Below are 52,372 nucleotides of genomic sequence, written 5' to 3'. Positions count from 1 at the left end.
GCGTCGCTGTCGCGCAGCAGCCGTGGGGTCCGAGAGGGCATGGCTTGATTCTATGCGAACACGCGTTCGAAGAGAAGGGGCTATCCCCAGATCAGAGCAGGTTGTGGAAACCTCAGCCACAGACAACTGAGAGAGACCAGCGGTGAAGTCGGCGACGGCGAAAGGGGAACACCCGAGGTACCGAGACGGCGAGCGACCACCGAGTGCCATGACCGCCACGGCAACCACCGACAAGCAGCGAGCCGACCGCGGCTGGCCGACCACCCGTCGCCGTCAGCATTCGGGTGCGGGGGTCTCGACAAGCTCGACCACCGGATCCGCGCTCGACCACCGGATCCGCGCTCCACCGCCGGAGACGCGCTCCACCACCGGAGCCCGGCCGACCACCGAAGGAGACGGCGCCTACCAGCTGCCGGGCTCGAGCGCGGCCCGGCTCGGCGGAAGGGCGTTGTAGAGCCGCAGCGAGGGGCGCAGGCCGTCGCCCCCGTGGTCCGGGTGGTAGCCGATCACCGAGACCGAGGCGGGCGTGAGCTCCATGCGGAACACCGCCGCGAGCGGCGCGTCGAGGGCGTCGGCGACGAGGGTCTTGATCGGCGTCACGTGGCTGACCACGACGATCGTCCGACCGGCGTGCCGGGCGAGGGTCCGCTCGAGGCCCGCGTGCACCCGTTCCTGGACGGTGCGGAACGACTCGCCGCCCGGAGGCGCGACGTCCAGGGAGCCGAGCCAGGCGTCGAGGCCGGCCTGGTCCCGCTCGGCGACCTCGAGGAAGGTGAGGCCGTCCCAGTCGCCGAACTCCATCTCCGCGAAGCCGGGCTCCTCCTCGACCGGGAGGCCGAGCTCGTCGGCGACGATCTGCGCGGACTCTCGCGTCCGGCGCACGGGCGAGGAGACGACCGCTGCGACGTCCTCCCCCAGGCCCCGGAGCCAGGCGGCCGCCGCGGCGATCTGCTCGCGGCCCTCGTCGCTCAGCGGGGGGTTGTCGCCGCCGAGACCGCCGGAGAAGCGCTTGGCGGAGGTGTGCACGGTGACGCCGTGGCGCAGCAGGATGAGCGTGGTCGCCCCACCGCCCGACGCCGACCAGCCCCGCGCGGGTGCCTGGCGCTCGGCGGCGTCGCCCGACTCGACGTCGTCGACGAGCGAGGCGCCTGCCGCAGCCGCCGTCTCCTCGCCGTCCAGGGCCCGGTTGACCAGGCGGTCGGCGTCCGCGTTCTCGGCCCGCGGGACCCAGGTGTAGACGACCTCGCCGATCTCCGCGGCGAGCGCCCGTGCCCGCTCGGCCCGGGCGGCGAGGTCAGCGTGCTTGATCCGCCAGCGACCGGAGAGCTGCTCGACGACCAGCTGGGAGTCGAGACGGGCCTCCACGGACGCGCCCGGGGCGTGGTCGCGGGCGAGCCGCAGACCCGCGATCAGGCCCTCGTACTCCGCGGCGTTGTTCGTGGCGACGCCGAGGCGTCGTCCCTCCTCGGCGATCACCGCGCCGGTCTCGGCGTCGGCGAGCACCGCGCCGTAGGCGGCCGGTCCGGGGTTGCCGCGCGAGCCGCCGTCGGCGTGGACGACGACCCGGCGGGTCACAGGCCGGACTCCGAGGTGCGCACCAGGATGCGCGAGCACTCCTCGCAGCGGAGCACCTGGTCGGTCGGGGCCTTGCGGATCTCGCCGAGGACGGCGGCGTCGAGGGTGATCTGGCAGCCGGTGCAGCGGCGCTGGTGCAGCCTCGCGGCGCCGATGCCGCCCTTGGCCGCGCGCAGCTTCTCGTACAGGGCGAGCAGGTCGGCGGGGATCGCCTCGGCGAACGGACCGCGCGAGCGCTCGACGTCGGCCAGGCGCGCGTCGATCTCGGCGAACCTCTCGTCGCGGGCGGCGGTGAGGGCGGCGAGCCGCTCGTCGAGCTCGGCGATCTCGGCGGTGACCGCGTCGAGGGCGCCCTGCGCGGCCTCGACCCGCTCCATGACCTCGAGCTCGTCGTCCTCGAGGCTGCGGATGCGGCGCTCGAGGGAGGCGAGCTCGCCCACCAGACGCTCCAGCGACTTCGGGTCGGTGACCTGACCGGCGTCGACGCGGGCCTGGTCGCGGTCGCGGCGGGCCCGCGCCTGCTCGACGTCGGCGTCGACCTTGCTCTGCTCCGAGGCGAGGTCGTCGACGACGATGCGGTGGTCGGTGGCCCGACCGGCGAGCTCGGCGCGGGTCTTCGTGACGGCGGCGATCTCGGCGAGCTCGGGCACCGAGCGCCGCTGGTGTCGCAGCTGGTCGGCCGAGGTGTCGAGGTCCTGCAGCTCCAGGAGCTCCAGCTGGACGGACGGTTCGGCTCTCACCGGGCAGGCTCCTCTGACACGCGGATGGTCCACGGGTCGGTGCACGTGGTGCTGACCCGCAGCGACACCGTAGCGCCGTCGGCGTCGAGGTCGGCGATCGCGGCGCGCAGCCGCTCGGCGAGCACCGGCAGCCAGGTCCACTCCGCGGCCCAGTGCGCGACGTCGACGAGCGCGGGGCCGCCGGTGAGCGCGCTGCGCTCGAGGAACTCCGACGCCGGGTGGTGGCGCAGGTCGCTGGTGAGGTAGACGTCGACGTCCCGGCGACCGACCTCGTCCAGCAGGAAGTCGCCGGCGCCGCCGCACACGGCGACGCGCCGCACCGGCCGGTCGGGGTCGCCCGCGGCGCGCACGCCCTGGGCGGTGGCGGGCAGTGCGGCGGCGACCCGCTCGGCGAAGCCGCGCAGGGTGGTCGGCTCGACGTCGCCGATGCGTCCCGTGCCGGTCGGGGCCAGCCCGGGGTCGGCGAGCTCGACGACGGCGTAGGCCGGCTCCTCGTACGGGTGTGCGGCCAGCATCGCCCGCACCACGTCCGCGCGCGACGCGCGGGGCAGCACCACGTCGATCCGCTCCTCCGGCACCGTCTCGGGCTCGCCGACCGTGCCGATCGTCGGACGCGCTCCTGCGAGCGGCCGGAAGCGCCCGGTGCTGGCCACCGAGGAGGAGGCGGCGTCGTAGTCGCCGAGGCGTCCGGCGCCGGCGTCCGCGAGCACGGCGCGGACGCGGTCGGCGTGCGCCACCGGGACGTGCACGCTCAGCTGGTCGAGGGCCGGGCCGGCCGCCGGGACGATCGGCGTGAGGCCCGAGAGCCCGACCGCGTGCGCCAGCGCCTCGGACACCCCGCCGAGCGCCTGGTCGGCGTTGGTGTGCGCGGTGAGCAGGGCGCATCGCGCCTCGGCCAGGGTCATCAGGGTGCGGCCCTTGGGGGTCTCGGCGGTGAAGCCGTGCACGCCCTTCAGGAAGAGCGGGTGGTGGACGACCAGCAGGTCGGCGTCCCACGCGGCGGCCTCCTCGGCCACGCTCGGCGCGGGATCGACGGCCAGCAGGATCCGCCGGACCTCGCGCTCGGGGTCGCCGTGCACGAGCCCGACGCGATCCCAGCCGTCGGCGGTGTGCGGCGGGTACCAGGCATGGACGAGATCGACGACGTCGCGCAGGCGGAGCACGTCGCCGATCCTGCCAGGACCGGGGCGCCGGTCAGTTGACCTGCCGCTCCCGACCCTCCCAGTAAGGCGCCCGCAGCTTGAACTTCTGCAGCTTGCCGGTGGCCGTGCGGGCGAGCTCGTCGCGGAACTCCACCGAGGTCGGCGCCTTGTAGCCGGCCGCCTTCTGCTTGCACCACGCGATCAGCTCGGCCTCGGTCTCCGCGGCCGCCTCGTGGCCGGGCGCCAGGACGACCAGCGCCTTGATCGTCTCGCCCCACTTCTCGCTCGGCACGCCGATGACCGCGACCTCCGCCACGGCAGGGTGGGAGAACAGGACGTCCTCGACCTCGATCGAGGAGACGTTCTCGCCGCCGGTGATGATGACGTCCTTCTTGCGGTCGCTGATCGTCAGGTAGCCGTCGTCGCCCAGGACGCCGCCGTCGCCGGTGTGGAACCAGCCTCCGGCCAGCGCCCGCGCGGTCTCCTCCGGCTGCTCCCAGTACCCCTCGAGGACGACGTTGGACCGGGCGAGCACCTCGCCGGCGGTCTCCTCCGCGTCGTCGATGGCCAGGGTGACGCCGAGCGCCGGAGCGCCGGCGCGGGTCAGCAGGGCCGCGCGCTCGAGGGTCGGCAGATCGTCCCACTCCGCCCGACGGCGGTTGACGGTGAGCAGCGGCGAGGTCTCGGTGAGCCCGTAGATCTGGATGAACTCCCAGCCGAGCTCCTCCTCGACCCGCGCGACGGTCTTCGTCGGCGGCGGCGCGCCGGCCATGATGATGCGCACCCGGTCGCGGCCCGGGATCTCCCCCTCCCAGCTCTGCGCGGCCTCGAGCACCGCCGCGGCCACCGCAGGCGCCGCGCACATGACGGTGACGCCGTGGTCGCGGACCCGTCGCAGGATCTCCGCGCCGTCGACCTTGCGCAGCACGATCTGCGGGATGCCCAGGCCCGTGGTGGCGAACGGCATGCCCCAGCCGTTGGCGTGGAACATCGGCAGGGTGTGCAGGTAGACGTCGCGGTCGGTGAGCGCCACGTGCAGGCCGAACGTGACGGCGTTGGTCCAGATGTTGCGGTGCGTGATCTGCACTCCCTTGGGCCGGGCCGTGGTGCCGCTGGTGTAGTTGATGCAGGCCGTGGCCGACTCGTCGTGCTCCCACGGCACGGGCTCGACGCCTGGCTCGGCGTAGAGCTGGGCGTCGTCCTCGCCGATGACGACCTTGAGCTCGGCCTCCACGCCCGCGAGCTCGTCGGCCAGCTCGGGGTCGACGACGAGCATCCGGGCGCCGGAGTGCTCGACGATGTAGGACACCTCGTCGGGCCGCAGGCGGAAGTTCACGGGCACCAGGACGCGCCCGGAGCCGGCCACGCCGTAGAAGGCCGCCAGCAGCCGGGCGCTGTTGTGCGAGACGTAGGCGACCCGCTCGCCCACCCCGATGCCGAGCTGGTCGAGCCGGGCGGCCTGCCGCCGCGCCAGGGCGCCGAGCTCGCGGTAGGTGAGCGCGCCGGGGGTGGCCCCGCCCAGCGGGGACGCCGGCTGCTGCGGCTCGTCGACGACTCCGACGCGGTCGCCGTACACGGCGACCGCGCGGTCGAGGAAGTCGTTGACGCTGAACGGCACGAACATGACGCGCTCCTGGGACGACGGGCTGTGACGCAGGACACCCTAGGACGGTCCGCCGACAGCGGGCTCGGCCACGCGCCCGACACGGCGCCGCCGCGCGCCGAAGCGTCCCGCCGGTGCGCCGAGCGGTCGCGTCTGCGGTGAGAGTGCTCTCATGCCGGTGGCGGCGTGGGCCGGCGGGCCGCCAGACTTCCCCCATCATGAACCGCTCCTGGCCCGCCCTCGCGATGCTCGGCCTCACCCTGCCCCTGGCCGGCTACGTCGCCGGCGTCGTGACCGCGGCGGGCGCCGACGCCCCGCCGACGCGACCGCCGCTGCTGATCGGCCAGGAGCTCGCGCCGACCCCGTACGCGACCCGCGGCGCGGAGCCGAGCGCCCGACCGTCCTCCTCGCCGCGTCCCGGCCGCGAGGCGTCCAGCGCTCCGAGCGGTGCCCCGCGCACCGGCTCGCCGGCGACCGGCCCCGGCCGGACCCGGCCGACGAGCAGCACGGCGTCGCCCTCGGCGCGCCCCTCCCGCGAGTCCGGCGAGGACTCCTCGGGCTCGGCGTCCGGCGGCGACCGCCCCGGCGGCGAGCCGACCCGGTCCTCGGACTCGGGCTCGCACTCGGGCTCGGGCTCGGGTGGACGCGGCGCCGGCGGATCGCACTCCTCCGGCGGCGTCTCCGAGATCGATCCCGAGGTCGACGACGTCAGCGGCGACGACTCGGGCGGCGACTCGGGCTCCGAGGACTCCGGCCGCTCCGACGACTCCGGTCGCGGCTCCGGCCGCGGTTCCGAGGACGGCAGCGGCGGCAGCGGGTCGAGCGGGTCGGGCCGCGGCGGCTCCGACCGCGGGGGCGAGGACTGACCCGCCACCGGCGCCCCGGAGCCGCGCACCGCGCGTCTGCCCCGGCACGGCCGCGCCCGTCGCGGCGCCGGGTTCGCCACACTGGTGCCGTCCGGGCCGCGAGCCGCCCGGCGCGTCGGCGGGAGGGGGCAGCGGATGGTCGCGCGTGAACGCGGGGTGCGCGGACGCCTGCCCCTGCTGTCGGTGCGCGTGCGCATCACCCTCGTCGTGGCGCTGCTCGCCTCCATCGCCCTCGGGCTGTGCGGGCTGATCGTCTTCGCCGTCGAGCAGCAGCGCATCGAGGAGCAGACCGCCGAGCAGATCGACCAGGAGCTCGCCGAGCTGGCCCGCCTGCAGCGCTCGCCCGCCGAGTGGGTCGTCGACGACCGCCCGCGCGCCGCCGACCTGCTCGACACCTTCCTGCGGCGCAACGTGCCGCAGGCCGACGAGGTCCTCGTCAGCTGGTACGACGACCGAGCCCAGCGCTCCTCGCCCTCCGGCAGCGCCGGGGTCGCCGGCTCGGACGCCCTCGCCGCCGCCGTGCGCGCGCTGCTGCCTGCCGGCGGCAGCCGGATCGTCGACCTGCCCGAGTACGGACGCGCCCGGGTGACCGTGCAGGCGGTCGCCTCCCCGGGCGACCCGCAGGCCGGGGCGCTCGTCGTCCTCACCTACCTCGAGCCGGGCCAGCGGGGCCTGCGCGACACCCTGCGCACCTACCTGGTCGTGGCCCTGCTGAGCCTCCTGCTGGTCATCGGCGTCGCCGGGTGGGCCGCCGGCCGGCTGCTCGCCCCGCTGCGCGTGCTGCGGCAGACCGCGGAGGAGATCTCCGACTCCGACCTCTCCCGACGCATCCCGACCAGCGGCCGCGACGACATCACGGCGCTCACCCGCACCGTCAACACGATGCTCGGGCGACTCGAGGAGGCCTTCGCCGGCCAGCGGCGCTTCCTCGACGACGCCGGACACGAGCTCAAGACCCCGCTGACGGTCCTGCGGGGCCACCTCGAGCTGCTCGACGTCGGCGACCCGGTCGACGTGGAGGAGACCCGGACGCTGCTGCTCGACGAGGTCGACCGCATGTCGCGCCTGGTCGGCGAGCTGATCCTGCTGGCGAAGTCCGACCGACCCGACTTCGTCACCCCCGCAGCGACGGACGTCGCGGTGCTGACCGACGTCGTGGCCGCCAAGGCGCGCGGGCTCGCCGCCCGCGACTGGCGGGTCGACGCCCGGGCGGACGTCACCGCCGAGCTCGACGAGCAGCGGCTCACCCAGGCGCTGCTGCAGCTGGCCGACAACGCCGTCAAGCACACCGACGACGGGGACGAGATCGGGCTCGGGTCCGCCGTCGACGGCGACCGGCTGCGACTGTGGGTCCGCGACACCGGCCCCGGCATCCCCGCCGACCAGCGCGAGGCCGTCCTCGAGCGGTTCGGGCGCGGCACCGTCCGGCCCGGCGACGAGGGGTTCGGGCTCGGCCTGTCGATCGTCCGCGCCATCGCGACCGCCCACGGCGGCCGCGTCCAGATCGACGACGCCCCCGGCTCCGGCGCCCGGGTGACCCTCGTCGTCCCGCTGCGCCTGCCCGACCAGCCGCTCATCGAGGAGCTCACATGGCCCGCATCCTGATCGCCGAGGACGAGAGCCGCATCTCGTCCTTCCTCGCCAAGGGGCTCAAGGCGGACGGCCACCAGACCACCGTGCACGGCGACGGCCGCTCCGCGCTCGACGCAGCGCTCAGCGGCCAGCACGACCTCATGGTGCTCGACATCGGCTTGCCCGCCCTCGACGGCTTCTCGGTGCTCCAGCGGCTGCGCGAGCAGGGCTCGACGATGCCGGTGATCGTGCTGACCGCCCGCGACTCCGTCACCGACACCGTCTCGGCGCTGGACGGCGGCGCCGACGACTACATGGCCAAGCCCTTCCGGTTCGCCGAGCTGCAGGCGCGCATCCGGCTGCGCCTGCGGATGGCGGAGTCGTCGGCCGTCGGGTCCGACGTGCTGCGGGCCGGCGAGGTCGTCCTCGACCTGCGGACCCGCCGCGCGAGCGTCGGCGAGCAGTCGGTCGACCTGTCGGCGCGGGAGTTCGCCCTGGCGGAGTACCTCATGCAGCACGCCGGGCAGGTGCTCTCGCGCGAGCAGCTCCTCGACCGCGTGTGGGGCTTCGACTTCGACCCCGGATCCAACGTCGTCGACGTCTACATCGGGTACCTGCGTCGCAAGCTCGGGTCCTCGAGCATCACCACGGTGCGCGGCATGGGCTACCGCTTCGAGTCCTGACGCCCGTCGCGGTCCGCGCCGCTGCTGCGGACCGCCTCGGACGCACGACGACGCCGCCCCCGGTCGACCCGGGGACGGCGCCGCTGCGTGGCTGGGGAGCCGGTCAGTCGTCCGAGCCCTCGTCGTCGCCGCCGCGACCGTGGTCGCCGCGGCCGCCGTGGTCAGCGCCGACCTGGCCGTGCTCGAGGCCCTCGTCGTCGGCGTGCTCGGCGCCCTGCGAGCCGTGGTCGTCGCCCTGCTCGCCCTGCTCGTCGGCATCGTCGCCGTGGTCGTCGCCCGGCTCGGCGGTCGGGCTGGGCGCCGAGGTCGGGTCGGTGGTCGGCGTCGGGGTCGGCGTCGGGTCGGGCGCCTCGGTGGGCTCCGGCGCCTCGGTGGGCTCGGCCGGCTCGGGCGTCACGTCGTCGGCGCCGCGGGCCTGCTCCGCCTCGGCGCGGGCGAGCTCGCGCTCGGCCTTCGCGGCGGCCCGGGCCTTGCGCTCGGCCTCGAGGCGGGCGGTGCGGAGGGCCGCGCGGACCTCGCGGAGGCGGTGGTTCTCGCCGGAGACCTGCTGGCCGTGCTCGGACGCGGCGGGCGCGGTGGCGCCGGCGGGCACCGGCGGAACGGGGGCGGAGTCGCCGCGCTGGGCGAGGCCGGGGGCGGCGAACGCAGCCACGCCGGTGAGGGCGAGCGCCGCGATGCTGGTGCTGACGAGGAGGGTCGGACGGGCCATGGTGGTCTCCCTGGATCGGACGGATCGGGCGGGACCGGCCGCAGCGGCCGATCGGTACGGGCATGAGCCTGTGGGAGTCCCGTGAGGTGACCGTGAGCCCGCGGTGAGAGGGCTCTCACACCGCGGGCCGGCGTCCGGTCGACCCGCTCAGACCAGGCCGTCGACGATCAGCAGCACGCCGAAGAGCGCGAACAGCACGGCGGCGCCGACGGTGATGACCCGCTCGGGCAGCTTGCGTCCGAGCACCGCGCCGACGCCGATGGCGAGCGCGTCGGCGGCCACCATGCCCACGGTGCTGCCGATCCAGGTGCCCAGCCAGCCCTCCTGGGTGGCGAGGGTGATCGTGGCGAGCATGGTCTTGTCGCCGAGCTCGGCGAGGAAGAACGCCAGGCCGACGGCGACGATCGCCGCGCCCTGGCTGTTGCGGGCCTTCGCGGCCTCGTCCTCGGTCAGCTCGTCACCCCGGAGCGTCCAGGCGGCGAAGCCGAGGAAGGCGAGGCCGGCCACGATCGAGATCGCGCCCTGGTAGTCGGCGAACTGGTCGCCGATCACCGCGCCGATGCCGACGGAGGCCAGGTGCACCACGGCCGTGGCCACCGTGATGCCGATCAGGACGTCGCGGGCCCGGTAGCGGGCGGCGAAGGTCATCGCCATCAGCTGGGACTTGTCGCCCAGCTCGGCGACGAAGATGACGGCGGTGCTCAACAGGAAGGCGTACATGAGGGGTCCTCGTGCTCAGGGCGCCGGCCGAGAGCCACCCAGGGAGGACGCTTCGACCGGGCTGCCGGCGAAGGCCGGTGCCGATGGTCGAAAGTCTCGTCCGCCCGCACGAGGCGGGCCCGCCGTACCGGACCGCATGGGCGGCCAGTGTGTCGACACGGCTGTTGGGGACTACTCCCTTTCGTGCACGAGCCTAGCGCGGCCCGGCCGTCGTCCCCGCATCGGGGCGCCCGCCCCGACCGAGGGGTGAGGACGCGACTGCGCCCGGACCCAGCAGGGCCCGGGCGCAGTGCGGTGGTGCGGGGCGTCAGGCGCCGGTCGGCCACTCGACGGTGGTGACCTCGCCCCCGACGACCGTGGCGGTCAGGACGACGTCGTCGCCGCCCTTGTGGAACAGCTCGTACTCGCCCTCCACGAGGTCGGGGAAGACCAGGGACGGGACCGGCCCCGAGGCCGTCGGACGCGACACCACCGCGACGTGCGGACGGTGCCCGTGCCCGTGGCCGTGCCCGTGGCCGTGTCCGTGGCCGTGGTCGTGCCCGTGACCGGGGTCGGCCCCGACGGGCGCGATCTCGACCTCCTGGCCCTCCATCGACGCCGGCGTCGTGACGACCAGCGCCCCGACATCGCCACCGATGTCGAGCAGGACCATGCCCTGCCCGGCCCAGGCGTTCTCGACCGTCGCCTCACCCTCGCTCATGCCGACGTCAGCCCTCGTTCAGCTCGGTCGACGTCGTGCCCGGCGTCGTCTCGTACCCGCCACCGGGGTGGCCCAGGAACGGGAACTTCGTGAGCAGCGGCGAGTTGGTGTACGACGAGCCGTCGGAGACCAGGCCCACGGCGTCGTCGACCTTGTAGGAGCTGTCGACCAGCGGGATGGTGGCGCCGGCCACCGCCCGCAGGGCGATCGTCGTGACGTCGTCGGTGAGCCGGCGGCCGTTCGGGAAGCCCGCGAGGTCTCCCCCGACGACGCCCAGCGCGTTCGGCTCCTCCGCCGGCGGGATCGCCAGGTTGAGCCGCAGGACGTCGGCCTTGGTGCGACCGGTGTAGTTCGCGAAGCCCGGGACGATGCCCTTCGGGATGCCGGTGAGCAGGATCGCGTCGAGGTCGGCGCGGTCCTTGTCGTAGGCGGCCAGGTTCGGGAACGCGCCGGGGTAGAGCACGGGCAGCAGGCCGGCGAGCTCGGGACGGGCGACGTACTTGGCGTACGTCGCGTCGCCTGCGGGCTCCGAGGCGTTCCACCTGTCCTTCTCGGCCATCGGCACGATGACCTCGTTGAACAGCGGGTTGGCCAGGCGGGAGACCTGCTTCCACGGACCGATGCCGACGAACTTGCCGGTGGCCTCGTCGAAGGTGCGGGTCGCGCGACGGCTCGCCGTCGCCCACACGCCGATGGTGGACGCGCTGGACTCCGGGTTGGTCGGCTTGCCGCCGTCGCGCGTGAGGTCGGTGATCGGCACCTCGAGCGCGATGGTGTGCACGTTGAAGGACTGCACCGAGTTGATGCCGTCCATGGTCGCGAGCTTGATCAGGTGCGCCTGGTTCAGCGGACGCAGTCCGCCGAGGTCGAAGATCGAGCCGAGGTCGACCCAGAACGCGTCCGCGCGCTGACCGGCGAAGACCCGGGCGCCGCCGGGCAGGTCGCTGATCGCCGAGTTCGCGAGCTTGGCGTAGTCGGGGGTGCTGCGGGGGCCGACGTTGACCGGCGGCGTCGGCAGGCCCTTGGCCAGGAACGCGCTCTTGCCGTCCTTGCGACGCAGCACCGAGTAGGTCTGCGGGCGGTTCCAGGCGGTGCTGGTCAGCGAGGTGATCGGGCCGGTGTTGTAGAGGAAGGTCTTGGGGTTGCGGACCTTGGTCTCGAACCGGAACTGGTAGGTGATGTCGGCCTTGCTGCCCGGGCGGTTCGAGATGTTGATCTCGTAGAGCACGTCGTCGCCGAACTCGAAGAAGTTCGGGCCGCTGTCGGGCTTCTGCAGCGGGATGAAGTTGGCGATCAGGATGACCTTGGTGGGGTCCTCCGGGCTGATGAACGCGTAGGTGTCGGTGCCGTCGGCGACCGGGTCCTTCGAGATCTCGGGGGCTTCGCGGTGGGACGACATGCTCAGCGGCCTCCTGCTGCGTTGAGGATGCGGACGACGAGGTCGCGATCGTGGAGCACGATCTCCCGCTCGCCCACGTGCAGGCGCACGCGGTCGGACTTGGGGTCCTCGATGTGGACGGTCACGGGCTCCGCGGCCCGCTTCGGGCTCGGCGTCGCGGCGCTCGCGCGTCCGCTCGTCAGCGTGATCGCGCCCGCGGCCGCCCCGGCCCCGGTCATCGCGATCAGCCCTCTCCTGCTGGTCTCGCTCATGACGCTCCTTCCGGCCGCCGGAGCGGCCTTCGTCGTGACGCAGTGATCCGCGCCACATCTGCTTCGGAGCCTCCTCCCGATCGGATGGGGAACGGAAGGGAAATCTCGGACGGCGGGCGAGGTGCACCCGACCGGGTGAGATCTCCGGCGCGAGCGGGGTGGGCGCAGAGGGTGTCGAACCCCCGACCGCTGGTTTGTAAGACCAGTGCTCTACCACTGAGCTATGCGCCCTCGACCGGGCGCGAGGCCCGGGCACCGCCGACGAACGGCCAGGTCAGCCTAACGGTGCCGGCGGCGCCTGCGACGGGCGCCCGAGCCGGGACGTGAGAACCGGACCGCTGGCGTCTCGGGTCACCAGCGGTCCGGCTCCACCAGAGTAGGCGCTCCGGACACCGATGTCCGCTGTTCGAGCGTAAAACCTGCTTTCGCGCTCGCATCGCGGACACCCGGGCCGCGCCCGGTCGCGGTCGGGAGCGTCGGATCGGTCAGACGAGCGCGGCCAGCTGACGCAGGTGCTCGTCGAGGTCGCGGCCCTCGGGCATCGCGTTGTGCACCGACCACCGGACGACGCCGGCCTTGTCGATGACGTAGGACGAGCGGCGCGCGGAGCCGCTGCGCTCGTCGAAGACGTCGTACGCCCGGCTGACCTCGCCGTGCGGCCAGAAGTCGCTGAGCAGCGGGAAGTTCAGCCCGTCGGCGTCGGCGAAGGCGCGCAGCGCGAAGATCGGGTCGCAGGAGATCGCCAGCACCTCGGTGTCGAAGGTGACGAACTCGTCGAGCCGGGCGCGGATGCCGGCCATCTCGCCGGTGCACACCCCCGAGAACGCGTACGGGTAGAAGAGCAGCGCGACGGCCTTGCTCCCGCGGTACTCCGAGAGCCGGACGTCCTGACCGAACTGGTCGCGGAGGCAGAAGTCGGGCGCGGGACCGCCGAGGGTCAGCCCGGTGCCGGCTCCTGCGTCGCCCCGCGCCACCGGGTCGGCCACCGCGTCGGGGCGGCTCACGAGGTGGACAGCTCCCGCTTGAGGACCTTGCCGGTGGCGTTGCGGGGCAGCTCGTCGAGGAAGACGACGTCGCGCGGCACCTTGTACCGGGCCAGGTGTTCCTTCACCCAGCCGCGGACGTCGTCCTCGGACAGGGAGCCGGCCTCGCGGCACACGACGAACGCGCGCAGCCGCTTGCCGAAGTCGGGGTCCTCGACGCCGATCGCGGCGACCTCAAGCACGGCGTCGTGGCGCGCGATGCAGTCCTCGACCTCCTTGGGGAAGACGTTCTCGCCGCCGGACACGATCATCTCGTCGTCGCGACCCTCGACGTAGAGCCGACCGTCGGGCCCGAACCGGCCGACGTCGCCGGTGGACATCAGACCGTCGATGACCTCCTTGCCGCCGCCGCCGGTGTAGCCCTCGAACAGCAGGCCGTTGCCGACGAAGATGCGGCCCGGCTGCCCCTGCGGCACCTCGCGTCCCTGCTCGTCGAGGATCCGGACGACGGTGGCGTAGGGCGGGTGGCCCGCGGTGGACGGCGCGGCCCGCAGGTCGGCCGGGCCGGCGATCGCGGCGTAGGCGACCTCGGTGGAGCCGTAGGTGGAGTAGAGGTTGTCGCCGAAGCGGTCCATCCAGCTCAGCGCGAGGTCGCCGGGCAGCGCGGAGCCCGAGGACGCGACGACCTCGACGTGCGCGAGGTCGTGCCGCTCGAGGACCTCGTCGGGGAGCGCGAGGATGCGCTGCAGCATGACCGGGATGACGACGAACGAGGAGCACCGCTCGTCCTCGAGCACCTGGAGCGCCGACTCGGGGTCGAACCGGCGACGCAGCACGATCGTCGACCCCAGCAGCATCGACAGCGCCAGGTGGCCGAAGCCCCAGGTGTGGAACAGCGGCGCGGCGATGTGGGTGCGCCAGCCGTAGCGCAGCGGCAGGCCGGAGAGCAGCGAGACGGCCGCCTCGACGCCGGCCTCGCTGCGCGGCGCGCCCTTCGGGGTGCCGGTCGTGCCGGAGGTGAGGATGACGATGCGGGCGTGCCGCTGCGGGGCGGCGAGATCGGCGGCGTCGTGGCCGGCGATCAGCGACTCCAGCGTCGGCAGGCCGTCGACCAGGCCCGCGGCGTCGGGCGTGGAGTCGGTCCAGGCGAGCACGCGGTGCTGGACGGCGGAGTCGCCGATCAGGCCCGCGAACTCCTCGTCGTAGACGAGCACGGTCGGCTTGTCGCGGGCGAGGACCTCGCGCAGCTGCGGCCCCGCGAACGCGGTGTTGAGGTAGAGGATGTCGGCGCCGAGCTTGGCCGCGGCGTTGGTGGCGTCGATGAAGCCGCGGTGGTTGCGGGCCATGATCGCGACGCCGTCGCCCTCGCGGACGCCGAGCGCCGCCAGGCCGCGGGCCAGCGCGTTCGAGCGCGCCTGCATCTGGCCGAAGGTCACCTCGCCGAGCTCGTCGACGATGCCGACGCGGTCGGGCTCGCGGATCGCCAGGCTGGCGAAGCCCCCGGCCGGGCCCGGGCCCCAGTCGGAGAGCGTCTTCGCGAGGCGCGCGAGGACGATCGGCGAGTACGGCCGGATGATGCCGGCGCGCGAGAGGACCTTGAGGCTGGTGCCGGCGGCGGACGCACCGGAGACGAGCTTGTTCAGCACGGGGGGACTCTAGCCCGCGCCGACCCCGCCGACGCAGCCCGACGACCCGCTGCGGGACGTCGCGATGCTCACGTCGCGACCGCCCGGATCAGGAGACGGTCTTCGGCGCCACGAGACGGGTGGCCGACCACTCCTTGCTCACGGTGGCGGTGGTGGTCTGCGAGAGCCCGGCGATCGGCGCGGCCTCGGCGATGTCGGCGGGGTCGACGGCCCCGGGACGACCGACCTTGGGCGTCAGCAGCCAGATCGAGCCGCCGCCGACGAGGTCGGTCAGGGAGTCGACCAGGCCGTCGACGAGGTCGCCGTCGTCCTCGCGCCACCACAGCAGGACGGCGTCGACGACGTTGCCGTAGTCGCCGTCGACCATGTCGGAGTCGATGGCGTCCTCGACCGCGACGCGCAGCGCGTCGTCGGTGTCCTCGTCCCACCCGAGCTCCTGGACGACCATCCCCCGGGTGAACCCGAGGCGGGCCGCCGGACCCGTCGCTGCTGCATCTCCGGCCACGCCGGTCTGGGTGGACCCGCCACCCGCGGTCGCGCTCACTGGTTCCTCCACTGCTCTACGTCGACGATTCGGGCCCCGGACGCGTCCGGGGTGGTGAGTAGTCCAGCGGAGATGCCGGAGGGGCGCAACCTCTTCGCCGCAGGTCACGCCCACGATCGGCGCCGTCGGGCCGCGGCTCGGAGGGGTCGGACGTCGCCGCGGCGGCGCCGGGTGTGGCCGCGTCCGCGCCCGCGGGGCCCCCTCGAGGGGTGACCCGAGGACCGTCCCGATCGCCCCGTGACCGGACTCCGGAGACCGGCGTCCGGAACGCGTCATGCCTGCTCAGAGGCCCAATCGGCAGCCGCGCGACCGTACTCGCGGGTAGATTCCGTAGCCCGCTCCGGCGTGCCACGATGGGGACGTGACCGAGGAAACAACCACGCCTTCAGGCACGACTCGCACCGGCGGCACCCCGTCGGTCATCCACGAGGGACTGCCCACCCAGCTGCCCGACATCGACCCGGACGAGACCCACGACTGGCTCGACTCCTTCGACGCGCTGCTCGACGAGCGCGGCCGCGATCGGGCGCGCTACCTGATGCTGCGCCTGCTCGAGCGGGCCCGCGAGCGACAGGTCGGCGTGCCGGCGCTGCGCAGCACCGACTACATCAACACCATCCCGCCCGAGCGCGAGCCCTGGTTCCCCGGCGACGAGGAGGTCGAGCGCCGCATCCGCGCCTTCATCCGCTGGAACGCCGCGGTGATGGTGTCGAGCGCGAACCGCAAGGGACTCGAGGTCGGCGGGCACATCGCCACCTACCAGTCCTCGGCGAGCCTCTACGAGGTCGGCTTCAACCACTTCTTCCGCGGCAAGGACCACGAGGGCGGCGGCGACCAGGTCTACATCCAGGGCCACGCCTCCCCCGGCATCTACGCCCGCGCCTTCCTCGAGGGCCGGCTCAGCGAGGAGCAGCTCTACCGCTTCCGGCAGGAGGTGCAGCACGGCGCGCACGCCGGTCTCTCCTCCTACCCGCACCCGCGGCTGATGCCGGAGTTCTGGGAGTTCCCGACCGTCTCGATGGGCCTCACCGGCCTGAACTCGATCTACCAGGCGCGGTTCAACCGCTACCTGCACAACCGCGGCGTCAAGGACACCTCCCAGCAGCGCGTCTGGGCGTTCCTCGGCGACGGCGAGATGGCCGAGCCCGAGTCGCTCGGCGCGATCCGCATCGCGGCCCGCGAGGAGCTCGACAACCTGGTGTGGGTCGTCAACTGCAACCTGCAGCAGCTCGACGGGCCGGTCACCGGCAACGGCAAGATCATCCAGGAGCTCGAGGCCAACTTCCGCGGCGCGGGCTGGAACGTCATCAAGGTCGTCTGGGGCCGCGAGTGGGACGCCCTGCTCGCCCGCGACGTCGACGGCGTGCTGGTGAACCAGATGAACATCACGCCCGACGGCCAGTTCCAGACCTACAGCACCGAGGACGGCGCGTACGTCCGCGAGCACTTCTTCGGCGGCGACCCGCGCCTGCGCGCGATGGTCGAGCACATGAGCGACTCGCAGATCTCCAAGCTGCCGCGCGGCGGTCACGACTACCGCAAGGTCTACGCCGCGTTCGACGCCGCGACGAAGCACGCCGGCCAGCCGACGGTGATCCTGGCCAAGACCATCAAGGGCTGGACGATCGACGCCCTCGAGGGCAAGAACGCCACCCACCAGATGAAGAAGCTGACCCAGGACGACCTGCGCAAGTTCCGCGACCGGCTGTACCTGCCGCTCTCCGACCGCGACCTGGCCCGGGCCTACGAGGAGACCGGCACCGCGCCGTTCTTCCACCCCGGCGAGAAGTCGCCCGAGATCGAGTACATGAGGGAGCGACGCCACCAGCTCGGCGGCTCGCTGCCGCGCCGGGTCGTGCGGGCCGAGCCGCTGAAGCTGCCCGGCGACGCCGTGTACGCCGAGGTCAAGCAGGGCGGCGGCAAGCACAAGGTGGCCACCACCATGGCCGCCGTCCGGCTGCTGAAGGACTGGATGAAGGACCCCGGCATCGGGGCCCGCATCGTCCCGATCGCGCCCGACGAGTACCGCACGTTCGGCATGGACTCGATGTTCCCGAGCGCGAAGGTCTACAACCCGCAGGGCCAGCTCTACGACTCGGTGGACCGGAAGCTGCTGCTGTCGTACAAGGAGTCGGCGCAGGGGCAGATGCTGCACGAGGGCATCTCGGAGGCCGGGGCCATGGCGTCGGCGATCGCGGCCGGCTCGGCGTACGCCACCCACGGCCAGCACATGATCCCGTTCTACATCTTCTACTCGATGTTCGGGTTCCAGCGCACCGGCGACTCGATCTGGGCCATGGCCGACCAGCTGGCCCGCGGCTTCCTCGTCGGCGCCACGGCCGGCCGCACCACGCTGACCGGCGAGGGCCTCCAGCACGCCGACGGGCACTCGCCGCTGCTGGCGGCGTCGAACCCCGCGATCGTGCACTACGACCCCGCGTTCGCCTACGAGGTCGGGCACGTCATGCGGGCAGGCCTGGAGCGGATGTACGGCTCCACCGACGAGCACCCGCACGGCGAGGACGTCATCTACTACCTCACCGTCTACAACGAGCCGGTCGAGCAGCCCGCCGAGCCGGCGGACGTCGACGTCGAGGGCATCCTGCGGGGCCTCCACCGCGTCTCGACCGGCGAGGGCGACGGGCCGCGCGTCCAGCTGCTCGCCTCGGGCGTCGGCTACCCGTGGGTCAAGGAGGCCGCGCGCCTGCTCCGCGAGGAGTGGGGCGTCGCCGCCGACACCTGGTCGGTGACGTCGTGGAACGAGCTCGCGCGCGACGCCGTGGCGGCCGAGGAGTGGAACCTGCTGCACCCGAGCGAGACCCCGCGCACCGCCTACGTCAGCGACAAGCTGGCCGGCGCCAACGGTCCGTTCGTGGCGGTCTCGGACTTCCAGACCGCGGTGCCGATGCAGATCGCCCGTTGGGTGCCCGGCGACTACTGCGTGCTCGGCGCGGACGGCTTCGGCTTCGCCGACACCCGCCCCGCGGCGCGCCGGTTCTTCCACATCGACGCCGAGTCGGTCGTCGTCCGCACCCTGCAGGCGCTCGCCGACGCCGGCGAGATCGACCCGGCGCTGGTGCAGAAGGCGTTCGACCAGTACCGCATCGACGACCCCACCGCGGTCGCCGGTCGCAAGCAGGAGGGCGGCGACGCCTGACGTCGTCCCACCCTCGCCGGAGGCCCTCGTCGCTCGTCGACGGGGGCCTTCGTCGTCCTCGGGGCGGGCGAGACCGGCCCCGAACGCACCGAAGCCCGGCCTGGACGGCCGGGCTTCGTGGTGGCTCCCCCGGTTGGACTCGAACCAACAACCCTGCGATGCCGCCGCGAGTGCGATGAGCGCATGACGCCAGTTGACGCTCTCTGCCGATAAACGCCACTTGAACTGGGCAAACGCTGGCGTCTAGTGGTGTCGCGCTGACGCTGGTTGACAGCCCTTGACAGAGTTTCTGGCCTGTTTATGGACACCTTCAAGTCTCCGCCGCGAAGCGCATCTCCTCGTCGTGTGCGTGCGCTGCCTGCCTGAAGGTTGCTGGCCACGCGTGTCAAGGAGGTCGCCGCGGTCGGTTTCCAGAGCCATCCAGAGACCGCCTCGGCGCCGATAAGAGATCGGACACTTGAGGTCGGGAGGAGGATCCGAAGAGATTTGAACCAGCGACCTCTGGACGCCGCCCGCGTCGCCATCGCGCTAGAGAGTGCTTTGACCAGGCTTGCTGACATGGGCCGTGACCTGCACGAACGTCCGGCAACGGAGCATCCTCGGACCCCGAGTTCTTGACGCCGTGCGTGCTCGTCTGACGGCTTGCGCTCGCGTTTTCGGGACATATTCGCGACACGACTCGAATCTCTCGATAGTGCCCCCCAGTCCTAGCGTCCCGCCTGCGCGGTGACGAGTTACGTCACGTCCCGACGCGGTAGGTCCGTCTCCACCTGACCAGATACGATTCGGTGCCGCCTGCCGCCAACTTCTTGACTCAGGCGCGCCGTGCTGGCGTTCACGCGTTCCCGCGGTCGCACTGGTCGAAGATCTGGTCGACCAACCCGCTCGAGCGGGTGAACAAGGAGATCAAGCGTCGAGCGCGCGTCGTCGGGATCTTCCCCAACGATGCCGCGGTGATCCGCCTGGTCGGCGCCGTGCTGGCCGACTTGCACGACGAATGGCAATCAGGCGACCGCCGCCCCTTCTCCGAAGGCTCCATGGCACTCCTCAAGCCCAACGGCGATACTGGCACCGTCGCCGCGATCAACAGCGGCGAGTAGGCACCGAGGATCAACCGTCAAAGCCCACCACCCAGCGGGGCACTTCCCGGTGCTCGTCGTGCCACCTCTGGAGCCGCTCGCTGTACGTCGAATCTCGCCTCGTTTTCCTGTCCGAGGACGAGCGGGTCCGGATCGCCGACCTGGCCAGCCGGGTCTCGGGCCGACAGCGATCGGGCGGGAGTTGGGCCGCGCAGCATCGACGATCAGCCGCGAGCTGCGACTTGACCCTGCTTGAATCGGACGAATTCGAACGACGATGTCCCCTCCCGCTCGGCCAGCGGGTCGATATCGGATTCCTGCCCAGCCTCCCGGTACGCCACCGACCGAAGACCGCGAGCTTCCCGTAGCCCGCATCATCGGCGATACGCCGATAGCACGGGAGCAGCCGCCTCGATCCGCTTCTCCGGGTGAACGCTCGGCAGATCCGAAGCTGCATTCACGTGCTGACTCACTGCGGGCTGGCTGATTCCGAGCGCCGTTGCGATCTCCCGCTGACTCATCCCCGTTGCGACCATCTCCCTCAGCGCGGGCACACGCCGAAGCTGTGCGACATCCTCATCATGTCGCGCGGCGCGACACTCGGCCGAGAGGTCCATAAGGCAACCTCATCACGGTCGCTGCGCTGAGCGCTCCCCTGAGCGTCGGGCTCAGCAGCGTCACACCGGAGGTTAAGAGGGCGCGATCAAATCCAGCTGCCACCGGAGCGACCGCGTCGCGGCCCGCTCCACCGCCGGGCCTGGTAACCAATGAGGGGTACCAGCCGCTGCCAGGTCACGGGGCTGCACTGTAAGTCTCGTCGTCCACGTAGACCGAGCTCCCGAGCTCGAGGAACTGTGCGGACTTCTCGGCCATGCCCGTCGCGACGTAGTCGCGGACGTCCTGGCTGATCCGCATCGAGCAGAACTTCGGCCCGCACATGGAACAGAAGTGCGCGGTCTTGCTGGCCTCGGCCGGGAGCGTCTCGTCGTGGAACGCCTCGGCGGTGTGCGGGTCCAGGGAGAGCGCGAACTGGTCGTGCCAGCGGAACTCGAAACGGGCACGTGACAGCGTGTCGTCCCAGTCGCGGGCACCGGGGTGACCTTTGGCGACGTCGGCCGAGTGGGCGGCGAGCTTGTAGGTGATCACCCCGGTCTTCACGTCGTCGCGGTTGGGCAGGCCGAGGTGCTCCTTGGGGGTGACGTAGCACAGCATCGCGGTGCCGTGCATGGCGATCGCCGCCGCGCCGATGGCAGAGGTGATGTGGTCGTAGCCGGGCGCGATGTCGGTGGCCAGCGGCCCGAGGGTGTAGAACGGCGCGCCGTGGCACCACTCCTGCTGCAGGACGACGTTCTCCTCCACCAGGTTCAGCGGCACGTGCCCGGGGCCCTCGACCATCACCTGCACGTCGTGCTCCCAGGCGCGCTGCGTCAGCTCCGCCAGGGTGCGGAGCTCGGCGAGCTGCGCCTCGTCGTTGGCGTCGGCGGTGCAGCCGGGACGGAGGCCGTCGCCGAGCGAGAAGGACACGTCGTACCGGGCGAAGATCTCGCACAGGTCGTCGAAGTGGGTGTAGAGGAAGTTCTCCTCGTGGTTCGCGAGGCACCAGCCGGCCATGATCGAACCGCCACGAGACACGATCCCGGTGATCCGCTGGGCGGTCAGCGGCACGTAGCGCAGCAGCACGCCGGCGTGGATGGTCATATAGTCCACGCCCTGCTCGCACTGCTCGATGACGGTGTCCCGGAACACCTCCCAGGTCAGCTTGCTGGCGTCGCCGTCGACCTTCTCCAGTGCCTGGTAGATCGGCACGGTCCCGATCGGGACCGGGGAGTTGCGGATGATCCACTCGCGGGTGGTGTGGATGTCGTCCCCGGTGGACAGGTCCATCACCGTGTCCGCGCCCCAGGTCACCGCCCAGGTGAGCTTGTCGACCTCCTCGGCGATCGAGCTCGTCACCGCGGAGTTGCCGATGTTGGCGTTGACCTTCACCAGGAACCGGCGTCCGATGATCATCGGCTCGGCCTCGGGATGGTTGACGTTGGCCGGGATGATCGCGCGCCCGGCTGCCACCTCGGAGCGGACCAGCTCGACGTCACAGCCCTCACGGATCGCGACGTACTCCATCTCCGGGGTCACCCGTCCCTGGCGGGCGTAGTGCATCTGGGTGACGACGCCGGCGCCGCGGCGCGGACGAGGCCTCGTCCCCCGCCACTGCTCGCGCGCCTCGCCCCGCCGGAGCGCGGCCTTGCCGTTGTCGAGCAGCTGGGTCTCGCGCCCGGCGTACTCCTCGATGTCGCCACGCTCGGCGACCCAGGCGGCCCGCAGGGGCGGCAGGCCCACCTCGGGGTCGCTGCCCGGTCCGGCGGTGGTGTATCTGTCGAACGTCTCGCCGTTGGTCAGCGCGACCCGGGTGAACGGGACACGGATGTCGGCTCGCGATCCGCTGCGGTGGACGGTGCTGTGGCTCGGGTGGATCTGCATCACTTCTCCTGGGTGGGCGGGTTGTGTCGGGCTGGGGTGAACGTGTGGGCGACCGGTCCGCGGCCGCGACCGAGACGCCAGTCGGCGCTGGTGCGCAGGGCGGCCGCCACGAATGTGTGGGCGGCGGTGGCGGCGTCGATCAGGTCGGCGCCGCTGGCCAGGTGGACGGCGAGGGCCGCCGCGAACGTGCACCCGGTGCCATGGTCGTTGGTCGTGGGTACGGCGGCGTGCTCGACCGTCCGCACCCGACCGCGGGCGTCCACCACCACGTCGCGGCACGTCGGGGCCTCGGCGTCACCACCGGTGAGCACGACCGCAGGCCCGAGCGCATGCAGGGCCAGAGCCACGTCCTCCCGCGGATCCGCCGGACCGGCGCCGGTCAGCCGGAGCGCCTCGTCGAAGTTCGGCGTGACGACCGTGGCTCGCGCAAGGACATGGGCGCGGTAGGCGGCCACCACTGCGGCATCGCCGAGCTCCGCACCGCTCGTGGCGACCAGGACCGGGTCCACGACCAGCGGGAGTCCGGGCGGCAGGTCGGTCACCACTGCGGCGACCTCGGCGGACCCGAGCATGCCGGTCTTGACCACGGCGACCGGCAGGTCCTCCAGGACGGCGTCGATCTGGGCCCGGACATCGTCGGCCGACAGCGGCACGACCCGGCGCACTCCGACGGTGTCCTGGGCGGTCACGGCCGTGACGGCGCAGGCCCCGTGCGCACCGAGCGCCGCGAACGTCGTCAGGTCGGCGGCCACCCCGGCGGCACCGCCGGAGTCGGTGCCGGCGACGGTCAGTGCGACCAGCGGGCTGCTCACCGGACAGCCTGCGAGATCCGCCGGAAGGCGCCGCCGGGGTCGTCGGCGCGCATGACGGCACCCATGACGGCCACCCCGTGGGCACCCGCGTTCCGCAGGTCCGCGGCGTTCTGCTCGTCGACCCCTCCCAGGGCGAAGACCGGCACGTGTCCTGCGAGCGTCACGGCACGTCGGAGGCCGGGCAGGCCGAGAGCGGGGCCGTAGCCGGGCTTGGACGCCGACGCGGCGACCGGCGAGATCGTGAGGTACGACGCACCGCCGGACACGGCGGCGCGGATCTCGGCGTCGTCGTGGCATGAACGTCCGTGCGGGAGGGGAGGCCCCTCGTCGGGGCGCGCCTGCGCCGTTGCCAGGTGCACGCCGGCCACTCCGTCCAGCCGGGTGCGAGCGCTGAGCACGGCGACCCCGGCCGCGCCGAGCGCGCGGGCGAGCCGTTGCCGCTGGTCCTCGGGCAGGTCGAGCTCGCGCAGCACCACCGCGTCGAGCCCCGCATCGACGCACGCGGCCACGGTGCCCACGAGGTCGCGGCCGGCGGGAAGCTGACTGCGGTCGGTGAGCAGCAGCACGCGGGGCAGGTTCATGTGCCCACCCGGCCCGCCATCGGGCTCGACGCGCGAGCGGTGGTGAGCCGGGGGATGCGACCGGCCCGGCGTGCCATCTCGCCGGCCCCCACCGCCGCCCGCAACGCCGCGGCCATCTGGGCGGGACGGTCCGCCCGGGTGATCGCCGTGGCCGCCAGCACGGCATCACATCCCAGCTCCATCGCGAGCGCCGCATCGCTGGCGGTGCCGATCCCGGCGTCCAGGACCACGGGAACCGCGACAGCGGCGCGCACGGCCTCGATGGCCCTGGGGTCGTCGAGGCCACGGCCCGTGCCGATCGGAGATCCGAGCGGCATGACGGCCGCGCAGCCGACGTCGACCAGGCGCCGGGCGAGGACCGGGTCGGCACTGGTGTAGGGCAGCACCGTGAATCCCTGCCGGACCAGCGTCTCGGCCGCGTCCAGCAGCTCGACGGCGTCCGGCATCAGGCTCGTCTCGTCGCCGATCACCTCGAGCTTGACCCAGTCGGTCTCGAGTGCCTCGCGCGCCAGCTGAGCGGTGAGCACGGCCTCCCGGGCGCTGAGGCATCCCGCCGTGTTCGGCAGGATGCGCACACCCAGCGCCCGGAGCATGTCGAGCAGCCCGCCGCGCTCGGTGTCGGAGGTGCGCCGCACCGAGACGGTCACCAGACCGGGCCGGGCCGCCTCGACGATCTCACCCACGAGGCTGGTGCTGGTCAGACCCCCGGTGCCGATCCACAGCCGCCCGGGGAGGTCGATACCCGCCACCCGCATCCCAGTCACCCGCCCTGGTGGGCGGTGACGACCTCCACCGCGTCGTTCTCCGACAACCGAGTTTCGTGCCACGCCGCCGCCGGAACCACGGCGCCGTTCAGCGCGACTGCCACCCCTCGCGCGGACGGCACGAGGCTGTGCAGGGTCGCCTCCTCCTCCACCACCCGCGGTGTCCCGTTGACCTTGATGTTCATGGCACGACCACCCTTCCGTGAGGTGCCGGCGTGAGACTTCCGGAGCCGTACGACGAGAACCGGCTCGGCACGAACCGCCGCACCGTGGCTGGTACGTCACCACCTTCGACGTAGGCCCGCACGGCCCGAGCGGTCACCGGAGCCAACAGCACGCCACCGCGGTAGTGGCCGACAGCCAGCACCTGGCGCACGGGTCCGACCGCGGGGTGCGGTCCGATCAGCGGCCCGTTGTCGGGGGTGCCGGGGCGATGCCGGGCGGTGATCTCGACGACTTCGGCGCTCTCCAGCCCGGGGACGAGGGTGCGCGCGGCGTGCAGCAGCCGCACCACCGCCCCGAGCGTCGCCACCGGCTCCGAGGCATGCTCCTCCTCGGTCGCACCCACCACGACCTCGCCGCCCGCCCGCGGCACGACGTACACCGTCTCGCCGTGCACCCGCGCGCGCAGGACCCGGGACGGCCGGTCGGCCCCCCGCAGCCGGATCGTCTCTCCCCGGACCGGTCGGACCTGCGGCACCAGGCTTCGGGCCTCGGCCCCGGTCGCGACGACCACCGCGTCGCAGCCGAACTCGGTCCCGTCCGCGAAGGCGACTCCCCCGTCGAGCACCGTTGCCCGGGCACGGACCACCCGGTCACCCAGCAGGCACAGGAGGGCCTCGGCGACCAGGCGCGGGTTGACGTTGTGATCCTCGGGAAGCAGGGTCGCGCCGGCGACCCGCGACAAGGTGGGCTCGTGCGCGCGTGCCTCTCGCCGGTCGAGCTCCTGGAAGGCGATGCCTTGGGTCGCGAGGACCTCGAGCGTGCGTCGCATCTGCTGCAGGTCGTCGTGGTCCTGCCCCACCAGCAGCGTGCCCGCGGTGCGCAGGTCGATGTCCACGCCGGAGGCGGCCTGCAGTCGAGCCGCGTACTCCGGCCACAGTCGCGCAGAGGCGACGCCGAGCCTGAGCAGGTCGGTCTCACCGTGCCAGGCCTCACCGGCCGGGGCGAGCATCCCGGCCGCCGCCCGGGTGGCGCCGCCGCCCGGGTCGGGATCGAACACCCGCACGTCGTGCCCGCAGCGCACTAGCTCCTCCGCGCAGGCGAGACCGACTATGCCGGCACCGATCACCGCCACCCTCATGCGAGCGCGATGGCGTCGACGAGTCCTCTCGCGGCGATGGCGGGCTGGGGTGATCGACAGATGGCCGACGCCACCGCGACCCCGTAGGCCCCGGCCGCCATCACCTCGGGCACGCGCTCGGCGTTGATGCCAGAGATCGCGATCGCCGGCAGGACCCGAGCCGCATCACGCAGCGTCTCCAACCCGATCGGGTTGGGGAGACCGCTCTTCGTGGTCGTGGGATAGACGGGCCCAACACCCACGTAGTCGGCGCCCTGCGCCTTCGCCTCACGGGCCTGATCGGCGTTCCGGCAAGTGCCGCCGACGAGGAAACCCTGCGGTGCCAGGCGTCTCGCCGCGGCGACGGGGACGTCATCACGGCCGAGGTGGACACCGTCCGCGCCGGCGGCAAGTGCGAGGTCGACGCGGTCGTTGACGATGATGCGCGCCGAGGTCCCGGCAAGGCGATCCACGAGGATGCGGGTGAACGCGACAATCTGACGGTCCGACAGCGACTTCGCCCGGACCTGGACCGCGTCGACGCCCTGGCGGACCACGGCCTCCAGCACGGCGATTGCTTCGTCGTCGTACGACCCGAAGTGGGTGATGCAATGAATGCGCGGTAGCACGTCGCTCCTCACTTCCTTCGCCGGCATTACCCGGATCAGGTTCGACGGTCGGAGCGGCTCCAGCCCCATCTCAGCCCGATGCCTCGGGCTCCCGTGTGGAATGCGACGATCGTAGCAGCCGTGCAAGCTCTCTCGGAAGGAGGTCAGCCGGACGGCCCAGCCGTCCCGCATTTTGCGTGACAACCACGCCGACCCGCGGTGAGGCCAACCAGTGAGCTGAGCAGGTCAGAGCCCGGCGACGTCGCCGATCAGGATGATCGCCGGCGGGCGTACCTTCTCGGTCTCGATCGACTTTCCGAGCTGACCCAAGGTCGTGCGGATGACCCGCTCGCTCGCCAAGGATCCGTCCACGACGATGGCCGCGGGCTGGCCGGTGTGGCGTCCGCCATCGATGAGAGTCTGGGCGATCACAGCGGCGTTTTGGACGGCCATCATCAGAACGATCGTGCCTCTTGATGCGGCCAGGGCGTCCCAGTTGACGAGGCTGTCAGGGTAGCCGGGCGGTACGTGTCCTGAGACGACGGTGAAGTCGTGGACGACACCTCGGTGTGTGACGGGAATTCCCGCCAGCGCTGGTACGGAGATGGACGAGGAGAGGCCGGGGATGACACGGACCGGGACCCCGGCTTGTTGTAGGTGAAGCACCTCCTCGAACCCTCGGCCGAAGACGTGGCTGTCGCCTCCCTTGAGGCGGACGACCCTCTTTCCGGCTCGTGCCCGGTCGAGCAGGACGGCGTTGATGTCTTCTTGGGCGGTGAACCGGCTGCGCGGGAACTTGGCGACGTCGATGAGCTCCACATCGGGAGCGAGCCCCGCGAGCAACTCATGCGGCACCAGCCGATCGGTCACGACGACATCCGCGCCGAGCAGCGCCTTGAGGCCAGCGATCGTGATGAGGTCCGGGTCGCCTGGGCCGGCGCCGACGAGGGTGACTCCGGCGAAGGAGGCTGGGTCGAGGCAAAGGGCTTGGTCAGGCATGAGCGTCATTGTCCAAGCCAGGTGAGGGCATCGTCGATGCGGGCCACGGCGCCGTTGGGGACGTCGACCCACGGCGCTTCGTGTGGCTTCATGCCTTGGAGGTACGCGACGGCTGACCGGATCGCGTCCCCGTGCGACACCAGGACTGATACGGAGCCGCAGTCGAGGTCCCTGAACACAGCGCCCATGCGCTTGTTCACGTCCATGAGCGACTCGCCACCCGCCATCGGTTGCGTCGGGTCCGACCAATCGAAGGTCTCCGCTGCGGCCCAGGTCTCCTCGTACGTCCGGCCCTCCAGGTCACCCAGATGTTGCTCGCGCAGGCGGGGATCCGACTCGGGGGTCAGCTGCAGACGGCGGCCGATGACCGAGGCGGTCTCCGCCGCGCGGGTCAGGTCGCTGGTGAGGAGGCGCTTCGCAGCTAGGCCCAGGCCCTTCAGATCCACCGCGATCAGCTCCGCCGCCGCAGCCGACTGCGAGCGCCCGAGATCGGTCAGCGGCGGATGAGCGGTCTGTCCCTGGGTCAGGCGGCGGAGGTTCCACTGCGACTGGCCGTGACGGACGAGATAGACCGGGTGAGGCATGGGGGTGATTCTCCCGTAGGCTGCGAACTGCTCGTGGTGCAGGAACCCGGTGAGAGTCCGGGGCGGTTCCGCCACTGTGACGTCGACAAGACGCAGCCAGACACTGGCCATGGGCTGATCCGACCGATTGACGGGGCGAGAACCCCGGAGGAGGAACCCGGCCCATGGCTGCGCCTACCCGCATCGCACTGCTGTCGACATCAGACACCGACCTACTCTCTGCCCGCGCCAGCGGCGCCAGCTACGTCTGGGGGAACCCCGCCCGCAGCAGCGACGCCGAGCTCACGGCAATCGTCGCAGGGGCAGACCTGGTCGTCGTACGCCTGCTCGGGTCACCTCACGACCTGTGGCCCGGTCTCTCGACCGTGCGTAAGGACGGCACTCCGCTGGTGATCCTCGGCGGGGAGCAACAGCCGAACGCCGAGCTGATGGAGCTCTCCACCGTGCCGATGGGGACAGCCACCGAGGCGCACCGCTACCTGGCCGAAGGCGGTCCGGCCAACCTGGTTCAGCTGCACGCGTTCCTCTCCGACACGGTGCTGCTGACCGGCGAGGGGTTCGAGCCGCCGTTGGCGGTTCCGGCTTGGGGGTACGCCGCCCGGCCGACCGCGCGCGACAGCGGGCTGCCACGGGTCGGGGTGCTCTACTACCGCGCGCACGAGGCCAGCGGCAACAACGCGTTCGCGCACGCCCTCGCCGACGCGATCGACGCGACCGGCCGAGCCGTCGGGGTGCCCATCTTCGCCGGGTCGCTCCGCTCGGCGCCCGATGACCTCTACGAGGCGCTCAGGACGCTCGACGCCCTCGTCGTGACGGTGCTCGCGGCCGGTGGCAGCGCCCCGGCCACGGCCAGTGCCGGCGGTGACGACGAGGCGTGGGACGTGGAGCGGATGGCGGCCCTCGACATCCCGGTGCTACAGGGCTTGTGTCTGACCAACAGCCGGGCTGAGTGGGAGGCCTCCGACGACGGGATCAGCCCGCTCGACTACGCCAGCCAGATCGCCATCCCGGAGTTCGACGGCCGGATCACGACGGCGCCGTTCTCGTTCAAGGAGATCGACGCCGACGGCCTGCCGTCGTACGTCGCCGATCCGGAACGCTGCGCCCGGGTGGCCGGCATCGCGGTCAAGCATGCGGTCCTGCGGCGGGTGCCCACCGGCGAGAAGCGGATCGCGCTGATGCTGAGCGCCTACCCCACCAAGCACGCGCGGATCGGCAACGCGGTCGGCCTCGACACGCCGGTCTCGGCCATCCGGCTGCTGCGCCGCCTGCGTGAGGAGGGCTACGACCTCGGCGCCGACAACCCGGTGCTGCCGCTCCTCGACCTGCCCGACGACACGGAGGCCGGCGACGCGCTGATCCATGGCCTGATCGCCGCCGGTGGGCAGGACGAGGAGTGGCTGACCAGCGCACACCTCACCGACGCGCACGTGCGCATCGGGAAGGCGGCGTACGACGCCTGGACGGCCGACCTTCCGGCGTCTCTGCGTGACGCCATGGTCGAGGCGTGGGGCGAGTCACCGGGCGGCCTGTTCGTGAACGATGACGGCGAGGTCGTGCTCGCCACCCTCCAGGCCGGCAACGTCGTGATCCTGATCCAGCCTCCGCGCGGCTTCGGCGAGAACCCGGTCGCGATCTACCACGACCCCGACCTAGCGCCCAGCCACCACTACCTCGCGGCCTACCGCTGGCTCGGGGCGGATGTCCAGGCCGGGGGCTTCGGGGCACACGCGGTGGTGCACCTGGGCAAGCACGGCTCGATGGAGTGGCTGCCCGGCAAGAACGCCGCACTGTCCGCCGCCTGCGGCCCGGACGCCGCCATCGCGAACCTGCCGCTGATCTACCCGTTCCTGGTCAACGACCCGGGCGAGGGCGCGCAGGCCAAGCGCCGCGCACACGCCACGATCGTCGACCACCTCGTGCCGCCCATGGCGCGCGCGGAGTCGTACGGCGACATCGCACGACTCGAGGGCCTGCTCGAGGAGTACGACAAGATCTCCGCGATGGACCCCGCCAAGCTGGCGGCCATCCGGGGTGAGATCTGGCAGCTCATGCACGCCGCCCAACTGCACCGTGACCTCGGCCTGGAGGAACGCCCCGACGACGAGGAGTTCGACGACTTCCTGCTCCACGTCGACGGTTGGCTGTGCGAGATCAAGGACGCCCAGATCCGCGACGGCCTCCACGTCCTGGGCGCGGCGCCGACCGGCGAGGCCCGGGTCAACCTGGTGCTCTCCATCCTGCGCGCCGCGCAGGTGTGGGGCGGCGTCGGCAACGCGGTCCCCGGCCTGCGGGCCGCCCTCGGCCTCAAGGATGGCGCCGATCTCCGGGCCGTCGACGAGACGGAGGCGCGGGCCCGGGCGCTGGTCGAGGCAATGGAGGCAGCCGACTGGGACCCGACGGTCGCGACCACGCTGCATGACGCGCCGGAGGTCCATCAGGTGCTGAGGTTCGCGGCCGAGCAGGTCGTCCCCCGGCTGGCCGGGACGACCGGCGAGCTCGACGCGGTTCTCCACGCGCTCGCCGGCGGGTTCGTGCCGGCCGGGCCCTCCGGCTCTCCCCTGCGTGGCCTGGTGAACGTGCTGCCGACGGGCCGCAACTTCTACACCGTCGACCCGCGGGCCGTCCCCAGCAGGCTGGCCTGGCAGACCGGCCAGGCGATGGCCGACTCGCTGGTGCAGAAGTACCTCGACGAGACCGGCACCTATCCCACGTCGGTCGGACTGTCGGTGTGGGGCACCAGCGCCATGCGGACCTCCGGGGACGACGTCGCCGAGGTGCTCGCCCTGCTCGGGGTGCGTCCGGAGTGGGACGCCGAGTCCCGTCGGGTCCGCGAGCTGGTCGTCGTCCCGCTCGAGGAGCTCGGCCGACCCCGCATCGACGTCACCGTCCGGATCTCGGGCTTCTTCCGCGACGCCTTCCCCCACGTCGTGGCGATGCTCGACGACGCGGTGCGGATGGTGGCCGACCTCGACGAGCCGGCCGAGGCGAACTACGTGCGCGCCCACTTCGCCGCCGACCTGGCCGAGCACGGCGACGCCCGCCGCGCGAGGACCCGCATCTTCGGCTCCAAGCCCGGGTCGTACGGCGCCGGCATCCTGCAGGTCATCGAGTCCGGCACCTGGCGCGACGACAACGACCTCGCCGAGGTCTACACCGCCTGGGGCGGCTTCGCCTACGGCCGCGACCTCGACGGCGCCCCGGCCGCCGACGACATGCGCGCCAACTACCGCCGCATCAAGGTCGCCGCCAAGAACGTCGACTCCGCCGAGCACGACATCGCCGACTCCGACGACTACTTCCAGTACCACGGCGGCATGGTCGCCACGGTCCGTGCGCTGACCGGTGCCGATCCGAAGGCGTACGTCGGCGACTCCACCTCGCCGGACGCGATCCGCACCCGCACCCTGTCGGAGGAGACCGCCCGCGTCTTCCGGGCTCGGGTGGTCAACCCGCGCTGGATCGCCGCCATGCAGCGGCACGGCTACAAGGGCGCCTTCGAGCTGGCCGCCACCGTCGACTACCTCTTCGGCTTCGACGCCACCGCCGGGGTGGTGCACGACTGGATGTACGACAAGCTCGCTCAGGAGTACGTCCTCAACGAGCGGAACCAGGAGTTCCTGCGCAAGTCGAACCCATGGGCACTGCGCGGCATTGTCGAGCGACTTCACGAGGCCGCCGAGCGCGGACTGTGGGCCGAGCCCGACGCCGACACCCTGGCCGCAATGCAGCAGGTCTACCTCGAGGTCGAGGGCGACCTCGAAGACCGCGAGTGAACGCCCGGTGAGGGTCCGCGTTCTCGGCGTCGGCATGGGGCCGCAGCACATCACCCCGGAGGTGGCCCACGCGCTCCGGTCGTGTGACTACGTCCTCGCCGCCGAGAAGCACGAGGACGACGGCCTGCTCTCGGTCCGCCGAGCCATTGCGGCCGAGCATGGTCTCGAGGTGGTCGCGGTCCCCGATCCCGAGCGGGATCGGGCCGATCCGGTCGACTACGCCGGGGCGGTCAAGGACTGGCACGAGGCTCGGGTGGCGGCCTACGAGCGGGTCCTGCGCGAGCGGGGTGGCACGGCGGCGTTCCTCGTGTGGGGTGATCCGTCGCTCTACGACTCGACGATCCGGGTCGTGGACCGGCTGGCCGAGCGGATGCCGCTGGAGTACGACGTGCTGCCGGGCATCAGCGCACCGCAGCTGTTGGCCGCCCGTCACCGGATCGTGCTGCACCCTGTCGGGCAGCCCGTCCACATCACCACCGGCCGCCGGCTCCGCGAGGACGTCGCGGCCGGCCAGACCAACCTGTGCGTCACGCTGACCGGCACCCTCGACCTGGCCGGGCTCGACGACTGGTCGATCTGGTGGGGTGCCAACCTCGGCACCGACTCCGAGGAGCTCGTCGCGGGGCGGGTCGCCGACGTGCTGCCGTCGCTCGAAGCGGCGCGCGAGCGTGCGAAGACAGCGGCCGGCTGGGTGATGGACGTCTATCTGCTGCGGGCTCGGGAGGCGCGGCCGTGAGCGGTCTGCTCGTCGCCGGGACGACCTCGGACGCCGGCAAGTCGGTCGTTACCACCGGCCTGTGCCGCGCCTTCGCGAGACGTGGCGTGAAGGTGGCGCCGTACAAGGCCCAGAACATGTCGAACAACTCGATGGTCTGCTCCGCCGGCGACGGCACGACCGCCGAGATCGGCCGGGCACAGTGGGTCCAGGCACTGGCTGCCCGCGTTGCCCCTGAGCCGGCGATGAACCCGGTGCTGCTTAAGCCCGGCAGCGACCGGCGCAGCCATGTCGTCCTGATGGGCCACACCGCCGGCGAGGTCTCGTCGGCGGACTGGGAGACCGGCCGACGTCACCTGGCCACGGCCGCACACACCGCGTACGACGACCTGGCGGCGCGTTTCGACGTCATCGTGGCCGAGGGAGCAGGGAGCCCGGCCGAGATCAACCTGCGCGCCGGCGACTACGTCAACATGGGGCTGGCCCGGCACGCATCGCTGCCCACCGTGGTTGTGGGCGACATCGACCGCGGCGGTGTCTTCGCCGCGATGTACGGCACGGTCGCGCTCCTGGCGCCCGCCGACCAGAGGCTGGTGGCCGGCTTCGTGGTCAACAAGTTCCGTGGCGAACTGGCGCTCCTCTCCCCCGGCCTGGACTCCCTGGAGCGGCTGACGGGCCGTCGGGTGTTCGGCGTGCTGCCGTGGGATCCGAGCCTGTGGCTGGACTCCGAGGACGCCCTCGACCTGGACGGTCGTCGCTCCAGCGGTGAGGCCGCCTTCCGGATCGCGGTCGTGCGGTTGCCGCGGATCAGCAACTTCACCGACGTCGACGCGCTCGGGTTGGAGCCCGACCTCGACGTCGTCTTCGTCTCCGACCCCCGCGACGTCGCCGATGCCGACGTGATCGTGGTGCCGGGGACCCGCTCGACGATCAGCGACCTGGCATGGCTGCGCGCACGGGGCCTGGACGCCGCGATCCTCGACCACGCCCGCCGAGGTCGCCCCGTGCTCGGCATCTGCGGCGGCTTCCAGATGCTCGGCCGTGCCATCAGCGACCCTGCCGGTGTCGAGGGCGTGCCGGGTGCCGAGGTCGAGGGCCTGGGGCTGCTCGACGTCCGCACCCACTTCGCCGCCGAGAAGGTGCTGCGATTGCCCACCGGCGCCGTCCTGGGCGCACCCGCCTCGGGCTACGAGATCCACCACGGCCGGATCACCCGCGGCGGTGGCGAGGAGTTCCTCGGCGGAGCCCGCGCGGGCAAGGTCTTCGGCACGATGTGGCACGGCAGCCTCGAGGGCGACGCGCTGCGGGGTGCGCTGTTGTCCGAGCTGTTGGGCCGAGAGCCCTCCGCGGTGCGCTTCGGTGCCGCCCGCGACGCCAGGCTCGACCGGCTGGGCGACTTGGTCGAGGAGCACCTCGACGTCGACGCACTGCTGACACTCGCCCGCGACGGCACACCCGCCGGCCTGCCCGTCCTACCGCCAGGAGGTTCCCCGTGAGGCTGCTGCTCCTGGGAGGCACCAGCGAGGCCCGCGACCTCGCCGCCCGGCTCGTCGACGATCGCGACAGCGGCATCAAGGTGACGAGTTCCCTGGCCGGCCGGGTTGCCGAGCCGCGTCTGCCGGTCGGGAGGGTGCGCATCGGCGGCTTCGGCGGGGTCGAGGGTCTGCGGGCCGCGCTCGCCGAGTACGACGCGGTGGTCGACGCGACGCATCCCTTCGCCCTCGGCATGAGCGCCAACGCCGTAGCCGCCGGTCGCCTCGAAGACGTCCCCCTGCTGCGGCTCGAGCGGCCCGGTTGGGAGCCGGACCCGAGCTGGCACTACGTCGACGACCATGAACGGGCGAGCACGCTGGCCGCCTCGCTCGGTGCGCGGCCGTTCCTCACCGTCGGCCGCCAGGAGCTGGCTCGCTTCGTCCCCGCGCTGTCCGGCCACGCCGTGCTCGCCCGGGTCGTCGACCGTCCCGCCCTCGACCTGCCCGAGACGTGGACGCTGCTGACCAGCCGTGGCCCCTACACCCTCGATGGCGAGCTCGCCCTGATGCGGCAGCACGCCATCGACGTCCTCGTCACCAAGGACTCAGGCGGCAGCTACACGTGGCCCAAGATGCAGGCCGCCGCCGAGCTCGACGTCGCCGTGGTCGTCGTACGGCGTCCCGCGTGCCCGGTCGGGGTGCCGACCGTGCACGACGTGGACGATGCCGTCGCCTGGGTCAGGGAGCAGTCGTGAGAGTGCTCGTCACCGGCGGAGTCCGCTCCGGCAAGTCCTGTCACGCGGAGTCGCTCCTGACCGGACCGGTCACCTACCTCGCCCCAGGGCCGGTCCAGGACGACGCCGACTGGGCCGCGCGGATCGCCGCCCATCGGGCGCGGCGGCCTGTCGACTGGACGACTGTCGAGTCCCACGACCTCGTCGGAGTGCTCGCGCGCACGGACGGGCACGTCATGGTCGATTGCCTGGGCACGTGGCTCACGGCGGTGCTCGACGAGCGTGGCCTCTGGGGTGCGCCGGCGGACGAGATCACCGACGTGATCGGACACGTTGCGCAAGAGACAGCGGACGTCCTCGCTGTTCGCGACCAGGGAGAGGACACCGTTCTCGTCACCAACGAGGTCGGCCTGGGCGTCGTCCCCGAGCACCGGTCCGGTCGGCTCTTCCGGGACCTGCTCGGACTGGTCAACCAGCGCATCGCGGCGGCCTGCGACGAGGTGCACCTGGTGATCGCAGGCAGGGTGATCCGGCTATGACCCAGCCAGGCACCGCGCTGCTTCTCGTTGGCATGTCCGTCTCCGATGTCGACCGTCGCGACGAGCTGCTCGCGGCGGCCGCCCGCCACCATGCGGGCGTCGCCTTCTTGCAGATGGGCGACCCATCGATCTCGCGCGAGCTCACCCGGCTCGCGGACGCCGGCGCCACCACGATCAGCCTCGCCGGCATCAGCCTCGGCCCGCTCGCCCCTGGGCAGTCATGGCTACGGAGGATCGCCTCCCACTGGTGGCGCGAGCGCGCCGGGCACCGCCCGGTGATCGAGGTTGCGACCCGGCTGGCCTCCACGATCGAGGAGATCGAGGTCGCGCTGTTCGACCTGAAGCCGATCTCCGGCGCCGAGCCGGGCCTGACCTCGACCGCCTGGGAGGACGTGACCCGCCACCGGCGCCAGGTGCTCATCTGCCGCGGCCCGCGGTGCACGGCCCGCGGATCCGACGAGACGGCCCGCGCGCTGATTCTCGGACTGATGGAGGCCGGGCTCGGCGACCATGACGTGCTGGTCACCCACACTGGTTGTCAGTTCCCCTGCAACCAGGCCCCGGTCGTCAGCGTGCAGCCCGACGACGTCTGGTACGGCGGCGTCGATCCACACGCGGCCCGCCGGATCGTGTCCGACCACCTGCTGGCCGACACTCCCGTGGAAAGCCGCCGGCTCCCGCGCTGAGCGCAGGAGCCGACAGGTTGGTTCGCGGGGCGGGCCGTCAGAGGCTCGCGGCTAGCGCGCGCCGCTGCGCCCGCTCCGTCTGCGCGGCGTAGAGCCGACCGACCAGTCCGGTGAGCACCACGCCGATCACGCCCCACATCGTGGCCAGCGTGAACAGTGACGCCCGGCGGAAGAACCAGAGCGTGTCGGCCGGGAAGTCGCCGACCTCGTTGACGGTGGCGAAGAGCTGGCCGGCGACGACCATGACGGCCAGGTAGCCGGCTGCACCGGCGACGACGCCACCGTAGGTGCCGAGGCGGTTGCGCAGCCTCAGCGCGACGTACGTCGCGGCGACGGCCGTCAGGACCGAGACGACCACGAAGCCGAAGTAGAGCGCCGTCCTGTCGCCGATGGTGTCACCACTTCCGACCGCCGGCGGGTTCGCCGGATACTTCAGGAACGGCACCAGGGCGAAGGCGACGAAGCCGAGCAGAGTGATCAGGGCGGTGGACTGGCCGGGCTGGAGCCGGCCCATGCGGCCGATGGTGCCGGCCGCGACGAGGGCGACGATGCCGCCGAGCACGAGTCCGACGGCGAGGCTGCCGGTGAGCAGGCCCCAGGTCCGCTGGCTGTCCCGGGAGACTTCGGTATCCTCGCCCTCGTCACCGTGAGAGTGGCTGTGCGTGTGGCTGTGGCCTCCGGCGGCCTCGTCGCCATGGTCGTGGGACGCGTCGGTCGGCGCCTCCTCGGCGGCGGTGCCTGACTCCTCGAGGGCGATGGCAGTCTCGACGTGGGGCTCCCCCACCGAGTACGCGACGAAGAAGGTGGCGATGCCGGCAACCAGGCCGGCGATCAGACCACGGATGAGAAATGCACGTGCGGTCATGCTGGTTTCCGTTCAGGAAGCAGCGCGGCGCCGACGTCGGCGCCGCGCGCGAGAAGTGTCGTCAACAGCCCCGCCGCGCTTGTTCGGGGTCGCTATCGCGCCGAAGAGCGCTCAGAGCTCGGCCGGGATCCCGGGCTCAGGCCTGGATCCGGGCCGGAATCAGGCTCAGTGGCAGGGGTAGCCGAGGAGGTGGCGTCCGTCGTGGACCCACTCGTGGATGGCCGTGCCGGCCAAGAGGGAGACGGCACCCTGGTCGGTGCTGACGAAGAAGAGCACCAGCGTCCCGAGGAGACCGAAGAACAGCGCCCATGGCGCCAGCTGGCCGAACGGGATGGTGGGAACGGAAGGTGCGCCGGCGACCGGCACCGCAGAGACCTGCGACATGTGTCCTCCTCAGGGATACGTGCGTCCCTGTTCGATGGGATGGATACGGACACTCGGGTCTGACTCCACCGCCCGGAGGCGATGTCACAGTAGCGCGACTGTGCCGGATTCTCACCGGCTTCCTCGTGCCCGTTAGCCGGATGCTATCGCACGCCGGCCCGCTGTGCGCCGAGCCACGAGCAACGCGCCGGATGCCGACACGACCGCACCGATGATGCCAACCCTGCGTGCGAGTCGGGCGGCCCGACCGATGTCCTCGGGTCGTACGGCGCGCCCGTCGCCCATGACGGAACGGTGCTCGAGCCGGCTGCCGTAGTAGCGGTTCGTGCCGCCCAGCCGGATGCCGAGAGCGCCGGCGAAAGTGGCCTCGACGACTCCGGCGTTGGGGCTGGGATGGGCGGCGGCGTCACGGCGCCATGCCTTGGCGGCGGACCGCGCCGTTCCTGGCGAGGCAAGGAGCGTGGCGGCACCGGCGATCCGCGAGCCGGGCAGGTTCACCAGATCGTCGAAGCGGGCGGCGGCCCAGCCGAACCGCTCATAGCGGTCGTTGTGGTGGCCGACCATCGCGTCGAGGGTGTTGGCCGCCCGGTAGCCGAGCAGCCCGGGCATCCCGGCCACGGCTCCCCACAGCAGCGGTGCAACGACGGCGTCCGAGGTGTTCTCCGCGACGGACTCCACGACCGCGCGCGCAACCTCCGACTCCTCCAGCGCCGAGGTGTCGCGGCCCACCAGATGGGTGAGGCGTTCACGGGCGGCCGGGAGGTCGCCTGCTCTCAGGAGCGCGTCGACCGCGAGTGCCTCGCGCTCCAGCGAGCGCCCACCGAGCACCGTCCAGGCCACCACGGCGGTGGCCACCGCCTGGGCGACGGGGTTCCGCGCTGCCCGCTCCGCTACGACTCCCACCACGATCGCCGCCCCGACGAGTGCCGCCGTGTGTGCCGCACCCCGCGGCCGCGAGTCGGCGTACAGCCGACGCTCCAGCGCCGCGGCCGCGTTGCCGAAGCCGGCAACGGGATGGAGATGCTGCGGGTCTCCGAGCACGCGGTCCGCGGCGAACCCGAGCAGAAGACCGACGGCTCGGGCGCTCACGAGAGGGCCACCAGCAGGGCGGCGAGCGCCAGCTCGATCGCGGCGCCGAAGACGTCGCCGGTGACGCCGCCGAGCCGCCGCACCGCTCGCGCGACGACGACGGCGACCACGGCGAGTGCCATCGCGCTGGCCAGCGCTCCGCGCCACCAGGCGAGTCCGGACCAAGCGCCGGCGAGCGAGAGAACGGCGGCGCACGTCAGCCACATGAGCACGACGACCGGCCGGGCCACGGTGCCGGTGTAGGTGTCGCCGAGTCCCCCGGGTCGTGCGGACGGCACGTCCCGGGCGCAGCAGGTGGCGAGCGCGGCGCGGGAGACGCAGAGCGCGCAGCCGGCGAGGACGGCGGCGCGCACAGGGTGCGGTGAGGCCAATACTGCGACCAGGCCTGTGGCCTGCAGGCCGAGGACCAGGACCACCGCCACGACGCCGGCCGGACCCGACGTGCCGCTCTTCATCACCGCCAATGACCGCTCGCGGTCGTAGGAGGCCGCCATGCCGTCGACGGTGTCGGAGAGCCCGTCGAGGTGGAAGGCGCGGTTGCCGAGGATGGTTGCGCCCAGCGCCAGCAGAGCCGCCACGGGGATCGGCAGGTCGAGGCCATGCCCGGCCAGGGCCACCAGAGTCACCGCCACCGCGAGCGGCAGGACTGCCAGCGGTGCGAGCACCATGGCCATGCCGGCCCGGCGTCGGTCGACGAGGGCCGGTGGGGCGACGGGGATAGCGGTGAGTGTGCCGAGGGCCAGCCGCCACGCGTCGAGCAGCATCACGCCCGTAGCTCGGACAGCAACGCCACCTCGCGGAGCACGGCGGAGGCGCTGCGGACCACCGGAACGGCCGCGACAGCACCTGACCCCTCCCCCAGCCGCATGCCGAGGTCGAGCAGCGGTTCTCGGCCCATCTTGGCGAGCGCGAGGGACTGGGCAGGCTCGGTGGAGCGGTGCCCGGCGGCGTACCAGGCGGCGGCGCCGGGCTCGATCCGGTCGGCGGTGAGGGCACAGGCCACGCTCATGAGTCCGTCGAGCAGCACCGGTACGCCGTCCTGGGCTGCGGCAAGGAGGTAGCCGGTGGTGGCGGCCAGGTCTGCGCTTCCCAAGGCTGTCAGTGTCTCGACCGGGTCGCCGGCCCGGGTGCCGGCACGCCGGAGGGCGATGTCGATCACCTCGGTCTTGTGCGCAAGCGCGACATCGTCGATCCCCGTGCCGCGCCCGACCACCTCGGCTGCGGGAAGCCCGAGGCCGGCGGCGACCAGGGCCGCGGCGGGGGTGGTGTTGCCGATGCCCATGTCTCCGCCGAGGAGCAGCTGAGCACCGGCCCGGATCTCCTCGCGCGCGATCGCCGCCCCTGCGTCGAGGGCCTGCCGGGTCTGCTCCGGCGTGAGCGCGTCCTCGAGATGAATGGCGCCGCTGGACCGACGGACTTTGTGGACGGTCAGCGCCGCGCGAGTCGCCTCGTCGAGATCGGCGAAGTCGTCGTCGACACCGAGGTCTAGCACGCGGACCGCGACGCCGTGGGTGGCTGCCAAGGCATTCACAGCCGCCTTGCCGGCTAGGAAGGTGCGGACCATCGCACCGGTGATCGCGGGCGGGAACGCGGAGACACCGTGCGAGGCGACGCCATGGTCGCCGGCAAAGATGACCAGCCGGACGTCATTCACCGGTTTCGGAGGTACATGGCCCTGGCAGGACGCGAGCCAGATGCCCAGCTCGCCGAGGCGGCCGAGGGCACCGGGCGGGGTGGCCAGCGCGGCCAAGCGCTTGGCCGCATGATCGCGGGCGATGTCGGACGGGGCGGAGACGTAGGGCATGGCGGACCTCACGAGGTGGGCTGGAGAAGGCGGACCGCGTCGAGCGCGGTGAAGAACTGGTTCGTCATCCCCGTTGGACGCACGGCGATGCGGACCCAAGTGGAGTCGAGCCCCGGGAACGTGTCGGCCCGGCGTACGGCGACGCCGCGCTCCCTCAGTGCCGCATGAGCGCCCCGTCCCAGCCGCGCCAGGACGAAGGGCGCCGCCGATGGCGCGTAGTCGATCCCGCGTCCGCGAAGACCGCCTTCGAGGAAGTCGCGCCAGCGCGCCAGCGTGGCCGCGCGGTCGCGGGCCTCGGGGGTCGCTGTCCGGCTGGTGCACGCGATCGTTGCCGCGATGGCCGGTGCCGAGACGGACCAAGGCGTTTGCCGGTCGGCCAACCAACGGACCTGCGTGCGATCGCCGACGATGTAGCCGGCTCGGATGCCCGGGATGGACCAGTGCTTGGTGAGACTCCGGACGACCACCAGGCCCTTGAGTCGCTCGCGGGCCAGGGAGCCGGTCTCGCCGGGCACCGCGTCCATGAACGCCTCGTCGACCACGACGAGTCGACCTCTCCGGCGCAGACCGCGGAGCAGGTCTGCGGGGTGGAGGACACCGGTCGGATTGGTGGGATTGCCGATGACGACGAGGTCGGCGTCATCAGGGATCGCGTCGGGGTCGAGCGCGAAGCCATTCTCCGGTCGGCACAGGACCGTCGTCACGGTGTGTCCGGCCTGCTCCAGCGCCGCATGCGGCTCGGTGAACTGGGGGTGTACGACGACGGGGCGCCGCCATGGGCGCAGCTGGGCGATCAACGTGAACGCCTCCGCGGCGCCGGCGGTCGGAAGGACCTCCTCGAGCTCTCGGCCGTGCCGCTGGGCGATCGCGGCGCGGGCCGGCTCGGCGTCGGGGTACGCCGCCGCCGCGGTGAGGCTCTCGCGCAGGGCGCGCTCCAACCAGGCCGGCCGGCCGCCGTCGTAGACGTTGACGGCGAAGTCCAAGAGCCCCTCCCCCGTCTCGACGTCGCCGTGATGGCGCAAAGGGTCGGCCACACGGTCACGGGGTCGCGTGACGGGCACCGCAGGCGGAGCGGGCGAGACCACGTGCATCGGCGCGGCGTAGACGGCGTCGGCGAACCGCTGGGCGAGCTGAGGGTGGCCGGCCCAATGGACGTGGAGGTACGACGCGTGGAGGTTCCCGCTGGCATAGCCGACTGGTTCGTCGTCGATCGCCCAGGCCGCGCTCTCGCCGGCCGCCGGGGAGGTACGGGTGCGGTGGAACTCATGGCCGGTGACCTCCTCCCCTGCCTTGGTGAGGAGCGAGTCGGTCGCGGCGACCGCAGCCGGGTAACGCAGCACGAGCCGCCCTGCCATCGCAGCCGTGGCCGGGAGGATGCCCGCCATGGGTGCGCCGTCGAGCGACTCGGCCAGGTAGAGCAACCCGGCGCACTCGGCGACCGTCGGGATCCCGGCTGCCACGGCGCTACGCAGATCGTCCAGCAGACCACGGTTGGCGGCGAGCTCGGCGGCGTACACCTCGGGGAACCCGCCGCCGAGGTAGATGCCCTGCGTGCCAGCCGGAAGGGCCGGATCGACGAGCGGATCGAAGGTGACGACCTCGCAGCCGGCAGCGGTCAGGAGCTCTTCGGTCTCCGCGTAGCGGAACGTGAAGGCGCGCCCGCCGGCCATCGCGACGACTGGCCGGTGGTCGCTGGCGCCGACCGACATCACCTCTCGTGCGGGGCTCCACGACTCGGCGTCCAGATGCGGCGCCGAGCGGGCGACCTCGAGGATCGCGTCGAGGTCCAGGTGGCGGGCCACCTGCTCCCCGAGCTGTTCGATCATCCGGATGGAACCGTCCCGTTCGGCGGCGGGGACGAGCCCCAGGTGGCGTGAGGGTGTGGAGAGCCGGACGTCGCGCGGCATCACGCCAAGGACCGGCAGGCCCGTTTGCTCGAGCGAGCCGATGATCTCGGCGGTGTTGCGGTCCGATCCCGCCTGGTTGAGGACGACACCGGCCACCCGGACTCCGGCGTCGAACGTCGCCATGCCGAGGGCGATCGCCCCCGCGGAGCGGGACAGCTTGGCGACGTCGATCACGAGCACGACTGGCGTCCGGGTGAGGGTGGCGACGTGCGCGGTGGAGGCGAATCCGTCGGTGCCCAGTCGTCCGTCGTACAGGCCCATGACGCCCTCGATCACCGCGATGTCCGCGCCGGACGCACCGTGCAGCAACATCGGGACGAGCCGCTCCTCGCCCACGAGGTGCGGGTCGAGGTTGCGGCCGGGGCGGCCGGTCGCCAAGGCGTGGTAGCCGGGGTCGATGTAGTCCGGACCGACCTTGTGGCCGCTCACCTCGTGGCCGGCGATCCGCAGTGCCGCCATCAGGCCGGTGGCGATCGTGGTCTTCCCCTGTCCGGTCGACGGTGCTGCAACGACGAGCCGGGGCAGGGCTACCACTCGATGCCCCTCTGGCCCTTCTGGCCGACGTCCATCGGATGCTTGACCTTGCTCATCTCCGTGACTAGGTCGGCAGCCTCGACGAGTCGGGGATCGGCATTGCGGCCCGTGATGATCACGTGCTGGAAGCCCGGGCGGTTGGTCAGCGTCTCTACAACGTCCTGGACGTCCACCCAGCCCCACTTCATCGGGTAGGTGAACTCGTCGAGGATCAGCAGGTCGTGGCTCTCGTCGGCCAGGCGGCGCTTGATCTCCTGCCATCCCTGCAGAGCCGCGGTCTCGTGGTCTTCGGCGTCACCCTGCTTTCGGGTCCACGACCAGCCGGAACCCATCTTGTGCCACTCGACCGGGCCGCCCTCGCCCGTCTCCTCGTGCAGCCGGCCCAGTCGCTCCAGAACGGTCTGCTCGCCGATGCGCCATTTGGCCGACTTCACGAACTGGAAGACACCGATCTTCCAGCCCTGGTTCCACCCGCGGAGCGCGAGCCCGAAGGCGGCGGTGGACTTCCCCTTGCCGTCGCCGGTGTGCACCACGAGCAGAGGTCGGTTGCGACGCTGCTTCGTCGTCAGGCCGTCGTCGGGGACGACGGCGGGCTTGCCCTGGGGCATCAGGCCGCTCCCTTCTGCGTGCGGGATCGGACCGTGCCGGCCAGCGCCTCAGCACTGACCTCGGCCACGGGGAGGTGTTCGGCACGCAGCAGCTCGGCGAGTCGCAGTGCGAGGCCAAGACGCAGGGGGCCGCTCTCGCCATCGATGACGACCGTCGTCACGCCGAGCCCGGCGACGTACTCCGCAGCCTGCTGTGACCGCGCGACAGCGTCCTTTCCGCCCGTCGCGCGACCGTCCGTGACCAGGACCAGGAGTGGTCGCAGCCGTGGATCGCGCATTCGCTCGCGGGTCAGCACGCGAGCGGCTTCGAGCAGCCCTTCGGCCAGCGGCGTACGTCCCCCTGCCGGAACTTCGTCGAGCCGCGCTGCAGCGATGTCGACGGAGCGTGTGGGCGGCAGCGCGACCGTCGCCTCGGCGCCTCGGAAGGTGACCAGGCCGACCTTGTCACGGCGGCGGTAGGCGTCGAGCAGCAGCGAGAGGATCGCGGTCTTCACCTGGGACATCCGCTTACGCGCGGCCATAGAGCCGGAGGCGTCAACGCAGAAGAGCACAAGATTGGCCTCCCGACCCTCCCGCACGGCGACCCGGAGGTCCTCGTTGCGCAGCTCCACGCGTCCGGTCGTGCGGCCGCGCGAGGACTGCTTGCCAGCGGCCGCCAGCAGGGTCTCCACCAGGTGGAGCGAGCCGGTGGGTCCGTCCGGCAGCCGGGCGCCGACGCGGCGACCGGTGCTCGCGAGGGCTCGGCTGCGTCGTCCGGCCGCGCCCTCGCCGAGCCCCTGCACCTTCAGCAGTCGCGGTCGGTACGGCGCGGTGGCACGAACCGTCGAACCGGCCTCGGTGCCTGCGGGAGGCGTCATCGGCTGCTCGCCGTCAGACTCGGCCGGAGTCTCCGCCAGAGTGTCGTCGGTCGATGCCTGATCACTGTCGCCCTCACCGGCCTCGTCCCGCGGTCCGTCAGCCTGCGCCTGATCTGGTGTGTCGTCCTCGGGTGGGCCCTGCGGCTCATCGGGGGCCGGACCCTCCGGCGGCTCGGGCGGTAGCTCGTCGTCGCCCAGGACCTGGTCGAGCAGGTCCTCGTCGAGACCGGGAGCATCGAAGGGGTTGCGGCGGCGCCGGTGCGGCAGCGCCAGCAGTGCGGCGCGTCGGATGTCGGCGCGGGTGACCTCATCGCGGCCCTCCCAGGCGGCGTGGGCGACCGCGGTGCGGGCGGTGACGATGTCGGCGCGAAGCCCGTCGACCTCGAACGTGGCACAGACTTCGGCGATCTTCATGAGCGCAGACTCGGTGAGCCGTACCTTGGCGAGACGCTCGCGGGCGGACTCAACGCGCTCGGTTAGGGCGCGGTCGGCGTCGCGGTAGCGCGCGGCGAACGCGACCGGATCGGCGTCGTAGGCCATCCGCCGGCGCACGACCTCGGCGCGCAGCGCAGGCTCCCGCGGCGCGGCGACCTCGACGGTGAGCCCGAAGCGGTCGAGCAGCTGCGGGCGCAGCTCCCCCTCCTCGGGGTTCATCGTGCCGATCAGCACGAACCGGGCCGCGTGCTCGACCGAGACGCCGTCGCGCTCGACGGTCACCTGACCCATTGCCGCGGCATCGAGGAGCAGGTCGACCAAGTGGTCGTGCAGCAGGTTGACCTCGTCGACGTAGAGGATGCCGCGGTGGGCTCTCGCGAGCAGCCCGGGCTCGTACTCCACCTTGCCGTGTGACAGCGCCCGCTCGAGGTGGAGGGAGCCGAGGACTCGGTCCTCGGTCGCGCCAACCGGTAGTTCGACGAGCCGCACCGAGCGGACGGCGGTGTCCGCGCCCGTGCCGAACGGACCGTCGGGCGACGTGGCAGCCGGGTCGGCCGGGTCCACCGAGAACCTGTCGGCCGCATACACCTCGATGGGCGGCAGCACGGCGGCCAGCGCCCGCACCGTTGTCGACTTCGCGGTGCCCTTCTCGCCCCGCACGAGCACGCCACCGATCTCCGGCGAGATCGTCGTGAGGACGAGCGCGAGGCCCATGTCGTCCAGGGCGTCGGTCTCGCAACCAAGGACGGCTGAAAATGGGTAGTGCTGTGGCATGTGAGGCTCCCGCTCTGTTCGCCAGCAGTGACTGGTCGGGCGGGAGGCCGGTCTTCGGACTTGCCGAGTCCTCCGCTCAACTCGTGAGTGGAGGCTCGGTTCACCGCAGCGGGCCTGTGCCGGAATCTCACCGGCTTCCCAGATTCTCCCCGTTTGCCGTCCCCACCGTTTCCGATGGATGGGCCGTTGGGGCACCTCTCGCCTTGCGGGGCTCACGATAGCGTCTGCCCGCGTGATCACTGTGGTGGGTATTGGCGCCGACGGCTGGGACGGCATGTCGGAGGTCGGCCGGGCCTGGGTCGAGCGAGCCCGCGTGGTGCTCGGTGGGCGCCGGCACCTCGACCTCCTGCCCGACGTGCCGGGGCAGCGCCGCGAGCCCTGGCCCTCTCCGCTGCGTGACCGGTTGCCGGCGCTGCTCGCGTCCCTGGCGGACGAGGCGGCGGGCGGGCATGTCGTCGCCCTGGCGTCCGGCGACCCGCTGGTGTCGGGGATCGCCACGACCTTCATGGACCTGCTCGGGCCTGACGAGGTGACTGTCGTCCCGGGGATCTCCTCAGTCGCCCTCGCACGGGCGGCGATGCGCTGGTCGGCGGAGAGCCATGCGGTCGTGAGCGTGGTGGGTCGCGACGTCGCGCTGGTGCGCCGCGAGCTCGCCCCTGGCCGTCGGATCCTGGTGCTCTCGTCCGATGAACACACGCCGAGGGATGTGGCGGCGCTGCTGGTCGCGGAGGGGTACGGCGACAGTGAGCTCACCGTCCTCGGCGACCTGGGCGGACGCGAGCAGAGCTCTTTCCTGTTCGACAAGGCCGTCATCCTCACCGGCAAGGAGCTCGACCTCCCTCGGCTCAACGTCGTCGCGATTGACTGCGTCGGCCCGAGCCTCGGCGGCTGGGTCGCCGGTCTGCCCGACGACGCCTTCGAGCACGACGGCCAGCTGACCAAGCGCGACCTGCGCGCCAGCGCTCTCGCCCGGCTCTCCCCGACCCCGGGCGAGCACCTGTGGGATGTCGGCGCCGGAGCCGGCTCGGTCGGGATCGAGTGGATGCGCGCCCACCCGTCCTGCACGACGACGGCGGTCGAGGCGGACGCCGACCGTGCTGCGCGGATCAGCCGCAACGCCACGAGTCTCGGTGTGCCGGGGCTTGAGGTCGTGCACGGACGGGCCCCCGGCGCGCTCGCCGGGCTCCGCCCGCCGGACGCCATCTTCGTCGGCGGCGGCGCCACCCGCGACGGGGTGATCGACGCCTGCCTGACGGCGCTGCGACGGGCCGGCCGGCTGGTCGTGCACGGCGTGACGCTCGAGACCGAGATGCTGCTCGGTCGGCTCTACCGGGAGCACGGCGGCGAGCTGACCCGAGTCTCGGTCGAGACCAGTGCACCGGTCGGCGCCTTCACCGGGTGGACCCCGGCCCGTACCGTCACGCAGTGGGCATTGACGCGCTGACGCCGTACCTCTCCTCATGCAGGACGCTCGCCAACGGCGAGCGGTGCCGCCAGCCGTAGCGCTCCAGGTCAGGCACGTCCGGTAGCTCCGAGACGGCGCCGACGCAGAGCCACGCCACCGGCCGTACGTGCTCCGGCATGCCGACGAGGTCGCGCAGGAACTCCTCGCGGTAGAAACTGACCCACCCCACCCCGAGGCCCTCGGCGGTCGCGGCGAGCCAGAGGTTCTGGATGGCGCAGACCACCGAGTAGAGCCCGGCGTCGGCGATGGCATGCCGCCCGAGCACCCTCGGCCCGCCGCGGGTCGGGTCGTAGCCGACCACGATCCCGAGCCGCGACTCGCGGATCCCTTCGACCTTGATCCGCGAGAACGTCTCGGCGCGCTCACCGCTGAGCGTCGCCGCGAATGCGTCCCGCTCGAGCGCGACGTGGTCGGCGAAAGCGCTGAGCGCGTCCGGCGAGCGGACCAGCACGAAGTCCCACGGTTGGCTCATCCCGACACTCGGTGCACAGTGAGCCGCCGACAGCAGCCGCTCCAGCACCTCGGCGGCCAACGGCTCACCTGTGAATTCTCGGCGAGTGTCACGACGACGGTTGATGACGTCGTAGAGCTCCATCAGAGCCCCCGATCGCCGCGTCGCTTCGAGCTCCGGTCGCGGGCCGCGTCGTAGAGATAGGACTCGCCGCCCTCGCGGGCCAGCGCCCAGCCGACCAGGATCACGGCCGCCTGGCGCAGCCCTGCCGCCTCCACCACCTCCGAGATGGTCGCCACCGTGCCACGCAGCACCTGCTCCCCGGGCTGGCTGGCGCGGTAGACGACGGCCACCGGGCAGTCCTCGCCGTACTCCGGTTCGACCTCGGCCATCAGCGCCCGCACTCGCGTGATCGCCAGATGCAGCACGAGCGTCGAGCGGGTTGCAGCGAACGCCGCCAGCGACTCGGACTCCGGCATCGCGGTAGAGCGGGCCTGGGTGCGGGTCAGCACCACCGACTGCGCCACCAGCGGCACCGTCAGCTCGCTCCCGACCAGCGCAGCAGCGGCAGCGTAGGCGGGCACCCCGGGCGTCACCGACCAGGCAACCCCGGCAGCATCGAGCCGGCGGGTCTGCTCGTGCAGCGCGGAATAGAGAGACGGGTCGCCGGACGTCAATCGCACCACCGTCTGCCCCGCGCCAGCTGCGCCGACCATCCGCGCGACCATCGTGTCGAGGTCGAGGTCTTGGGTGTCGACGAGCTCTGCGCTCGGGCCGACGTGGGCGAGCACGTCGGGATCGAGGTAGGTGCCGGGATAGAGCACCAGGTCCGCCTGCGCCAGCAGGTGCGTCGCGCGCACGGTCAGCAGGTCGGCCGCGCCCGGTCCGGCGCCGACGAAGTGGACGGCAGCACTCACCGCACGTACCTCGGCGTCCACACGCCGGCGCGGCTCACCCGCGTGCTCTCGGCACCCACGATCAGCAGGCACTTCATGTCGATCGTCTCCGGGTCCAGGTCGGCCAGCGTCGTGACGGTCAGCGACTCCTCGTCGCGCCCGATGTCGCGCCCGACGATGACGACGGTCTCTGGCTTGCGGTGTTCCAGCAGGACACGGTGGGCGGTGGCTATCTGCTCGGTCCGGGAGCGGGAGGCCGGGTTGTAGATCGCTAGCACTAGGTCGGCGTCGGCGATGGCGCGGAGGCGCCGTTCCACGACCTCCCACGGCTTGAGCCTGTCGGAGAGCGAGACGACGGCGAAGTCTGCCCCTATGGGCGCACCGGCACGGGCGGCCACCGCCTGCACGGCGCTGACCCCTGGCAGCACCCGGATCGGCACGCCCGCGTACGCCGGGTCCTCGGCCGCCTCGAAGACGGCTGCTGCCATCCCGAAGACGCCAGCGTCGCCGCCTGAGACGACCGCGACCCTCTCCCCCGCTTTGGCCAGGTCGAGCGCGACACGAGCCCGGTCGACCTCGACGGTGTTGCCCGACGCGTGGCGGGTCAGTCCGGCACGCGGCGGGACGCGAGCCACGTACGGGGCGTAGCCGACCACGTGGTCGACCTCGCCCAACGCCGCCGAGGCTTCTGGCGTGAGCCAGTGGTCGGGGCCGGGACCGAGGCCGACGACCAGGAGTTCAGCGGTCCGCCCGTCGTGTGTCGCGGCGGATCCACTGGGCTCCGCGTCGCGAGCGCGCAGCCGGTCAGCGGTCGGCCGGTTGGCCGTGTCGCCGGGGACGACGATCAGGGAGAAGTAGGGCACGGAGTCCGGGTCGACCTCGGCGACGGGCAGCCACCGCTCCTCGGACTGCGACGCCCGCTCGACGTACCAAGCGCCCTCGAGCCGCCCGGCCTGCGCCAGCGCTGAGCGCACGGCCGGAAACGTCCGGCCGAGCTTCATGATGACGGCGGCTTCCGTGTCCGCCAGCCGTCTCGCAAGCTCCGGCTCGGGCAGGGTTCCAGGGAGGACGGTCAGGACGTCTGTCTGTCGAACCAGCGGGCCAGAGCTACCAGAGATCGCCGCTGTCGCCGCCGCGAAGGCGGGCACGCCCGGCACCACCTCGGTCGGGTAGATCTCCTTGAACCGGTCGTGGAGGTACATCGACGAGCCGTAGAAGAGGGGATCGCCCTCCGAGAGCAGAACCACGTCGCGACCGGCGTCGAGGTGATCCGAGAGCCGCACCGCGCAGGACTCGTAGAAGTCGGCCATCGCCCCGACATACCCACCGGGGTGGTTCGTGGTGCCGGTGGTGACCGGGTAGCGCAGCTCCTCCTCGATGGCGTCGGCCGGAATGACGCCGTCGGCGATGCGGCGTGCGTGGGACTTCTTCTTCACGCCAGCGTGGTACGCGACGACGTCGGACGCGCCGATGATCCGAGCGGCTCTCAGCGTCATGAGCTCCGGGTCGCCGGGGCCGATGCCGACAACCGTGAAACGGCCGGTCATTCTGCCTCCTGCGCGAGAGCGTTGAGTGCTGACGAGGTCATCGCCGATCCACCGCGACGGCCGCGGACGGTCGCGTAGGGGATGTCGATGCCGTGCTCGGCGTGGAGGTCCACGAGAGCCTGCTTGGACTCGGCAGCACCGATGAAGCCGACCGGGCAGCCCACGATCGCCGCGGGTCGTGGGCCCCCGTCGAGAATCATCTCCAGTAGGTGGAACAGTGCAGTCGGAGCGTTGCCGATGGCGACAACGGCACCGTCTAGTCGCGGCCCCCACAGTGAGACGGCGGCGGCGGTACGGGTGGTACGCCACTCGCGGGCCAGCCCGGGCACCCGCGGGTCGTTGAGCAGGCAGACGACGTCGTTGTCCTTCGGCAGTCGGCTCCGGGTGACGCCGGTCGCGACCATGGTCGCATCGCACAGGATCGGCGCGCCCGACTCCAGCGCGGCCCGGGCAGTCGACACCATCTGCGGATGCACGATCAAGTCATCAGCGAGGTCGACCTGCCCGCTGCCGTGGATCATGCGGACGGCGAGCTTCTCGGCATCGGCCGGCACGGCCCGCAGGTCGGCCTCTCGCCGGATGGTGGCGAAGGAGTCGACATAGATGGCGGGTCCGGAGTCGACGTACTCGTAGTGGCGCGTTGGCCTGCGCAGGTTGGTCATCTGCTCTCCTCGGGAATGAGCACGCCACGCCACGGTGTGACAATCACGTGATCAACTGCTGCGGTCAGGTCTTCGATGACCTGTTGGTCGAGACCGGTCTCGGAAACCTCGACATGACGCCCACCGGGCACTGCCCCGAATGGCAACGGTTCCGCCGGGTCAGGGAGGCCTGGATCGGACGCTCTCTGTACGGCGAGGGCCTCGGCCAGCTCCGACACGTGCCAGGCCGCTCCCGGCCCGCGCCCTCGGCGTACGACGAACTCATGCGCCAGCTCCGCGATCCGCCCTGCCGCCTCCGCGAGCTCCACGGTCGCCCCCCACCCGGTCCCGATCCGTAGCTGAGCCCAGGTCGAGTCCAGCGCGACCAGCCCCAGGTCGCAGCTGCGAGCCAGTAGATCGCCGCGTCCGTCGTCGAGCACGAACAGGAACCGGCCCGACAGGGCCGCGAGATCCGGGTCAGCGCACAACCGGTCGTCCAGCTCACGTGCAACCGCTCGGAGGTCGGCGCGACCCCCGGCCAAACCGGTTTGCGGCGACACCATCACATTGCGGACCAGTTCATGGGTCCTCCTCGGCAGGAGGCCCGTTCGCTCGAGGGCGGCGAGCGCCTCGGATGACAACCGGCCTTCGAAGCCGGGGAAGGCGCGCACCTGAAGATTCGCCCGCGACGTCGTGTGCACGCGTCCGTCGCCGTACTCCTCAGCGACCTCGACGAGCGACCTCAGCGCTCTCGCGGGAACCCTGCCCCCGATCAGCCGAAGCCGTACGAGAAGGCCGTCCGCAGCCCGCCACGGCCGGAGGGCGCCAGGACACCGGTCGGCGCGAGTGCGGGAGGCTGACACTGCCAGGACCTATCTGGTCAGGGACCCTGTCGCGGAGTCCACGTACGACCTGGCGACGGTTGTCACCAGTGCCAGCAGGTCTTCGGACTCGGGATCAACCGGTGCGAGGCACCTTCCCAGAGCATCGCTCCAGTGGCGTGTTGCCTCGCCCGTCACCCTCACCGCTGCGCGTCAGTCCCGGAATCTCACCGGGTTCCCTGACTCCACGAGTGGAGTACGACTGGCGCCCACACACTAGCGCCTCCCACTCACGCGACCGATAGGGCGAACCCGCGGAGACCTCCGCCCCGCTTGCTGCAGGGCTGTCAGTGTGCGGATCGGCCATCGCCGGGACCGCTCTGACCAGGCAATGGAAGAGGTTGGAAGACAACGAGAGCCAACGAGAACTACGACATCTGATCCCGCGCGGGCTAAGTCCGCCGCGCCTCCAACGGCCCGGGACATCGGCGCCATTCCGGTCACGCCTCGGTTCGCTGGCTATGGACCGCGTCGTCACTCGGGCCCCGTCGGGCCGCGCCTCGCTTCGCGACCAACGGGGTTTCTGGGTCACGAAAGCGCGACACAAGCCGTAATGGTTCAAATGACCAGTGGCCAGTGACCTGCGTTTCCGCAGGTCACTGGCCAGTTTTCAGTAGCGGGGGCAGGATTTGAACCTGCGACCTCTGGTCATCCGGCGCGAGCGCTCTCATCTGGTCGAGCGTTTGCTGGCATATGAGCACTCGTGCGCTGACCTGTGCGAACTCGGCACAGGACGGTGAACCGAGCCCGCACTTCTTGCTGGTATGTGACCTGACAAGGCGACTCTTGATGTGGTTTTCGGTGCCTAAGCGCGACACGGTTCGAATCCCAACTGCTCGCGTGCCAGGGCGTCAGCCTGCTTCGTCGACCGCGACCCGTGCCGCACTGGCCCAGCCCGATTCGGTGTCATCCACGGGCTTCGGAGTGTTCAGTGAGGGCTGTCCCGCAAGGGATCCCGTTCTGGTCACGCTCGGCGTGACACTCCCGTTCTGGTCACGCTCGTGTCGACACCGCGGCCAGCGGGACCGCTGCTCAGCGTCGCGACCTCGCTGTCGCTGCGTGTCTGATGGTGGGCGCGTTCGGCCGCGCCTGACCTGGCCGCGCAGCTCGCCGAGCGACGGTCGGTCACGGCTCGGGGCTCGACCGGCCACGCTGGCGTAAGACACCGCTGGCTGACCATCGTTAGCGCCAGCTCGCTCTTGCCGCACCTGTCTTCACGCTGACTACAGGCCCGCCGAAGGTCGACGGGCTCACGACCGGTGCCCCGCCTCACACGCCGTGACCGCCGAGATCGACGACGGCGCATCGGCTGGGGCGCTGCGACCGGTGGAACCGATGCTCGGGGCCGAAGCCAGCGGCAAACGCCGCGACCGCAATGGGAGAACTCGACGGCTACACTGCGGTCGCCCAGCGGCGGCGACGGAACGAAACGTCGAGGTGACGCGCTGCTGGCTAGCTCGGCGAGGACTCGTCGACCGCCAGTTCGCCTAGTTGGGCCCACTCGATCCCTGGCACTTGTGTATTGACGATCCGCGGGGTCTCGGCGAGGTATCCCGGGAGCTCACGCGTCGCGGCTTGAAAGTGCTCGGATTGGACATGGGACGCGCCCGCGTCTTCGTCGCGGAATGCTTCGAGGAGCACGTATTCGTTTGGGTCGTCCAGGCTGCGCGACCAGTCGAACCACAAGCACCCCTCCCCGCTGCGGGTCGACTCGGTGAACGAGCGCGAGACTTCCGGCCATGGTTACGGAGGTCTCAGTGTCTCGCGTCAAGCATGTGGCAGAGATTCCTGTCCTGGAAAGTTGGGGACGGCCGGGTGCGCGAGTCCGGTGTGGA

At 71.9% G+C, this 52,372-nt stretch carries 46 protein-coding genes, 1 tRNA gene, 2 pseudogenes and 5 riboswitches; of the genes and pseudogenes, 12 read left to right on the top strand and 37 right to left on the bottom strand.

Annotated features, from left to right (window positions below; translation table 11 throughout):
* Positions 1-402: 402 nt before the first annotated feature.
* From K8Z61_RS18385 to K8Z61_RS18370, 4 genes are read right to left on the bottom strand one after another with little or no spacing between them, the layout of a single operon-like run.
* Complete coding sequence (locus K8Z61_RS18385) at positions 403-1,575, bottom strand: bifunctional RNase H/acid phosphatase (RefSeq protein ID WP_224131768.1); 1,173 nt, start codon at positions 1,573-1,575, stop codon at positions 403-405.
* Positions 1,572-2,315, bottom strand: coding sequence for a zinc ribbon domain-containing protein (locus tag K8Z61_RS18380; RefSeq protein ID WP_224131766.1), 744 nt, complete (start codon positions 2,313-2,315; stop codon positions 1,572-1,574). The genes K8Z61_RS18385 and K8Z61_RS18380 overlap by 4 nt, the downstream gene beginning before the upstream one ends.
* Positions 2,312-3,478, bottom strand: a complete 1,167-nt coding sequence (locus K8Z61_RS18375) for a YqfO family protein (protein WP_224131764.1) — start codon at positions 3,476-3,478, stop codon at positions 2,312-2,314. The genes K8Z61_RS18380 and K8Z61_RS18375 overlap by 4 nt, the downstream gene beginning before the upstream one ends.
* 31 nt (positions 3,479-3,509) lie before the next feature.
* Positions 3,510-5,081, bottom strand: coding sequence for an AMP-binding protein (locus tag K8Z61_RS18370; protein WP_224131762.1), 1,572 nt, complete (start codon positions 5,079-5,081; stop codon positions 3,510-3,512).
* Positions 5,082-5,278: 197 nt separating this feature from the next.
* Here K8Z61_RS18370 and K8Z61_RS18365 point away from each other — a divergent pair, with 197 nt between their 5' ends.
* The 3 genes from K8Z61_RS18365 (at position 5,279) to K8Z61_RS18355 (ending at position 8,181) form a co-directional block, all read left to right on the top strand.
* Positions 5,279-5,926, top strand: coding sequence for a TOP6B-like family protein (locus K8Z61_RS18365; protein ID WP_224131760.1), 648 nt, complete (start codon positions 5,279-5,281; stop codon positions 5,924-5,926).
* A gap of 135 nt (positions 5,927-6,061) precedes the next feature.
* Entirely contained in the window at positions 6,062-7,531 is a 1,470-nt protein-coding gene (locus K8Z61_RS18360) for a HAMP domain-containing sensor histidine kinase (RefSeq protein ID WP_224131757.1), read from the top strand.
* The gene (locus K8Z61_RS18355; protein ID WP_224131755.1) at positions 7,516-8,181 is read left to right on the top strand and encodes a response regulator transcription factor; all 666 of its coding nucleotides are present in this window, start codon (positions 7,516-7,518) and stop codon (positions 8,179-8,181) included. The genes K8Z61_RS18360 and K8Z61_RS18355 overlap by 16 nt, the downstream gene beginning before the upstream one ends.
* Before the next feature lie 103 nt (positions 8,182-8,284).
* Here K8Z61_RS18355 and K8Z61_RS18350 read toward each other — a convergent pair whose 3' ends face one another.
* From K8Z61_RS18350 to K8Z61_RS18310, 9 genes are all read right to left on the bottom strand, one after another.
* The gene (locus tag K8Z61_RS18350; protein ID WP_224131753.1) at positions 8,285-8,890 is read right to left on the bottom strand and encodes a hypothetical protein; all 606 of its coding nucleotides are present in this window, start codon (positions 8,888-8,890) and stop codon (positions 8,285-8,287) included.
* A 147-nt stretch (positions 8,891-9,037) separates the two neighbouring features.
* Positions 9,038-9,610, bottom strand: coding sequence for a TMEM165/GDT1 family protein (locus tag K8Z61_RS18345; protein ID WP_224131751.1), 573 nt, complete (start codon positions 9,608-9,610; stop codon positions 9,038-9,040).
* Between the two features lie 307 nt (positions 9,611-9,917).
* On the bottom strand, positions 9,918-10,310 hold the full coding sequence (locus tag K8Z61_RS18340; protein ID WP_224131749.1) for a hypothetical protein: 393 nt from the start codon (positions 10,308-10,310) through the stop codon (positions 9,918-9,920).
* A gap of 7 nt (positions 10,311-10,317) precedes the next feature.
* The gene (locus K8Z61_RS18335; RefSeq protein ID WP_224131747.1) at positions 10,318-11,709 is read right to left on the bottom strand and encodes a DUF4331 domain-containing protein; all 1,392 of its coding nucleotides are present in this window, start codon (positions 11,707-11,709) and stop codon (positions 10,318-10,320) included.
* 2 nt (positions 11,710-11,711) lie between these two features.
* On the bottom strand, positions 11,712-11,960 hold the full coding sequence (locus K8Z61_RS18330; protein ID WP_224131746.1) for a twin-arginine translocation signal domain-containing protein: 249 nt from the start codon (positions 11,958-11,960) through the stop codon (positions 11,712-11,714).
* Between the two features lie 159 nt (positions 11,961-12,119).
* Positions 12,120-12,191, bottom strand: a tRNA-Val gene (locus tag K8Z61_RS18325).
* Between the two features lie 254 nt (positions 12,192-12,445).
* The gene (locus K8Z61_RS18320; RefSeq protein WP_224131744.1) at positions 12,446-12,964 is read right to left on the bottom strand and encodes a peroxiredoxin; all 519 of its coding nucleotides are present in this window, start codon (positions 12,962-12,964) and stop codon (positions 12,446-12,448) included.
* Complete coding sequence (locus K8Z61_RS18315) at positions 12,961-14,589, bottom strand: AMP-binding protein (protein ID WP_224131742.1); 1,629 nt, start codon at positions 14,587-14,589, stop codon at positions 12,961-12,963. Before K8Z61_RS18315 ends, K8Z61_RS18320 begins: the two co-directional genes overlap by 4 nt.
* An 88-nt stretch (positions 14,590-14,677) precedes the next feature.
* The gene (locus tag K8Z61_RS18310) at positions 14,678-15,133 is read right to left on the bottom strand and encodes a DUF3052 domain-containing protein (RefSeq protein ID WP_224131740.1); all 456 of its coding nucleotides are present in this window, start codon (positions 15,131-15,133) and stop codon (positions 14,678-14,680) included.
* A gap of 361 nt (positions 15,134-15,494) precedes the next feature.
* On the opposite strand from K8Z61_RS18310, the gene aceE reads away from it, so the two are divergent.
* Both aceE and K8Z61_RS18300 read left to right on the top strand, forming a co-directional pair.
* A complete protein-coding gene (aceE, locus tag K8Z61_RS18305; RefSeq protein WP_224131739.1) occupies positions 15,495-18,290 on the top strand; it encodes a pyruvate dehydrogenase (acetyl-transferring), homodimeric type in 2,796 nt (931 codons plus the stop codon).
* An 842-nt stretch (positions 18,291-19,132) separates the two neighbouring features.
* Positions 19,133-19,390 (top strand): annotated as a pseudogene (locus K8Z61_RS18300) (transposase); the annotation flags it as partial.
* 353 nt (positions 19,391-19,743) lie between these two features.
* Here the strand turns inward: K8Z61_RS18300 and K8Z61_RS19505 are convergent.
* From K8Z61_RS19505 to K8Z61_RS18245, 10 genes are all read right to left on the bottom strand, one after another.
* The gene (locus K8Z61_RS19505; RefSeq protein WP_224131772.1) at positions 19,744-19,890 is read right to left on the bottom strand and encodes a winged helix-turn-helix transcriptional regulator; all 147 of its coding nucleotides are present in this window, start codon (positions 19,888-19,890) and stop codon (positions 19,744-19,746) included.
* Between the two features lie 271 nt (positions 19,891-20,161).
* Positions 20,162-21,847, bottom strand: a complete 1,686-nt coding sequence (gene thiC / locus K8Z61_RS18285; RefSeq protein WP_224131737.1) for a phosphomethylpyrimidine synthase ThiC — start codon at positions 21,845-21,847, stop codon at positions 20,162-20,164.
* The gene (gene thiD / locus K8Z61_RS18280) at positions 21,847-22,659 is read right to left on the bottom strand and encodes a bifunctional hydroxymethylpyrimidine kinase/phosphomethylpyrimidine kinase (protein ID WP_224131735.1); all 813 of its coding nucleotides are present in this window, start codon (positions 22,657-22,659) and stop codon (positions 21,847-21,849) included. The genes thiC and thiD overlap by 1 nt, the downstream gene beginning before the upstream one ends.
* Positions 22,656-23,240: a thiamine phosphate synthase gene (locus K8Z61_RS18275; RefSeq protein ID WP_224131733.1), complete on the bottom strand. Its 585-nt coding sequence runs from the start codon at positions 23,238-23,240 to the stop codon at positions 22,656-22,658. Before K8Z61_RS18275 ends, thiD begins: the two co-directional genes overlap by 4 nt.
* Entirely contained in the window at positions 23,237-23,995 is a 759-nt protein-coding gene (locus tag K8Z61_RS18270; protein WP_173406168.1) for a thiazole synthase, read from the bottom strand. The genes K8Z61_RS18275 and K8Z61_RS18270 overlap by 4 nt, the downstream gene beginning before the upstream one ends.
* A 5-nt stretch (positions 23,996-24,000) precedes the next feature.
* Positions 24,001-24,189, bottom strand: a complete 189-nt coding sequence (gene thiS / locus K8Z61_RS18265) for a sulfur carrier protein ThiS (RefSeq protein ID WP_224131731.1) — start codon at positions 24,187-24,189, stop codon at positions 24,001-24,003.
* A complete protein-coding gene (gene thiO, locus K8Z61_RS18260) occupies positions 24,186-25,307 on the bottom strand; it encodes a glycine oxidase ThiO (RefSeq protein WP_034228028.1) in 1,122 nt (373 codons plus the stop codon). Before thiO ends, thiS begins: the two co-directional genes overlap by 4 nt.
* The gene (gene thiE / locus K8Z61_RS18255; RefSeq protein WP_224131729.1) at positions 25,304-25,915 is read right to left on the bottom strand and encodes a thiamine phosphate synthase; all 612 of its coding nucleotides are present in this window, start codon (positions 25,913-25,915) and stop codon (positions 25,304-25,306) included. Before thiE ends, thiO begins: the two co-directional genes overlap by 4 nt.
* A riboswitch (TPP riboswitch) is annotated at positions 25,910-26,019 on the bottom strand. (Overlaps the previous gene by 6 nt.)
* A gap of 121 nt (positions 26,020-26,140) precedes the next feature.
* Entirely contained in the window at positions 26,141-26,893 is a 753-nt protein-coding gene (cobA, locus tag K8Z61_RS18250) for a uroporphyrinogen-III C-methyltransferase (protein WP_224131727.1), read from the bottom strand.
* A gap of 5 nt (positions 26,894-26,898) precedes the next feature.
* A complete protein-coding gene (locus K8Z61_RS18245) occupies positions 26,899-27,477 on the bottom strand; it encodes a histidine phosphatase family protein (protein WP_224131725.1) in 579 nt (192 codons plus the stop codon).
* A gap of 17 nt (positions 27,478-27,494) precedes the next feature.
* Positions 27,495-27,604: riboswitch (cobalamin riboswitch) on the top strand.
* A gap of 37 nt (positions 27,605-27,641) precedes the next feature.
* Here K8Z61_RS18245 and cobN point away from each other — a divergent pair.
* From cobN to K8Z61_RS18215, 6 genes are read left to right on the top strand one after another with little or no spacing between them, the layout of a single operon-like run.
* Complete coding sequence (gene cobN, locus K8Z61_RS18240) at positions 27,642-31,253, top strand: cobaltochelatase subunit CobN (protein WP_224131723.1); 3,612 nt, start codon at positions 27,642-27,644, stop codon at positions 31,251-31,253.
* Positions 31,254-31,260: 7 nt separating this feature from the next.
* Positions 31,261-31,989: a precorrin-6A synthase (deacetylating) gene (gene cobF / locus K8Z61_RS18235; protein WP_224131722.1), complete on the top strand. Its 729-nt coding sequence runs from the start codon at positions 31,261-31,263 to the stop codon at positions 31,987-31,989.
* Complete coding sequence (locus K8Z61_RS18230; RefSeq protein ID WP_224131720.1) at positions 31,986-33,464, top strand: cobyric acid synthase; 1,479 nt, start codon at positions 31,986-31,988, stop codon at positions 33,462-33,464. The genes cobF and K8Z61_RS18230 overlap by 4 nt, the downstream gene beginning before the upstream one ends.
* Positions 33,461-34,195: a cobalt-precorrin-6A reductase gene (locus tag K8Z61_RS18225; protein WP_224131718.1), complete on the top strand. Its 735-nt coding sequence runs from the start codon at positions 33,461-33,463 to the stop codon at positions 34,193-34,195. The genes K8Z61_RS18230 and K8Z61_RS18225 overlap by 4 nt, the downstream gene beginning before the upstream one ends.
* A 2-nt stretch (positions 34,196-34,197) precedes the next feature.
* Positions 34,198-34,713: a bifunctional adenosylcobinamide kinase/adenosylcobinamide-phosphate guanylyltransferase gene (locus tag K8Z61_RS18220; RefSeq protein ID WP_308116800.1), complete on the top strand. Its 516-nt coding sequence runs from the start codon at positions 34,198-34,200 to the stop codon at positions 34,711-34,713.
* A gap of 32 nt (positions 34,714-34,745) precedes the next feature.
* Entirely contained in the window at positions 34,746-35,399 is a 654-nt protein-coding gene (locus K8Z61_RS18215) for a ferredoxin (RefSeq protein ID WP_224131715.1), read from the top strand.
* Between the two features lie 37 nt (positions 35,400-35,436).
* On the opposite strand, the gene K8Z61_RS18210 is transcribed toward K8Z61_RS18215, so the two are convergent.
* The 8 genes from K8Z61_RS18210 to K8Z61_RS18175 form a co-directional block, all read right to left on the bottom strand.
* Positions 35,437-36,264 (bottom strand): CbtA family protein, encoded by an 828-nt coding sequence (locus tag K8Z61_RS18210; protein ID WP_224131713.1) that lies wholly within the window; start codon positions 36,262-36,264, stop codon positions 35,437-35,439.
* A gap of 165 nt (positions 36,265-36,429) precedes the next feature.
* On the bottom strand, positions 36,430-36,648 hold the full coding sequence (locus K8Z61_RS18205; RefSeq protein ID WP_068751247.1) for a CbtB-domain containing protein: 219 nt from the start codon (positions 36,646-36,648) through the stop codon (positions 36,430-36,432).
* A gap of 57 nt (positions 36,649-36,705) precedes the next feature.
* Positions 36,706-36,771, bottom strand: a riboswitch (cobalamin riboswitch).
* A 9-nt stretch (positions 36,772-36,780) separates the two neighbouring features.
* A complete protein-coding gene (locus tag K8Z61_RS18200; RefSeq protein ID WP_224131711.1) occupies positions 36,781-37,737 on the bottom strand; it encodes a cobalamin biosynthesis protein in 957 nt (318 codons plus the stop codon).
* Positions 37,734-38,501 carry an adenosylcobinamide-GDP ribazoletransferase gene (locus K8Z61_RS18195; RefSeq protein ID WP_224131709.1) on the bottom strand — a complete coding sequence of 256 codons (768 nt, stop codon included), beginning with the start codon at positions 38,499-38,501 and terminating at the stop codon, positions 37,734-37,736. The genes K8Z61_RS18200 and K8Z61_RS18195 overlap by 4 nt, the downstream gene beginning before the upstream one ends.
* Entirely contained in the window at positions 38,501-39,541 is a 1,041-nt protein-coding gene (gene cobT, locus K8Z61_RS18190; protein ID WP_224131706.1) for a nicotinate-nucleotide--dimethylbenzimidazole phosphoribosyltransferase, read from the bottom strand. The genes K8Z61_RS18195 and cobT overlap by 1 nt, the downstream gene beginning before the upstream one ends.
* A gap of 8 nt (positions 39,542-39,549) precedes the next feature.
* The gene (locus tag K8Z61_RS18185; RefSeq protein ID WP_224131770.1) at positions 39,550-41,982 is read right to left on the bottom strand and encodes a cobyrinate a,c-diamide synthase; all 2,433 of its coding nucleotides are present in this window, start codon (positions 41,980-41,982) and stop codon (positions 39,550-39,552) included.
* Entirely contained in the window at positions 41,976-42,590 is a 615-nt protein-coding gene (gene cobO, locus K8Z61_RS18180) for a cob(I)yrinic acid a,c-diamide adenosyltransferase (RefSeq protein WP_224131704.1), read from the bottom strand. The genes K8Z61_RS18185 and cobO overlap by 7 nt, the downstream gene beginning before the upstream one ends.
* On the bottom strand, positions 42,590-44,656 hold the full coding sequence (locus K8Z61_RS18175) for a VWA domain-containing protein (protein WP_224131702.1): 2,067 nt from the start codon (positions 44,654-44,656) through the stop codon (positions 42,590-42,592). Before K8Z61_RS18175 ends, cobO begins: the two co-directional genes overlap by 1 nt.
* 27 nt (positions 44,657-44,683) lie before the next feature.
* Positions 44,684-44,835, bottom strand: a riboswitch (cobalamin riboswitch).
* Between the two features lie 53 nt (positions 44,836-44,888).
* Between K8Z61_RS18175 and cbiE the strand changes: the two genes are divergently transcribed.
* Positions 44,889-46,100, top strand: coding sequence for a precorrin-6y C5,15-methyltransferase (decarboxylating) subunit CbiE (gene cbiE / locus K8Z61_RS18170; RefSeq protein ID WP_224131700.1), 1,212 nt, complete (start codon positions 44,889-44,891; stop codon positions 46,098-46,100).
* Here the strand turns inward: cbiE and bluB are convergent.
* The 6 genes and pseudogenes from bluB to K8Z61_RS18140 all read right to left on the bottom strand — a co-directional run.
* Entirely contained in the window at positions 46,075-46,716 is a 642-nt protein-coding gene (gene bluB, locus K8Z61_RS18165) for a 5,6-dimethylbenzimidazole synthase (protein WP_224131698.1), read from the bottom strand. The two genes, cbiE and bluB, sit on opposite strands and share 26 nt — an antisense overlap.
* Positions 46,716-47,489 carry a precorrin-4 C(11)-methyltransferase gene (cobM, locus tag K8Z61_RS18160; RefSeq protein WP_224131696.1) on the bottom strand — a complete coding sequence of 258 codons (774 nt, stop codon included), beginning with the start codon at positions 47,487-47,489 and terminating at the stop codon, positions 46,716-46,718. The genes bluB and cobM overlap by 1 nt, the downstream gene beginning before the upstream one ends.
* The gene (cobJ, locus tag K8Z61_RS18155; protein WP_224131694.1) at positions 47,486-49,015 is read right to left on the bottom strand and encodes a precorrin-3B C(17)-methyltransferase; all 1,530 of its coding nucleotides are present in this window, start codon (positions 49,013-49,015) and stop codon (positions 47,486-47,488) included. Before cobJ ends, cobM begins: the two co-directional genes overlap by 4 nt.
* Positions 49,012-49,677: a precorrin-8X methylmutase gene (locus tag K8Z61_RS18150; RefSeq protein WP_224131692.1), complete on the bottom strand. Its 666-nt coding sequence runs from the start codon at positions 49,675-49,677 to the stop codon at positions 49,012-49,014. Before K8Z61_RS18150 ends, cobJ begins: the two co-directional genes overlap by 4 nt.
* Positions 49,674-50,519, bottom strand: coding sequence for a nitrite reductase (locus K8Z61_RS18145; protein WP_224131690.1), 846 nt, complete (start codon positions 50,517-50,519; stop codon positions 49,674-49,676). Before K8Z61_RS18145 ends, K8Z61_RS18150 begins: the two co-directional genes overlap by 4 nt.
* Positions 50,520-50,574: 55 nt before the next feature.
* A riboswitch (cobalamin riboswitch) is annotated at positions 50,575-50,759 on the bottom strand.
* Positions 50,760-51,989: 1,230 nt separating this feature from the next.
* Positions 51,990-52,253, bottom strand: a pseudogene (locus K8Z61_RS18140) (putative quinol monooxygenase); the annotation flags it as partial.
* Positions 52,254-52,372 lie beyond the last annotated feature (119 nt).

This window comes from Nocardioides sp. TRM66260-LWL (genome assembly GCF_020075545.1).
GTDB lineage: Bacteria > Actinomycetota > Actinomycetes > Propionibacteriales > Nocardioidaceae > Nocardioides.
The sequence above is the reverse complement of the archived record's forward strand: the minus strand, read 5'-3'. Positions and strand labels throughout refer to the sequence as shown.

Coding starts and splice junctions, on each gene's coding strand:
- K8Z61_RS18370 (WP_224131762.1), bottom strand. CDS start 5,081: ATGTTCGTGCCGTTCAGCGTCAACGACTTCCTCGACCGCGCGGTCGCC.
- K8Z61_RS18365 (WP_224131760.1), top strand. CDS start 5,279: ATGAACCGCTCCTGGCCCGCCCTCGCGATGCTCGGCCTCACCCTGCCC.
- K8Z61_RS18360 (WP_224131757.1), top strand. CDS start 6,062: ATGGTCGCGCGTGAACGCGGGGTGCGCGGACGCCTGCCCCTGCTGTCG.
- K8Z61_RS18355 (WP_224131755.1), top strand. CDS start 7,516: ATGGCCCGCATCCTGATCGCCGAGGACGAGAGCCGCATCTCGTCCTTC.
- K8Z61_RS18350 (WP_224131753.1), bottom strand. CDS start 8,890: ATGGCCCGTCCGACCCTCCTCGTCAGCACCAGCATCGCGGCGCTCGCC.
- K8Z61_RS18345 (WP_224131751.1), bottom strand. CDS start 9,610: ATGTACGCCTTCCTGTTGAGCACCGCCGTCATCTTCGTCGCCGAGCTG.
- K8Z61_RS18340 (WP_224131749.1), bottom strand. CDS start 10,310: ATGAGCGAGGGTGAGGCGACGGTCGAGAACGCCTGGGCCGGGCAGGGC.
- K8Z61_RS18335 (WP_224131747.1), bottom strand. CDS start 11,709: ATGTCGTCCCACCGCGAAGCCCCCGAGATCTCGAAGGACCCGGTCGCC.
- K8Z61_RS18330 (WP_224131746.1), bottom strand. CDS start 11,960: ATGAGCGAGACCAGCAGGAGAGGGCTGATCGCGATGACCGGGGCCGGG.
- K8Z61_RS19505 (WP_224131772.1), bottom strand. CDS start 19,890: ATGAGTCAGCGGGAGATCGCAACGGCGCTCGGAATCAGCCAGCCCGCA.
- thiC (WP_224131737.1), bottom strand. CDS start 21,847: ATGCAGATCCACCCGAGCCACAGCACCGTCCACCGCAGCGGATCGCGA.
- K8Z61_RS18275 (WP_224131733.1), bottom strand. CDS start 23,240: ATGAACCTGCCCCGCGTGCTGCTGCTCACCGACCGCAGTCAGCTTCCC.
- K8Z61_RS18270 (WP_173406168.1), bottom strand. CDS start 23,995: ATGCGGGTGGCGGGTATCGACCTCCCCGGGCGGCTGTGGATCGGCACC.
- thiS (WP_224131731.1), bottom strand. CDS start 24,189: ATGAACATCAAGGTCAACGGGACACCGCGGGTGGTGGAGGAGGAGGCG.
- thiO (WP_034228028.1), bottom strand. CDS start 25,307: ATGAGGGTGGCGGTGATCGGTGCCGGCATAGTCGGTCTCGCCTGCGCG.
- cobA (WP_224131727.1), bottom strand. CDS start 26,893: ATGCCTGACCAAGCCCTTTGCCTCGACCCAGCCTCCTTCGCCGGAGTC.
- K8Z61_RS18245 (WP_224131725.1), bottom strand. CDS start 27,477: ATGCCTCACCCGGTCTATCTCGTCCGTCACGGCCAGTCGCAGTGGAAC.
- cobN (WP_224131723.1), top strand. CDS start 27,642: ATGGCTGCGCCTACCCGCATCGCACTGCTGTCGACATCAGACACCGAC.
- K8Z61_RS18215 (WP_224131715.1), top strand. CDS start 34,746: ATGTCCGTCTCCGATGTCGACCGTCGCGACGAGCTGCTCGCGGCGGCC.
- K8Z61_RS18210 (WP_224131713.1), bottom strand. CDS start 36,264: ATGACCGCACGTGCATTTCTCATCCGTGGTCTGATCGCCGGCCTGGTT.
- K8Z61_RS18205 (WP_068751247.1), bottom strand. CDS start 36,648: ATGTCGCAGGTCTCTGCGGTGCCGGTCGCCGGCGCACCTTCCGTTCCC.
- K8Z61_RS18195 (WP_224131709.1), bottom strand. CDS start 38,501: ATGCTGCTCGACGCGTGGCGGCTGGCCCTCGGCACACTCACCGCTATC.
- cobT (WP_224131706.1), bottom strand. CDS start 39,541: ATGCCCTACGTCTCCGCCCCGTCCGACATCGCCCGCGATCATGCGGCC.
- cobO (WP_224131704.1), bottom strand. CDS start 42,590: ATGCCCCAGGGCAAGCCCGCCGTCGTCCCCGACGACGGCCTGACGACG.
- K8Z61_RS18175 (WP_224131702.1), bottom strand. CDS start 44,656: ATGCCACAGCACTACCCATTTTCAGCCGTCCTTGGTTGCGAGACCGAC.
- bluB (WP_224131698.1), bottom strand. CDS start 46,716: ATGGAGCTCTACGACGTCATCAACCGTCGTCGTGACACTCGCCGAGAA.
- cobJ (WP_224131694.1), bottom strand. CDS start 49,015: ATGACCGGCCGTTTCACGGTTGTCGGCATCGGCCCCGGCGACCCGGAG.
- K8Z61_RS18150 (WP_224131692.1), bottom strand. CDS start 49,677: ATGACCAACCTGCGCAGGCCAACGCGCCACTACGAGTACGTCGACTCC.